57 protein-coding genes (2 of these 57 only partly in view) are annotated in these 55,565 nt (G+C 64.8%); 32 read left to right on the top strand and 25 right to left on the bottom strand.

The features are described 5' to 3' along the window. Window positions 1–519, bottom strand: the 5' end (the start) of a protein-coding gene (locus tag AC066S_RS26295) for a L,D-transpeptidase scaffold domain-containing protein (protein WP_478270986.1). 1,662 nt of this gene lie to the left of the window's left edge; the window shows 519 of its 2,181 coding nt (coding positions 1–519); its start codon is at window positions 517–519; the stop codon falls past the left edge of the window. A 347-nt stretch (window positions 520–866) separates the two neighbouring features. Next, window positions 867–2,363, bottom strand: a complete 1,497-nt coding sequence (locus AC066S_RS26290) for a sigma-54-dependent transcriptional regulator (protein WP_126258794.1) — start codon at window positions 2,361–2,363, stop codon at window positions 867–869. 202 nt (window positions 2,364–2,565) lie between these two features. Between AC066S_RS26290 and AC066S_RS26285 the strand changes: the two genes are divergently transcribed. The 13 genes from AC066S_RS26285 to AC066S_RS26225 all read left to right on the top strand — a co-directional run bounded on the left by AC066S_RS26285 (window position 2,566) and on the right by AC066S_RS26225 (window position 13,403). Continuing rightward, window positions 2,566–4,473: a M3 family oligoendopeptidase gene (locus tag AC066S_RS26285; protein ID WP_478270985.1), complete on the top strand. Its 1,908-nt coding sequence runs from the start codon at window positions 2,566–2,568 to the stop codon at window positions 4,471–4,473. An 82-nt stretch (window positions 4,474–4,555) separates the two neighbouring features. Then, window positions 4,556–4,780 carry an AbrB/MazE/SpoVT family DNA-binding domain-containing protein gene (locus AC066S_RS26280; protein ID WP_061850860.1) on the top strand — a complete coding sequence of 75 codons (225 nt, stop codon included), beginning with the start codon at window positions 4,556–4,558 and terminating at the stop codon, window positions 4,778–4,780. A gap of 12 nt (window positions 4,781–4,792) precedes the next feature. After that, window positions 4,793–5,188 (top strand): type II toxin-antitoxin system death-on-curing family toxin, encoded by a 396-nt coding sequence (locus tag AC066S_RS26275; protein WP_135170764.1) that lies wholly within the window; start codon window positions 4,793–4,795, stop codon window positions 5,186–5,188. 97 nt (window positions 5,189–5,285) lie between these two features. Then, window positions 5,286–5,438: an aa3-type cytochrome c oxidase subunit IV gene (locus tag AC066S_RS26270; protein ID WP_008136857.1), complete on the top strand. Its 153-nt coding sequence runs from the start codon at window positions 5,286–5,288 to the stop codon at window positions 5,436–5,438. 137 nt (window positions 5,439–5,575) lie between these two features. Then, window positions 5,576–6,706 (top strand): Re/Si-specific NAD(P)(+) transhydrogenase subunit alpha, encoded by a 1,131-nt coding sequence (locus AC066S_RS26265; protein WP_478270984.1) that lies wholly within the window; start codon window positions 5,576–5,578, stop codon window positions 6,704–6,706. A 21-nt stretch (window positions 6,707–6,727) separates the two neighbouring features. After that, entirely contained in the window at window positions 6,728–7,045 is a 318-nt protein-coding gene (locus AC066S_RS26260) for a proton-translocating transhydrogenase family protein (protein ID WP_135170766.1), read from the top strand. Between the two features lie 39 nt (window positions 7,046–7,084). Further along, the gene (locus AC066S_RS26255) at window positions 7,085–8,482 is read left to right on the top strand and encodes an NAD(P)(+) transhydrogenase (Re/Si-specific) subunit beta (protein WP_135170767.1); all 1,398 of its coding nucleotides are present in this window, start codon (window positions 7,085–7,087) and stop codon (window positions 8,480–8,482) included. A gap of 18 nt (window positions 8,483–8,500) precedes the next feature. Then, window positions 8,501–8,671 (top strand): hypothetical protein, encoded by a 171-nt coding sequence (locus tag AC066S_RS26250; protein ID WP_478270983.1) that lies wholly within the window; start codon window positions 8,501–8,503, stop codon window positions 8,669–8,671. A gap of 26 nt (window positions 8,672–8,697) precedes the next feature. Further along, complete coding sequence (locus tag AC066S_RS26245; protein WP_478271027.1) at window positions 8,698–9,495, top strand: alpha/beta hydrolase; 798 nt, start codon at window positions 8,698–8,700, stop codon at window positions 9,493–9,495. Between the two features lie 97 nt (window positions 9,496–9,592). Further along, window positions 9,593–10,924 (top strand): sodium:proton antiporter, encoded by a 1,332-nt coding sequence (locus AC066S_RS26240; protein ID WP_478271026.1) that lies wholly within the window; start codon window positions 9,593–9,595, stop codon window positions 10,922–10,924. 49 nt (window positions 10,925–10,973) lie between these two features. Then, window positions 10,974–12,071: a calcium:cation antiporter gene (locus AC066S_RS26235; protein ID WP_478270982.1), complete on the top strand. Its 1,098-nt coding sequence runs from the start codon at window positions 10,974–10,976 to the stop codon at window positions 12,069–12,071. 57 nt (window positions 12,072–12,128) lie between these two features. Continuing rightward, complete coding sequence (locus tag AC066S_RS26230; protein ID WP_126258802.1) at window positions 12,129–12,413, top strand: cupin domain-containing protein; 285 nt, start codon at window positions 12,129–12,131, stop codon at window positions 12,411–12,413. A gap of 90 nt (window positions 12,414–12,503) precedes the next feature. Beyond that, window positions 12,504–13,403, top strand: coding sequence for a hypothetical protein (locus AC066S_RS26225; RefSeq protein WP_478270981.1), 900 nt, complete (start codon window positions 12,504–12,506; stop codon window positions 13,401–13,403). A 27-nt stretch (window positions 13,404–13,430) separates the two neighbouring features. On the opposite strand, the gene AC066S_RS26220 is transcribed toward AC066S_RS26225, so the two are convergent. Together AC066S_RS26220 and rpsU are read right to left on the bottom strand one after the other, a co-directional pair. Next, the gene (locus AC066S_RS26220) at window positions 13,431–14,078 is read right to left on the bottom strand and encodes a tetratricopeptide repeat protein (RefSeq protein ID WP_478270980.1); all 648 of its coding nucleotides are present in this window, start codon (window positions 14,076–14,078) and stop codon (window positions 13,431–13,433) included. 125 nt (window positions 14,079–14,203) lie between these two features. Beyond that, a complete protein-coding gene (gene rpsU / locus AC066S_RS26215; protein ID WP_008546194.1) occupies window positions 14,204–14,500 on the bottom strand; it encodes a 30S ribosomal protein S21 in 297 nt (98 codons plus the stop codon). Window positions 14,501–14,759: 259 nt separating this feature from the next. On the opposite strand from rpsU, the gene aqpZ reads away from it, so the two are divergent. Then, entirely contained in the window at window positions 14,760–15,482 is a 723-nt protein-coding gene (gene aqpZ, locus AC066S_RS26210; RefSeq protein ID WP_126258805.1) for an aquaporin Z, read from the top strand. A gap of 95 nt (window positions 15,483–15,577) precedes the next feature. On the opposite strand, the gene AC066S_RS26205 is transcribed toward aqpZ, so the two are convergent. Then, window positions 15,578–16,684 carry a 5-(carboxyamino)imidazole ribonucleotide synthase gene (locus AC066S_RS26205; RefSeq protein ID WP_126258806.1) on the bottom strand — a complete coding sequence of 369 codons (1,107 nt, stop codon included), beginning with the start codon at window positions 16,682–16,684 and terminating at the stop codon, window positions 15,578–15,580. After that, the gene (purE, locus tag AC066S_RS26200; RefSeq protein ID WP_126258807.1) at window positions 16,681–17,169 is read right to left on the bottom strand and encodes a 5-(carboxyamino)imidazole ribonucleotide mutase; all 489 of its coding nucleotides are present in this window, start codon (window positions 17,167–17,169) and stop codon (window positions 16,681–16,683) included. The genes AC066S_RS26205 and purE overlap by 4 nt, the downstream gene beginning before the upstream one ends. Before the next feature lie 141 nt (window positions 17,170–17,310). Between purE and AC066S_RS26195 the strand changes: the two genes are divergently transcribed. Then, entirely contained in the window at window positions 17,311–18,024 is a 714-nt protein-coding gene (locus AC066S_RS26195; protein ID WP_164718748.1) for a GGDEF domain-containing protein, read from the top strand. Window positions 18,025–18,027: 3 nt separating this feature from the next. Here AC066S_RS26195 and AC066S_RS26190 read toward each other — a convergent pair whose 3' ends face one another. The 3 genes from AC066S_RS26190 to AC066S_RS26180 form a co-directional block, all read right to left on the bottom strand. After that, window positions 18,028–18,279, bottom strand: a complete 252-nt coding sequence (locus tag AC066S_RS26190; RefSeq protein WP_126258809.1) for a hypothetical protein — start codon at window positions 18,277–18,279, stop codon at window positions 18,028–18,030. Between the two features lie 21 nt (window positions 18,280–18,300). Beyond that, on the bottom strand, window positions 18,301–18,519 hold the full coding sequence (locus AC066S_RS26185) for a hypothetical protein (RefSeq protein WP_135170770.1): 219 nt from the start codon (window positions 18,517–18,519) through the stop codon (window positions 18,301–18,303). 111 nt (window positions 18,520–18,630) lie between these two features. Then, the gene (locus AC066S_RS26180; RefSeq protein WP_008546179.1) at window positions 18,631–18,837 is read right to left on the bottom strand and encodes a YdcH family protein; all 207 of its coding nucleotides are present in this window, start codon (window positions 18,835–18,837) and stop codon (window positions 18,631–18,633) included. A 330-nt stretch (window positions 18,838–19,167) separates the two neighbouring features. Here AC066S_RS26180 and AC066S_RS26175 point away from each other — a divergent pair, with 330 nt between their 5' ends. Beyond that, window positions 19,168–19,347 carry a YdcH family protein gene (locus AC066S_RS26175; protein ID WP_028138361.1) on the top strand — a complete coding sequence of 60 codons (180 nt, stop codon included), beginning with the start codon at window positions 19,168–19,170 and terminating at the stop codon, window positions 19,345–19,347. A gap of 127 nt (window positions 19,348–19,474) precedes the next feature. Here AC066S_RS26175 and AC066S_RS26170 read toward each other — a convergent pair whose 3' ends face one another. Next, a complete protein-coding gene (locus AC066S_RS26170; protein ID WP_478270979.1) occupies window positions 19,475–20,578 on the bottom strand; it encodes an NAD(P)/FAD-dependent oxidoreductase in 1,104 nt (367 codons plus the stop codon). Window positions 20,579–20,780: 202 nt separating this feature from the next. On the opposite strand from AC066S_RS26170, the gene AC066S_RS26165 reads away from it, so the two are divergent. The 5 genes from AC066S_RS26165 to AC066S_RS26145 all read left to right on the top strand — a co-directional run bounded on the left by AC066S_RS26165 (window position 20,781) and on the right by AC066S_RS26145 (window position 28,039). After that, window positions 20,781–23,468: a sensor domain-containing protein gene (locus AC066S_RS26165; protein ID WP_478270978.1), complete on the top strand. Its 2,688-nt coding sequence runs from the start codon at window positions 20,781–20,783 to the stop codon at window positions 23,466–23,468. 142 nt (window positions 23,469–23,610) lie between these two features. Next, on the top strand, window positions 23,611–25,089 hold the full coding sequence (locus tag AC066S_RS26160; protein ID WP_478270977.1) for a glycerol-3-phosphate dehydrogenase: 1,479 nt from the start codon (window positions 23,611–23,613) through the stop codon (window positions 25,087–25,089). Between the two features lie 52 nt (window positions 25,090–25,141). Continuing rightward, window positions 25,142–26,311, top strand: coding sequence for an ABC transporter ATP-binding protein (locus AC066S_RS26155; protein ID WP_478270976.1), 1,170 nt, complete (start codon window positions 25,142–25,144; stop codon window positions 26,309–26,311). After that, the gene (locus AC066S_RS26150) at window positions 26,308–27,222 is read left to right on the top strand and encodes an ABC transporter permease (RefSeq protein ID WP_126258814.1); all 915 of its coding nucleotides are present in this window, start codon (window positions 26,308–26,310) and stop codon (window positions 27,220–27,222) included. The genes AC066S_RS26155 and AC066S_RS26150 overlap by 4 nt, the downstream gene beginning before the upstream one ends. A 4-nt stretch (window positions 27,223–27,226) precedes the next feature. After that, window positions 27,227–28,039 (top strand): ABC transporter permease, encoded by an 813-nt coding sequence (locus AC066S_RS26145; protein ID WP_478271025.1) that lies wholly within the window; start codon window positions 27,227–27,229, stop codon window positions 28,037–28,039. A gap of 103 nt (window positions 28,040–28,142) precedes the next feature. Here the strand turns inward: AC066S_RS26145 and AC066S_RS26140 are convergent, their stop codons facing one another. The 4 genes from AC066S_RS26140 to AC066S_RS26125 form a co-directional block, all read right to left on the bottom strand. After that, a complete protein-coding gene (locus AC066S_RS26140; protein WP_126258815.1) occupies window positions 28,143–28,994 on the bottom strand; it encodes a carbohydrate ABC transporter permease in 852 nt (283 codons plus the stop codon). Continuing rightward, entirely contained in the window at window positions 28,991–29,863 is an 873-nt protein-coding gene (locus tag AC066S_RS26135; RefSeq protein ID WP_035998764.1) for a carbohydrate ABC transporter permease, read from the bottom strand. Before AC066S_RS26135 ends, AC066S_RS26140 begins: the two co-directional genes overlap by 4 nt. Before the next feature lie 93 nt (window positions 29,864–29,956). After that, a complete protein-coding gene (locus tag AC066S_RS26130) occupies window positions 29,957–31,342 on the bottom strand; it encodes an ABC transporter substrate-binding protein (protein ID WP_126258816.1) in 1,386 nt (461 codons plus the stop codon). A gap of 210 nt (window positions 31,343–31,552) precedes the next feature. After that, entirely contained in the window at window positions 31,553–33,445 is a 1,893-nt protein-coding gene (locus AC066S_RS26125; protein ID WP_126259017.1) for an AsmA family protein, read from the bottom strand. Window positions 33,446–33,731: 286 nt separating this feature from the next. On the opposite strand from AC066S_RS26125, the gene AC066S_RS26120 reads away from it, so the two are divergent. Together AC066S_RS26120 and AC066S_RS26115 are read left to right on the top strand one after the other, a co-directional pair. Continuing rightward, a complete protein-coding gene (locus AC066S_RS26120) occupies window positions 33,732–34,439 on the top strand; it encodes a CoA transferase subunit A (RefSeq protein ID WP_011089830.1) in 708 nt (235 codons plus the stop codon). Between the two features lie 18 nt (window positions 34,440–34,457). Beyond that, on the top strand, window positions 34,458–35,108 hold the full coding sequence (locus AC066S_RS26115) for a 3-oxoacid CoA-transferase subunit B (protein WP_128917807.1): 651 nt from the start codon (window positions 34,458–34,460) through the stop codon (window positions 35,106–35,108). A gap of 249 nt (window positions 35,109–35,357) precedes the next feature. Here AC066S_RS26115 and AC066S_RS26110 read toward each other — a convergent pair whose 3' ends face one another. The 5 genes from AC066S_RS26110 to AC066S_RS26090 form a co-directional block, all read right to left on the bottom strand. Then, window positions 35,358–37,004 (bottom strand): ABC transporter permease, encoded by a 1,647-nt coding sequence (locus tag AC066S_RS26110; RefSeq protein WP_478270975.1) that lies wholly within the window; start codon window positions 37,002–37,004, stop codon window positions 35,358–35,360. A 55-nt stretch (window positions 37,005–37,059) separates the two neighbouring features. Then, window positions 37,060–38,085 (bottom strand): Fe(3+) ABC transporter substrate-binding protein, encoded by a 1,026-nt coding sequence (locus AC066S_RS26105; RefSeq protein ID WP_135170778.1) that lies wholly within the window; start codon window positions 38,083–38,085, stop codon window positions 37,060–37,062. 166 nt (window positions 38,086–38,251) lie between these two features. Continuing rightward, a complete protein-coding gene (locus tag AC066S_RS26100; RefSeq protein ID WP_478270974.1) occupies window positions 38,252–39,136 on the bottom strand; it encodes a formylglycine-generating enzyme family protein in 885 nt (294 codons plus the stop codon). A 53-nt stretch (window positions 39,137–39,189) separates the two neighbouring features. Continuing rightward, window positions 39,190–40,287, bottom strand: a complete 1,098-nt coding sequence (nirK, locus tag AC066S_RS26095; protein WP_164718749.1) for a copper-containing nitrite reductase — start codon at window positions 40,285–40,287, stop codon at window positions 39,190–39,192. A gap of 283 nt (window positions 40,288–40,570) precedes the next feature. After that, entirely contained in the window at window positions 40,571–40,765 is a 195-nt protein-coding gene (locus AC066S_RS26090) for a hypothetical protein (protein WP_478270973.1), read from the bottom strand. Window positions 40,766–40,930: 165 nt separating this feature from the next. On the opposite strand from AC066S_RS26090, the gene hemN reads away from it, so the two are divergent. Both hemN and AC066S_RS26080 read left to right on the top strand, forming a co-directional pair. Beyond that, the gene (gene hemN / locus AC066S_RS26085; RefSeq protein WP_135170782.1) at window positions 40,931–42,283 is read left to right on the top strand and encodes an oxygen-independent coproporphyrinogen III oxidase; all 1,353 of its coding nucleotides are present in this window, start codon (window positions 40,931–40,933) and stop codon (window positions 42,281–42,283) included. Window positions 42,284–42,475: 192 nt separating this feature from the next. Continuing rightward, window positions 42,476–42,673 carry a DUF1858 domain-containing protein gene (locus AC066S_RS26080; RefSeq protein ID WP_126258824.1) on the top strand — a complete coding sequence of 66 codons (198 nt, stop codon included), beginning with the start codon at window positions 42,476–42,478 and terminating at the stop codon, window positions 42,671–42,673. A gap of 110 nt (window positions 42,674–42,783) precedes the next feature. On the opposite strand, the gene AC066S_RS26075 is transcribed toward AC066S_RS26080, so the two are convergent. After that, entirely contained in the window at window positions 42,784–43,494 is a 711-nt protein-coding gene (locus AC066S_RS26075; RefSeq protein WP_478270972.1) for a Crp/Fnr family transcriptional regulator, read from the bottom strand. A 129-nt stretch (window positions 43,495–43,623) separates the two neighbouring features. Between AC066S_RS26075 and AC066S_RS26070 the strand changes: the two genes are divergently transcribed. Next, on the top strand, window positions 43,624–44,835 hold the full coding sequence (locus AC066S_RS26070; RefSeq protein ID WP_478270971.1) for an NnrS family protein: 1,212 nt from the start codon (window positions 43,624–43,626) through the stop codon (window positions 44,833–44,835). Window positions 44,836–44,837: 2 nt separating this feature from the next. Here the strand turns inward: AC066S_RS26070 and AC066S_RS26065 are convergent, their stop codons facing one another. After that, window positions 44,838–45,875, bottom strand: a complete 1,038-nt coding sequence (locus AC066S_RS26065; protein WP_478270970.1) for an AraC family transcriptional regulator — start codon at window positions 45,873–45,875, stop codon at window positions 44,838–44,840. Window positions 45,876–46,080: 205 nt separating this feature from the next. Here AC066S_RS26065 and AC066S_RS26060 point away from each other — a divergent pair, with 205 nt between their 5' ends. Together AC066S_RS26060 and AC066S_RS26055 are read left to right on the top strand one after the other, a co-directional pair. Further along, on the top strand, window positions 46,081–46,701 hold the full coding sequence (locus tag AC066S_RS26060; protein WP_478270969.1) for a response regulator transcription factor: 621 nt from the start codon (window positions 46,081–46,083) through the stop codon (window positions 46,699–46,701). 165 nt (window positions 46,702–46,866) lie between these two features. Then, window positions 46,867–48,543: a mucoidy inhibitor MuiA family protein gene (locus tag AC066S_RS26055; RefSeq protein WP_478270968.1), complete on the top strand. Its 1,677-nt coding sequence runs from the start codon at window positions 46,867–46,869 to the stop codon at window positions 48,541–48,543. Window positions 48,544–48,701: 158 nt separating this feature from the next. Here the strand turns inward: AC066S_RS26055 and AC066S_RS26050 are convergent, their stop codons facing one another. The 4 genes from AC066S_RS26050 to AC066S_RS26035 are packed head-to-tail and all read right to left on the bottom strand — an operon-like array spanning window position 48,702 to window position 51,756. Further along, window positions 48,702–49,505, bottom strand: a complete 804-nt coding sequence (locus tag AC066S_RS26050; RefSeq protein WP_135170785.1) for a heme ABC transporter ATP-binding protein — start codon at window positions 49,503–49,505, stop codon at window positions 48,702–48,704. After that, window positions 49,502–50,593: a FecCD family ABC transporter permease gene (locus AC066S_RS26045; protein ID WP_478270967.1), complete on the bottom strand. Its 1,092-nt coding sequence runs from the start codon at window positions 50,591–50,593 to the stop codon at window positions 49,502–49,504. Before AC066S_RS26045 ends, AC066S_RS26050 begins: the two co-directional genes overlap by 4 nt. Then, window positions 50,590–51,543 carry a heme/hemin ABC transporter substrate-binding protein gene (locus tag AC066S_RS26040; protein ID WP_135170786.1) on the bottom strand — a complete coding sequence of 318 codons (954 nt, stop codon included), beginning with the start codon at window positions 51,541–51,543 and terminating at the stop codon, window positions 50,590–50,592. Before AC066S_RS26040 ends, AC066S_RS26045 begins: the two co-directional genes overlap by 4 nt. Window positions 51,544–51,549: 6 nt before the next feature. Beyond that, window positions 51,550–51,756 carry a hemin uptake protein HemP gene (locus tag AC066S_RS26035; RefSeq protein ID WP_478270966.1) on the bottom strand — a complete coding sequence of 69 codons (207 nt, stop codon included), beginning with the start codon at window positions 51,754–51,756 and terminating at the stop codon, window positions 51,550–51,552. Window positions 51,757–52,023: 267 nt separating this feature from the next. Here AC066S_RS26035 and AC066S_RS26030 point away from each other — a divergent pair, with 267 nt between their 5' ends. The 4 genes from AC066S_RS26030 to exbB form a co-directional block, all read left to right on the top strand. Continuing rightward, window positions 52,024–54,369: a TonB-dependent hemoglobin/transferrin/lactoferrin family receptor gene (locus tag AC066S_RS26030; RefSeq protein ID WP_478270965.1), complete on the top strand. Its 2,346-nt coding sequence runs from the start codon at window positions 52,024–52,026 to the stop codon at window positions 54,367–54,369. A gap of 98 nt (window positions 54,370–54,467) precedes the next feature. Beyond that, the gene (gene hmuQ / locus AC066S_RS26025; protein ID WP_027573166.1) at window positions 54,468–54,800 is read left to right on the top strand and encodes a heme-degrading protein HmuQ; all 333 of its coding nucleotides are present in this window, start codon (window positions 54,468–54,470) and stop codon (window positions 54,798–54,800) included. Window positions 54,801–54,827: 27 nt separating this feature from the next. Beyond that, window positions 54,828–55,337, top strand: a complete 510-nt coding sequence (gene hutX / locus AC066S_RS26020) for a heme utilization cystosolic carrier protein HutX (protein ID WP_126258836.1) — start codon at window positions 54,828–54,830, stop codon at window positions 55,335–55,337. A gap of 27 nt (window positions 55,338–55,364) precedes the next feature. After that, window positions 55,365–55,565: the beginning of a tonB-system energizer ExbB gene (exbB, locus tag AC066S_RS26015; protein ID WP_126258837.1), read on the top strand. Its footprint extends 576 nt past the window's final position; the window shows 201 of its 777 coding nt (coding positions 1–201); its start codon is at window positions 55,365–55,367; its stop codon lies off the right edge, out of view.

Genomic DNA, 55,565 nt, shown 5'->3' with positions numbered 1-55,565 from the left:
CGTCTTGGCGCCAATGATGTCCTTGAGCTTGTCGGCGACCGGCTGGTCGGCGGCGGGAACATTGCTCGCGGCCTTCACCGGCTCGACAGCCGGAGCGGGGGCTGCCGTCGCGGTGTCGGCCTTGGCGGGCTCGGTCTTCGCAGGCTCGGTTTTGGCAGGCTCAGTTTTGGCGGTCTCGCTCTTCGGCGCCGCGGTGGCGGGCGTGGTGGCGAGGTCGGAAGGCTTGGTCTCGACCTTGTCCGGGGCGGGGGCGATGTCAGCCTTCACGGGCTCCTTTGTCGGCTCCTTGGCGGAATCCTGGAGCGTGGCGGTGGTGTCGAGCCTGATGTCGGCTGCGGTCGGGGGCGGGACGTTGGCCGGCTCGGGACGCGGGATCGCGGCTTCGATCGCTAGCTCTGCCGCGCTGCTGCGCGCCTGATCCTGCGCCAGGGCCGAGCTGGCCGACACCGTGAGGAAGGTGGCCGCGACCGTCATCAAGACACGGTCAAAGCCCGCACGGTGGTTTAAACAGTTCCGCATTGTGTCGCACCCCTCGGGTGAACTGTCCCTCATGGAACAGCTTCGTTATCGCCTATTGAGCTTCGGCTAAATCGCGCCGGCCTCTCGAAAGTTGCACGCCTGCACGCAACGATTCCCACGCAGACGATATACAGGCCCCGGTTTTGCAGCCAGCGCTACCCGGGACAATTCACGCCAAACTGACTTCAAGGCAGCCTCTTGGCAACGGATTGTGCGCTTGCGTCACGCGCTTTTCCCTGTGTCTGTCACTTCCAAGTCACGGTTCAAGACGCAGTCGAATTCTGTCGTCGGGCGAACGGTTTACAGCCGGTCTCGCATCGCCCCGCGAAGCTGTGTTCGCATCAGGCTTAGTGCGTCTCCTCGCCGCTTTTCCCGCCATGTCCGGGAACCCCAGCCTCGTCGAGTTTGCGGTAGAGCGTCGACCGGCCGATCTTGAGGCGGCGAGCCACCTCAGACATCTGGCCGCGATAATGCGAGATCGCGAAGCGGATGATCTCGTTCTCCATGTCCTCGAGCGGGCGGACCTCGCCGGTCGGGGTCAGCATGGCGAGAGTTCCGGCGGTTGGGAGCGGCGCGATTGGTATTTCATTACCCGATACGACCGAAGGAGTGGCCGCCGGCTCGAGCATCAGCGGGGCGGTCGGAATCTCTGTGATGGGATGCGGCTGCGAAGCGAGCAGGGGGAAATCGCTGAGGCCGAGCTGGTCGCCGTCGCTCATCACCACGGCACGGTAGACCGCGTTCTCGAGCTGGCGGATGTTGCCGGGCCAGTCGAGCTGGGCGAGATGCGCCATCGCCTCGCCGCTGATGCTGGCGATCTGGCGGTTCTCCTCGGCGGCAAAGCGCACCAGGAAATGCCTGAGCAGATGCGGGATGTCCTCGCGCCGGGCCCGGAGCGAGGGGATCGTCAGCGGCAGCACGTGCAGACGATAGAACAGGTCTTCCCGGAAATGTCCCTGCTTCACCCGCTCCAGCAGCTTGCGATTGGTTGCCGAGACGATGCGGACGTCGACCTTGACCGGCTTGCGGCCACCGACCGCCTCGACGGCACCCTCCTGGAGCGCGCGCAAGAGCTTGACCTGAGCGGCCAGCGGCAGCTCGCTGACCTCGTCCAGAAACAGCGTGCCGCCATGGGCCTCGACGAACTTGCCCATGTGCCGCTCGGTGGCGCCGGTAAAAGCACCCTTCTCGTGGCCGAACAGGATGGATTCGACGAGGTTGTCGGGAATGGCGCCGCAATTGACGGCGACGAACGGCTTTGCCTTGCGCTCGCCGCTGCCATGGATGGCGCGCGCGAACATCTCCTTGCCGACGCCGGACTCACCTTCGATCAGAACGGGGATCGAGGAGTTCGCCGCCTTCTGCGCGGCGCGCATGACCGGCGCCATCGCCTCGGCGCGGGTGATGATATCGGAGAAGGTCAGCCGGCCCTCGCGGCTGTGCCGGATGCGCTGCAATTCGCCCTTGAGCGCGGAGACGTTGAGAGCGTTGCGCAGCGAAACCTGAAGCCGCTCCAGGCCGACCGGCTTGACCACGAAATCGGCCGCACCTGCGCGCATCGCCGAGATCACGTTGTCGATGCCGCCATGTGCGGTCTGCACGATGACGGGGACATTGAGGCCAGCTTCACGCATTTTCGCCAGCACGCCCATGCCGTCGAGGCCGGGCATCACGAGATCGAGGATGACACCGTCGATGGCCGGAGCATCGGGAGCGGTGAGGGCGGCGATCGCGGCATCGCCGGAGTCCACGACGACCGTCTCATAGCCGCATTTCTGCACCATGTTCTCGACCAGCCGGCGAGCCACGGCGTCGTCGTCGGCGATCAAAATACTGGCAGCCATGGTGTTCCCCGCACGCTACTACTATCTGTCTCGAATCGGGGCACTCTGGCCGAAGCCGATTAACGCACTCTTAAACCTTGACGTCCCCGCCCGCCGCCGCGCTTGTTGAACACAGGTTTCCCACACAATGAATTCGCGCTCCAAGTCTGCTCCCAGGAAGTCTGCTCTCAGGAAGTCTGCTCTCAAGAAATCTGCTCTCAAAATGCCCGCTCTCCGCAAGCCCGCCACCAAGACATCCGCCGTCAAGAAATCAGCCGCCAAGAACCCCGCTGCCGACAAATCCGCCGCCAAGACAAAGCCCTCCAAGACCTCACTTGCAAAGCCCGCGAGCAAGACCGGCAGGCTTCCCGAATGGAACCTGGCCGATCTCTATTCCGGGATCGATGCGCCGGAAGTCACGCGCGATCTCGACAAGATGGCTGCCGACTGCGTCGCGTTCGAGACGGACTACAAGGGCAAGCTGGCGACAGGGACAGCAAACGAAGATGGCGGAAAATGGCTCGCGGAGGCCGTGCGACGCTATGAGGCGATCGATGATCTCGCCGGTCGCCTCGGCTCCTATGCCGGGCTCGTCCATGCCGGCGACAGCATGGACCCTGCGATTTCAAAGTTTTACGGCGATGTCTCCGAGCGGCTGACGGCGGCATCGACGCATCTTCTGTTCTTTGCGCTCGAGCTCAATCGCGTCGATGACGATATTTTGAACCGCGCCATGCAGACTCCCGAGCTCGCGCATTACCGTCCGTGGATCGAGGATCTGCGCAAGGAGAAGCCGTATCAGCTCGACGACAAGCTGGAGCAGCTCTTCCTGGAGAAGGCGCAGACCGGCTATTCCGCCTTCAACCGGCTGTTCGACCAGACCATCTCCGGCCTGCGTTTCAAGGTCGGGTCCAAGGAGCTCGCGATCGAGCCGACGCTGAACCTGCTGCAGGACCGCGATGGCTCAAAGCGCAAGAGCGCGGCGGAAGCGCTGGCGAAAACGTTCAAGGCCAATGAGCGCACCTTTGCGCTGATCACCAACACGCTCGCCAAGGATAAGGATATCTCCGACCGCTGGCGCGGTTTTCAGGATGTCGCGGATTCCCGGCACCTCAACAACCGGGTCGAGCGCGAGGTGGTGGACGCGCTGGTGGCCTCGGTGCGTGCGGCCTATCCAAAGCTGTCGCATCGCTATTATGCGCTGAAGGCGAAGTGGTTCGGCAAGAAGCGGCTGGCCTATTGGGACCGCAACGCGCCGCTGCCGTTTGCCGCGACCGACGTCATCGCCTGGCCGGAGGCGCGAAGCATGGTGCTGACGGCCTATCGCGGCTTCTCGCCCAAGATGGCCGATATCGCCGAGCGCTTCTTCACCGATCGCTGGATCGACGCGCCGGTGCGGCCGGGCAAGGCGCCGGGTGCGTTCTCGCATCCGACCACGCCGTCCGCGCACCCCTACGTGCTCATGAACTACCAGGGCAAGCCGCGCGACGTGATGACGCTTGCTCACGAGCTCGGCCATGGTGTGCATCAGGTGCTGGCCGCGAAGAACGGCGCGCTGATGGCGCCGACGCCGCTGACGCTGGCGGAGACGGCAAGCGTGTTCGGCGAGATGCTGACCTTCCGACGGCTGCTGGCGCAGACCAAGAGCGCCAAGCAGCGCCAGGCGCTGCTGGCCGGCAAGGTCGAGGACATGATCAACACCGTGGTGCGGCAGATCGCGTTCTATTCCTTCGAGCGCGCGGTCCACACCGAGCGCAAGAACGGCGAGCTCACGGCGACGCGGCTCGGCGAGATCTGGCTGTCGGTGCAGGGCGAGAGCCTCGGGCCGGCGATCGAGATCAAGGCGGGTTACGAGAACTATTGGATGTACATCCCGCACTTCATCCACTCGCCGTTCTACGTCTACGCCTACGCCTTCGGCGATTGCCTCGTGAACTCGCTCTATGCCGTCTACGAGAATGCGGCCGAGGGCTTTGCCGAGCGCTACCTCGACATGCTCGCCGCCGGCGGCACCAAGCATTATTCCGAGCTGCTGCGGCCGTTCGGGCTGGACGCCAAGGATCCGAAATTCTGGGAGGGCGGGCTTAGCGTCATCGCCGGGATGATCGACGAGCTCGAGGCGATGGGCTGAGCCTCGTGCTGGCGCAAGTAAAACATCTGTTGAACCGGGTCTCTCGGGGTGTTATACATATGTATAACGCGCTGGAGCAGCCATGAAAATCGAGATCAAGAAGATCGGCAATTCGGACGGGTTGCTGCTGCCGCGCGAACTGATGCAGCGGCTCGATCTGAAGCGCGGGCAGCAATTGCATATCGTCGAATTGCCCGGCGGCGGTTTCCAGGCGTTGCCCTACGATCCGGATTTCGAGCGGACGATGGAAATCGCCGACGAGATCATGGACAAGTATCGCGATACGCTCGCTGCGCTCGCAAAATAGCCGGCTGACCGGATGAGCGAGCCTGAAGAGCCGCTTTGGATCAGCTATGAGCAGGCTGTCGCAATTCACAGCCGCCAGCTTCGCCGTTTTGGCGGTGCGCCGGGGCTACGCGATGACGGCATGCTGCGATCGGCGCTGGACCGGCCGATCAACAAATGGCGCTACCAGCAGGCTCCGCTGGATGAACTTGCCGCAGCCTACGCGTTTGGTCTCGCGAAGAACCATGCATTCGTCGATGGAAACAAGCGCATTGCCTTCATGGCGATGATGGTCTTCCTGCACAAGAACGGCGCGGCCTTCAGTCCCGATCCTGCGGAGGCGACAGCGATCATCCTATCACTTGCTGCTGGCGAAGTCAGCGAGGAGAGCCTTGCGCGCTGGATCCGCGACAATTGGGATTCCAAATGAGCCGATTTGCGGGAAAACCCCGCCTGCGTGCCGTTGCCCTGCCCGAAGCTTTGCGGTATTGCCACCCAGGAATTCGACTTTCGACTGGGGACAATCCATGGCTGACCATAGCGAAGTGGCCTACACCACCGCCGACGGCAACGACTATGTTGCCCACGAGCAGACCTATGAGGGCTTCATCAAGCTGGTGAAGTACGGCACGGCCTCGGTCGCGCTCATCGTGATCCTGATGGCGATCTTCCTCACCTGATCCATCGCCTGCCGCGCCGCCAGCGTCGTCGGTGCCCATAAAATTTGCATTCAAGCCGGTCCCAAAACCGGTATCCAACGTTGCGGGAGTAACGCTAAGTTCGCGTGCGCGCTTTTTCCCGCGTCGCCGGAGGCCTCATGAAGATTGCCGTTGCCAAGGAAATCGATCCGTCGGAGCCGCGCGTCGCCGCTTCGCCTGATACGGTGAAGAAGTTCAAGGCGTTAGGCGCCGAGATCGCCGTCGAGCCGGGCGCCGGCATCAAGTCGGGCCTGCCGGATTCCGAATTCACTGCCGCAGGTGCCACGGTCAGCACCGACGCGCTGAAAGATGCCGACATCATCATCAAGGTGAAGCGCCCCGAAGCCTCGGAGCTGTCGCAGTACAAGCGCGGCGCGCTCGTCATCGCCATCATGGATCCCTACGGCAACGAGGCCGCGCTGAAGACGATCGCCGATGCCGGCGTCTCCGCCTTCGCGATGGAGCTGATGCCGCGCATCACCCGCGCGCAGGTGATGGACGTATTGTCCTCGCAGGCGAACCTTGCCGGTTACCGCGCCGTAATCGAGGGCGCCGAGGCCTTCGGCCGCGCCTTTCCGATGATGATGACGGCGGCCGGCACCGTGCCTGCGGCCAAGGTGTTCGTGATGGGCGTCGGCGTCGCCGGCCTCCAGGCCATCGCGACCGCGCGCCGCTTAGGGGCCGTCGTGACCGCGACCGACGTGCGTCCCGCCACGAAAGAACAGGTCGAATCGCTCGGCGCAAAATTCCTCGCCGTCGAGGACGAAGAGTTCAAGAACGCGCAGACCGCCGGCGGCTACGCCAAGGAAATGTCCAAGGAATATCAGGCCAAGCAGGCCGCGCTCACCGCCGAGCACATCAAGAAGCAGGACATCGTGATCACCACCGCGCTGATCCCGGGCCGGCCGGCGCCGAAGCTGGTCAGCGCCGAGATGGTCAGGTCGATGAAGCCGGGCTCGGTGCTGGTCGATCTCGCCGTCGAGCGCGGCGGCAATGTCGAAGGCGCGAAGCCGGGCGAGGTCGTCGATCTCGATGGCATCAAGATCGTCGGCTACACCAATGTCGCCGGCCGCGTCGCGGCCTCGGCCTCCAGCCTCTACGCGCGCAACCTGTTCTCCTTCATCGAGACCATGGTCGACAAGAAGGAGAAGAAGCTCGCCGTCAACTGGGACGACGAGCTGGTCAAGGCGACCGCGCTGACGAAAGACGGCGCCGTCGTCCACCCGAACTTCCAGCCCAAATCGGCTTAATTGGGCATAAGGAGAGCCGCCATGGAGCATGTTGCACAGGTCGTCGACCCCTTCGTCTTCCGGCTGTCGATCTTCGTCCTCGCCGTCTTCGTCGGTTATTTCGTGGTGTGGTCGGTGACGCCGGCGCTGCACACCCCGCTGATGAGCGTGACCAACGCGATCTCCTCGGTGATCGTGGTCGGCGCGCTGCTCGCGGTCGGCGTCGGCATGGTTTCGAGCGGCTCGGGCTGGGCGCGCGGCTTCGGCTTCGTCGCGCTCGTCTTTGCCTGCGTCAACATTTTTGGCGGCTTCCTTGTCACCCAGCGCATGCTGGCGATGTACAAGAAGAAAGCCAAGTAAGCGGCCACCTCGGGCTGAAGGGATCAATGGGGACCTGAGATGAGCGCCAATCTCTCTGCATTCTTGTATCTCGTGGCGGGGGTGCTGTTCATCCTGTCGCTGCGCGGGCTGTCGAGCCCGGCGACGTCGCGCCAGGGCAATTTGTTCGGCATGATCGGCATGGGCATCGCGGTCGCGACCACGCTCGCCAGTCATCCGCCGGCGGACGGAGTCGCCTGGATCCTGGTGATCCTCGGTATCGCCATTGGTGGCGCCATCGGCGCGGTGATCGCGCGCCGCGTGCCGATGACCTCGATGCCGGAACTGGTCGCAGCCTTCCATTCACTGGTCGGCATGGCCGCCGTGCTGGTCGCCGCCGGCGCGTTCTACGCGCCCGAAGCCTTCGACATCGGCACGCCCGGCAACATCCATGCCTCCAGTCTGATCGAAATGTCGCTCGGCGTCGCCATCGGCGCGCTGACCTTCACCGGCTCGGTGATCGCGTTCCTGAAGCTGTCCGCGCGCATGAGCGGAGCGCCGATCATCCTGCCGTTCCGCCACATCATCAACATCGTGCTTGCATTGGCGCTGGTGTTCTTCATCTTCGGCCTGGTTCGTTCCGGCAGTGCGGTCGATTTCTGGCTGATCACCATCATCGCGCTGCTGCTCGGCGTGCTGATGATCATCCCGATCGGCGGCGCCGACATGCCGGTCGTGATCTCGATGCTGAACTCCTACTCCGGCTGGGCCGCGGCCGGCATCGGCTTCACGCTCGGCAATTCCGCGCTGATCATCACCGGCGCGCTGGTCGGCTCCTCCGGTGCGATCCTGTCCTACATCATGTGCCACGCGATGAACCGGTCCTTCATCTCGGTCATCCTTGGCGGCTTCGGCGGCGAGACCGCCGCGGCCGGCGGCGGTACGGGCGAGCAGAAGCCCGCCAAGCTCGGCTCGGCGGACGATGCGGCCTTCATCATGAAGAACGCGCAGAAGGTCATCATCGTGCCCGGCTACGGCATGGCGGTGGCGCAGGCCCAGCACGCGCTGCGCGAGATGGGCGACATCCTGAAGAAGGAAGGCGTCGAGGTGAAATACGCCATTCACCCGGTGGCAGGCCGTATGCCCGGCCACATGAACGTGCTGCTCGCCGAAGCCAACGTGCCCTATGACGAGGTGTTCGAGCTCGAGGACATCAACTCCGAATTCGCGCAGGCCGACATCGCCTTCGTGATCGGCGCCAATGATGTCACCAACCCGGCGGCCGAAGAGGACAAGACCTCGCCGATCTACGGCATGCCGGTGCTGCAGGTCTGGAAGGCCGGCACCGTGATGTTCATCAAGCGCTCGCTGGCCTCCGGTTATGCCGGCATCGACAATCCGCTGTTCTATCGCGACAACACAATGATGCTGCTCGGCGACGCCAAGAAGGTCACCGAGAACATCGTCAAGGCGATGTAGGCGCGAAGGAAGCGGACCGTGGCCATCGACAAGGAATGGCACCGGTCCCATCGCATGCCGCCCAAGGCGAGGCGCGAGCAGCGCGTCAAATGGCACGCGGCCCACAAGGCGGCGTGCGGCTGTCGCGACGTGCCGCCAAGCCTTCGGCCTGACGTCATGAAATTGCTGCGGAGCCGTCGCAAGCCCTGAGTTCAAACCGGGGCGGCCGCGCCATGATCACCATCGCCAAATGGACTGTCATCCTGCTCGTGACCGTCTATCTCGCCGGGCTCGTCGTGCTGTATCTCCGGCAGCGCGAGATGCTGTTTCCGATCCCGCCCGTCGGTCGCACTGCACCCGATGCCGCAGGTCTGCCCGAGGCAGAAGAGCATGTCCTGACCACCTCGGATGGCGAGAAGGTCATTGTCTGGCACGTGCCGGCGAAGTCCGGCCGTCCCGTGATCCTGTATTTCCCGGGCAACGGCGATTTTCTTGCGGGTCGTGTCAGCCGCTTCAAGGGCATGATTGCTGACGGCACCGGCCTCGTCGCGCTGTCCTATCGCGGCTATGCGGGCTCGAGCGGCGCGCCGAGCGAGCAGGGCCTGCTGCGCGACGCAGCCACCGCCTACGCTTTCACCAGCGCGCGCTATGGGACGGAACGAATCGTCGCCTGGGGTTTTTCGCTCGGGACGGGCGTGGCGATCGCGCTCGCCTCCGAACACGCCATCGGCAGATTGATCCTGGAGGCGCCGTACACTTCGACCGCCGACATTGCAGCATTGGCATTCCGGTATGTGCCAGTGCGCCTTCTCATGCGCGACCAGTTTCGCTCCGACGAACGGATCGCGCGCGTCACGGTGCCGCTGTTGGTGATGCATGGCACCAATGACCTTGTCATTTCGATCATGTTCGGAGAGCGTCTGTTCGCGCTCGCGCGCGAACCGAAGCAGTTCGTTCGCTTTGCGGGCGGCGGACATGACGATCTCGACAGTTTCGGTGCGGTCGAAACGGCAAGGCGCTTCATTGGATATTAGACGATTCGTCACGCGGCTCAGGGGCGTATCCCTCGTCGCCATGCTCGCCTTGTTGCCGCAGCAGGCCTGGGCCGCAACCGGGCTCGACGGTGCGGCGATGCGCTGGCCCTATGCGCTGCCCTTTGCCGGTCTGCTGTTGTCGATCGCGCTGGGGCCCTTGTTGTTTCCGAAGATCTGGCACCATCATTACGGCAAGATCGCCGCCGCCTGGTCGCTGGCCGCGCTCGTCTCGCTCGTGATTTTCGCCGGCGGCATGGCGACGCTGGCGGCGCTCGTCCACGCCATGCTCGCCGAATATCTCGGCTTCATCGTGCTGTTGTTCTCGCTCTATGTCGTGGCTGGGGGCATTCTCATCACCGGCGACATCAAGGCCACGCCGGCGATCAATGCCGGCATCCTCGCGCTCGGCACGTTGGGGGCGAGCGTCGTCGGCACCACGGGTGCCGCGATGATCCTGATCCGCCCCTTGATCCGTGCCAACCGGCCGCGGCGCCACAACACCCATGTCGTCATCTTCTTCATCATCCTGGTGGCCAATGTCGGCGGCGCGCTGAGCCCGCTCGGCGATCCCCCGCTCTTCGTCGGCTTCCTGCACGGCGTCGACTTCTTCTGGACCACGCGGGCCCTCTGGTTGCAGACCGCGATCGTAGCCGGACTGCTGCTCGCGATTTTCGTCGCCGTCGACGTCTGGCATTTCCGGAGCGAGCCGGTCGGTGACACCGGCCCGGCGCAGCCGGTCCGCATCCGCGGCCTCGTCAATCTGGTGCTGATCGCGGCCATCGTCGCGAGCCTGCTGGCCTCGGCGATGTGGAAGCCCGGCGTAGCCTTCGACATTCTCGGCACCAAGCTGGACCTCGAGGACGTCGTCCGCAATCTGGCGCTGCTGGCCATTGCGGCGCTGTCGGTGTGGCTGACGCCCGACGAGCACAGGCAGGCCAACGGCTTCACGTGGGAGCCCATCCGCGAGGTCGCAAAGCTGTTCGCCGGCATCTTCGTCGCCATCATCCCGGTCATTGCCATGCTCAATGCCGGCCATCACGGTGCGTTCGCATGGCTCCTCTCCGCCGTGACGGGGCCGGACGGCGCGCCGCGCGAGGTCGCCTATTTCTGGTTCACCGGCCTGATGTCCGCGTTCCTCGACAATGCTCCGACCTATTTGCTGTTCTTCGAGCTCGCCGGCGGCGACCCGCAAGTGCTGATGCACGAGCTCTCGGGTACGCTTGCCTCGATCTCGATGGGGGCCGTCTACATGGGAGCGCTCACCTATATCGGCAACGCGCCGAACTTCATGGTGAGCAGCATTGCCAGCGAGAGCGGCATCGAGATGCCAAGCTTCTTCGGCTATCTCCTGCGCGCGAGTGCCGTGCTGATCCCGCTGTTCCTGCTGCTGACGCTGCTGCCGGTCGCCCCGATCCTGCACTGGCATTGAATCTGTCGGCCGATTTGCTACTGCTCATTCAAGCAAATGGAAGTGGTGGATGAGCGCGCATAGTCCGATGCCCCGGTCGGCCTGGATCTTCCCGGGGCTGGCCGTGCTGTTGTTCGCAGCCGTCAGCGCGACGGGCTACGCGTTCACGCTCTCGCCGAGCGGGCTCGTCTTCGCGACCGTGCTGCTCGTCATCCTGTTCGGCACGGTGTTCGCCGCGGTTCATCATGCCGAAGTGATCGCCGAACGGGTCGGCGAGCCCTATGGCACGCTGGTGCTGACGCTCTCGGTGACCATCATCGAGGTGGCGCTGATCACCACGATCATGCTCGGTGACAAGCCCGCGCCGGCGCTGGCGCGCGACACCGTGTTCGCCGTGGTCATGATCGTCTGCAATGGCCTCGTCGGGCTCTGCATCTTCATCGGCGGCCTGCGCTATCGCGAACAGGGTTTTCAGCTCTCCGGCGCCAACGTCTATCTCAGCGTCCTGTTCGCGCTCGCGACCATCACGCTGATCATGCCCAACTACACGACCAGCACGCCGGGGCCGGTCTATTCGGCAGCTCAGCTCGGTTTCGTCGACGTCGTCACGCTCGCGCTGTACGGGGTGTTTCTCTACACCCAGACGGTCCTGCACAAGGATTACTTCGTCCATGAACGGGCGGACGGGGACAGCGGCGCGGTGCATCTGTCGGGCGGAAAGCTCGTGCTCAGCATCCTGCTGCTGCTGATTGCACTGCTGGCGGTGGTGCTGCTCGCCAAGAAGTTCTCGCTGGTGGTCGATGCCGTTGCGGTCAGGATCGGCGCGCCCCCGGCCTTTGCCGGCCTTCTGGTCGCGCTCCTGATCCTGATGCCGGAAGGCGTCGCGGCCGTAGCTGCGGCCCGCAGGAACGATCTGCAAAAGAGTATCAACCTCGCGCTGGGCTCGTCGCTCGCCACCATCGGGCTGACGATTCCGGCCGTCGGCATCGCCACCTACGCGCTCGACAAGGAGCTCGAGCTCGGCCTCAGCGACCAGGGCAGCGTGCTCCTGCTCCTGACCTTCTTCCTGAGCATGCTGACCTTCGGCACAGGCAGAACAAACGTCCTGTTCGGGCTGGTCCATATGGTGGTATTTGCCGTCTACGTATTCATGGTTTTCGTGCCCTGAACCCATTTTGCGCGTCCGCCGCCCTCACCGGCCGGATCGCGTCCCAGGAGAGTTCCGATGCTTGCCGCCAGATCCGAGGTTCAGGTCGATAACGAACAGGTCCGGGTGACCGAATGGCGGCTCGGTCCGGGCAGCGCCACCGGGCATCACACCCACGGCATGGATTACGTGATTGTTCCCGTGGTCGCCGGCGAAATGACCATCGTGGCGCCCAATGGCGAGCGGTCCAAGGCGCAGCTTGCGGCCGGGAAATCCTATTTCCGCAAGGCGGGCGTCCAACATGACGTACTTAACGAAACCTCAACCGAGATCGTGTTCCTTGAGATCGAGCTGAAGCCGTAAGTCCGGCCTTAACACTTGCCATCGATCCGTCGCAGTTGATCCCTTACAATGCCCCAAAGTTCCCGCATCAGATCGCGGGGAGTGGCCGGAATGCTGAAATACCTCGCTAAAATTTCGATGGATATTTTCCCCTCGGTGCTCGCGACGATCATCGGGGCGTACATCGTTAACCACTACATCAACGCCAAGCCGGCGGCTGATGCCCCTGCGGCCGTGGTGGCCCCTTCCCAGGCCGGCAGCGACGGCAAGCCGACGGACACCGCCAACCTTCCTGGGCCCGGCGTCAAGGCCAAGGGCATCTCGGAGAAGAGCGTCTCCGACAAGGGTATGACGGACAAGGCGCCGGCCGAGAAGCCCGCCGAGAAGCGTGAGAGCAAGGCTGCAGACGTCGCGCCTGCCGACGCCCCCTCGCATGGCCGCCCCCCCGCGCGCGAGAAGGCCGCCGCGAAGGCGACCCCGCCAACCACTGCACCGGTCGCGGAGGCCAATGCCGCGCCGGCCGGAGCGTCCCAGGCTGCGACCCCCGACGCCAACGACTTGGCGCGCGCCGCCATCGAGCGTCTTCGCAAGTCGCCTGAGGGCAAAGCTGCCGAAGCCAAATCTGCCGAGACCAAGCCGGTCGAGCGGACATCCGAGCCCGCGGTGCGCGAAGCTACTCGCGTTCCCGAGGCTCCGCGCGTCATCACAACGGAGCCCTCAGCGGTCCGTCCGCTGCCGCCGCCGATCACGGTGTCCACGCCCTCGTCGGAGACCTATGGCAATGGCGGTCCGTCGCCGTCTTACACGGCCTCGGTCGGCAACGACGACCCGAATCGGATCTCGCCGCCGGCGGACATTCCCGTGCCGGTGATCGCGCCGCCGCTCGATCTGCGCGCCGATGCCGGTGCCACCATGCCCCGGCCGAAGAAGACCAATGTGGCCGACGAGATGCTGTCGGGCATGAAGTCGATGTTCCACTCCGTTCTGCCCAAGAGCGCCACTCCGGACTAAGACAGCGTCTGCGCCGGGTCCAAGCCGTCAGCCGCCGACGCGGGCGAGGCCGCTGCGTGCGGTGTCGTCGCGTGGACGAAGCGAGACGGCCCTGGTGTAGGATGCCGCCGCCTTGGCCTTGTCGCCCAGCCGTTCATAGGCCTGTCCGCGCGTAGTCCAGACCTGCGCGTTGTGCGGATCCGCCTCGGAGGCCTCATCCAGGTCGGCTGCGGCCTCCTTGATCTTGCCGAGCGCGAGATAGCTGGTGGCGCGGCCGAGCAGTGGTTCGACCTTCTGAGGGTTGAGTCCGCTCGCGGCGCTGAAATCGGCGATCGCGAAGTCGTGCTGATGATTGGCCTGGTAGATCAGGGCACGGCCATAAAGCGCCTGCGCATTGTAGGGGTCGAGACCGACCGCGCGATTGAACTCGTCGAGCGCTGCCGCGGTCTCGCCTGACTTCGCCAGGGATTGGGCTTTTGCGGTGTGGGCCTGAGCTTCGGTGACGTTGCCGGAGCTCACCGCGCTCTCAGCGGGCATGGCCGCCTTGGGCGCCTCCTGCGGCTTGTCCCTCTCCGGCATCAACGATCCCAGATCGAAGGAGCAGCCGCAAAGTGCAGTCCCCATCAAAGCCAGCGCGAACGGCTGCCAGATCCGGCGTCGCCGCGTCAAGCCGCGCTCGGGGAAAGGGGAGGCCATTTACGGTTCGCTCGCGCTCGTGCCGCACTGGTAGTGCCCCGTCCCAGAAAGGCACCGCTCACAAACAATAACGCGGGCCAGGGGCCCGCGTCATCGGAAACTGAAGTCTTGCAAGATCCGGTAGATCAGCGCGGTCCGCGCGGACCTGCACCCGGGCCGCCACGGCCGCCGCGATCACCGCCGGGGCCGGCGCCGAACACCGGCTTCGGCTTCATCGGCAGCAGGCCTTCGCGCTGCAGCTTCTTGCGGGCCAGCTTGCGCGCGCGGCGCACGGCTTCAGCCTTTTCGCGGGCCTTCTTCTCGGAGGGCTTCTCGTAGTGACCGCGGAGCTTCATCTCGCGGAAAATTCCCTCGCGCTGCATCTTCTTCTTCAGCGCCTTGAGGGCTTGATCGACATTGTTATCGCGAACGAGAACCTGCACGCGGCATCCTCTTCAGTGGATCGGATTTGAATTCTGGTAAGACGAAGGGGATGGCGAAACGCGCAAGCCCTTAACCTTGAGGGCGCCCATGTATCAGACAAAACCTGCAATGTCCACCGGCCAAGCGGGGATTCGGGCCAAGTTCAGCCATTAAATGAGGCAAAATACCTCCGTGCGGCCCTGATTTGGGAGATTTGACGCCAATGATGGGGCCGTTTCCGGAGCTTTGTTCCGGAATCTTGCAAGCAGGGGACTACACATGGATATCAAGAAATACGCTGCAGAAGCCATCGGGACCTTTTGGCTCACATTCGCAGGCTGCGGGAGCGCGGTGATCGCCGCCGGCTTTCCGCAGGTCGGAATCGGCCTGGTCGGTGTTTCCCTCGCGTTCGGACTCAGCGTGGTCACCATGGCCTATGCGATCGGCCATATCTCGGGTTGCCATCTCAACCCGGCGGTCACCGTCGGTCTTGCAGCCGGCGGCCGTTTTCCCGCCGGGCAGATCCTGCCCTATGTGATTGCCCAGGTGGCTGGTGCGATCGTGGCTGCATGGCTTCTCTATGTCATCGCGAGCGGGGCTCCCGGCTTCGACGTCGGCAAGGGCTTCGCATCCAACGGCTTTGACGCGCATTCGCCCGGCCAGTACAGCATGATCGTGTGCTTCCTTACCGAGGTGGTGATGACCATGATGTTCCTGTTCATCATCATGGGCGCCACCCACGGCCGCGCGCCCGCGGGCTTTGCGCCGCTTGCGATCGGGCTCGCGCTGGTGATGATCCATCTCGTCAGCATTCCCGTCACCAACACGTCGGTGAACCCGGCGCGCAGCACGGGTCCTGCGCTGTTCGTCGGTGGCTGGGCGACAGCGCAGCTTTGGCTGTTCTGGGTCGCACCGCTGATCGGCGGCGCGCTGGGCGGGGTGATCTATCGCTGGCTCAGCGAGGAGCCCGCAGGCGTCGTCGCGGGCGCGAAGACGGCGTAGAGAGCGTTTTCGAGCGAAGTGGATGCCGGTTCGCGTCAAGAGAACGCGTCAGAAGGAAATTGCCAAGCGGGATCGCAGCGATTGCTGCGGTCCCCTCACTTGCCTTGCGATGGCCTGACTTCGGTAACGTGGCCCATCTTGCGGCCCGGGCGCGGCGCCCCCTTGCCATAGATGTGCACGGTCGCGCCAGGCACGCCCAGCCATTTCTCGTAGTCGTTGATCTCGTCGCCGATCAGGTTGGTCATCGTGACGACCTCGCCGTGCCGCACCGGTTTGCCGAGCGGCCAGCCGGCGATGGCGCGGATGTGCTGCTCGAACTGCGAGACGGACGCGCCGTCGAGCGTCCAGTGCCCGGAATTATGCACGCGCGGGGCGATCTCGTTGACCAGCACCTTCGGTCCGGTGCCATTGGCCAGCACGAACATCTCGACAGCGAGCACGCCGACATAGTCGAGCGCGCCCGCGATCTTTCCGGCAATGCTGCGCGCTTCCTCGGCGAGCGTGTCCGGGATCGGGGCCGGCGCGCGCGATATCTTCAGGATGTGGTCGCGGTGCTCGTTCTCGGTGACGTCGAAACACTCGACCTCGCCTGTGACCGAGCGTGCGGCGATCACGGAGATCTCGCGCTCAAAGGGCACAAAGGCTTCCAGGATCGCCGATTTGGTAGCGAGGCTGGTCCACACCTTGGCGATGTCGTCGCCCTCGCGGATGATGGCCTGGCCCTTGCCGTCATAACCGAAGCGGCGGGTCTTGAGCACGGCCGGAAGGCCGATCCTGGCGATCGCCTCGCGCAACGAGGCGACGGAAGTGACGTCGGCGTAGGCTGCGGTGCCGATCCCGAGGCGGGTGACAAAATCCTTTTCGGCAAGCCGGTCCTGGGTGGTCTCGAGGATCTTGCGATTGGGCAGCACCGGGCGGCGTGCGTCCAGCACCATCGCAGCGGCCGAAGGGACGTTCTCGAATTCGTAGGTGATGACGTCGACGTCGCCCGCGAACAGTTCGAGCGCTTCGACATCGGCATATTCGGCGCAGGTCGCGTTCAAGACGACGTCGAAAGCCGGCGAGTCCGGATCGGGCGAGAACACCTGGCAGCGCAGGCCGAGCCGTGCCGCAGCCATCGCCAGCATCCGGCCCAATTGTCCGCCGCCGAGGATTCCGATGGTGTCACCGGGCTTCAGCTTCACGTGCCGGGTGTCAGTCACGCCTTGCCCTCCGGGCGCTCAGCGACCGCCTCGGTCTGAGCCTTGCGCCAGGCGGCGAGGCGGTCGGACAAGGCCGGGTCGGACAGTGCCAGGACGGATGCTGCCAGCAGCGCGGCGTTGGTCGCGCCGGCCTTGCCGATGGCGAGGGTGCCGACCGGGATGCCGGCGGGCATCTGGACGATCGAATAGAGCGAATCGAGGCCCTTGAGCGACTTGGATTCGACGGGAACGCCGAACACCGGCAGCTCGGTCAGCGCCGCCGCCATGCCGGGCAGGTGCGCAGCGCCTCCAGCGCCGGCGATGATGACCTTGTACCCCGCGGCCTTGGCGCCCTTGGCGAAAGCAAACAGCCGGTCGGGGGTGCGGTGGGCCGAAATGATGCGGCTGTCGGCTGCAACGCCGAGCGCGGCGAGCGTGTCGGCGGCGTGCCGCATCGTGTCCCAGTCCGACTGGCTTCCCATGATGATGGCGATCGGCGCGGTCATGACGTTAATTGTGCCCGAAAAACAGAAGGATAGGCCAGATTAACGGTTCCGGCCGGCGGCTCGCAAGGCGGTGGCAAGGAGAAGGGAATCCACTATCCTGTCTTGGTGAATCCCCGCAAGCCTTCATTGAGCAGGATGCCCATGAAGAAACCAAAAAGGGCGCGTGCTGCGAAGGCCAAGGCGGGCCGGAGGACCAGCGCCGGCCGTTCCAAAGCCGCCCCGAAGCGTCCGGCGAAGCCGCTGCGGCGCGCCGCGGCGGGCGATGATGGCGCCAAGGAGACCCTCAGGGCGACGATCCGGGACTTGCGGACCAAGCTCAAGGCGGCGCAGCGCCGGGTCGCGGAGCTGGAAGCCGCGGCCGATACCGATTTCCTGCTCGAGATTCCCAACCGCCGCGGCTTCGAGCGCGAACTCGCGCGCGCTGTCGCCTACATGAAGCGCTACCGCGCCAGCGGGGCGCTGATCGTGCTCGACGTCGATCGGCTGAAGCCGATCAACGATTCGTTCGGTCATGCCGCCGGCGACGAGGTGCTCAAGGCGATTGTCGCCACACTGACGCGGCAGGTCCGTGCCTCCGACGTGGTCGGCCGGCTTGGGGGCGACGAGTTCGCGCTGCTGCTCTGGAATCTGAGCGAGACCGATGCCAAGGCGAAGGCCGCCGCCTTCGAACAGGCGATCGACGAATTGTCTTTCGTCTTTCGCGGCCAGCACGTGACCGCGGGTGCCTCCGTCGGTGTTGCGCTGCTGGGGGCGCAATCCGATGCAGGCCGCGCCCTGGAGGAGGCGGATGCCGCGATGTATGTGCGCAAGGCCCACCGGCGGCACGAGCCGCGGATCAGGCTGGTCAGCAGCTGATTCCTACAACGTGGCGAGATCTTCCGGCACGTTGCCGAATTTGCGCAGCAGCGTGGCGTCCCCGAATTCGCCGGTCATGGGATCGCCGCTGCGGCTGAACGCGACCGCACCGATGTGGCCTGCGCCATGCGACAGGGCCTCGGCGCGCCGCAACGCGGCCGTCGAACTCTGGCATTCTTCCGCTGCACCTGCGACAGGCGAGCCGTCGGCATCGATCAAGAAGGGCATTGCAACGTAATAGGTCACGTCCGACATGGCGTTGCTCCAAAGTTGAACTCAGGCGGCGCTGCTCTTGCTCCGCATCTTGCTGTGCGAGGTTTCGGGGATGCAGCCGGCGGAGATTGCCGCCTGCAATTCCTCCAGTTCGGCCTCCAGATATTCGTTGGCCATGATCAGCGCCTTGATCGTGCTGCGCAGATTGCCGTCGCACATCGCGATGGCCTGGTCGCAGGCCTGTTCATAGTGGCTGTTGTCGAGAAGGGCGGCTGTCGACATCTGCGTTTCCTCGGGCGTTCCTGGGGGCGTTGGGCACCCCAATGTTCTTATTTTGTTCTTTTCGAGTCAAGCGGATTCGATACCAGGTGGGCTTGTCGCGCAGTCTGTGGATCAGGCGATGATGTCGGGCGTGATCTGGTCTTCGATGAACGCGATGCGGTCGCGCAACAACAGCTTGCGTTTCTTCAGCCGCTGCAACCGCAACAGGTCGGGGGCGGGCGATTGATGCAATGCATCGATCGCCGCATCGAGATCTCGGTGTTCCTGCTGCAACCGGGTGAGCTCGGCTTCGAGCTCACGCTCGTCTTCATTGGTCATGTCTGCGGTGGCCGAAAACCGATAGGCGTGAGACTAAGGCTGTGGATGCCCTGTGGAAATTATCGTCCTTGCGCGGCGTGATCGCAAGCGATCTGCGCTCCTTGCTCGCCGATCTCCCGCAACATATTTCTGCGGGGGCGCCGAGCGACCGTGCAAGCGCATTGATATCACGGATTTTTCCGGCGCGGTTCCTTTACTCACGCTTCGTTACATATGAATTTTCAAAAATGAAGCTGCAATGACGGATACCCATCGACAGAACGAATCGGTGATGTAGACTTCGTTGTCCGGATCGAATCCTGAGGTTCAACCCTACCGAGGAGGTTTCGAATGACAATTCAGGCACATCTCGTTGAATTGGAACGGAAGCACAAACTTCTCGAAAACGAATTGCACGACGCTCTCGTGCACCTTTCAACAGACGACCTGCAAATTGTTGAGTTGAAGCGCCGGAAGTTGATGGTCAAGGACCAGATCGAGCGTCTGAAGCACGGCGACACGCTCCACTAGTAACCCCCATAACAGCGTAGAGTTGATCGTACCTTCCTTATGCAGGGATGAGAGTTATTGCGCTCGTCCCTGCTGCAAGGGAAGCATCGCACAACGTGCTTGCGCGATGCTTGGACCTGTCTGCGCTCTAGACCTCTGCGAGCTCGGCGACGTGATCTGCGATCGCGAGCGATGACGTCAGTCCAGGGGACTCGATCCCGAACAAATTCACAAGGCCTGCGACGCCGTGATCGCGCGGACCCTGCATCAGGAAGTCCTGCGTGGCCACCGCGGGCGGTACGATCTTCGGCCGGATGCCTGAATAGCTCGGCATCAACGCGCCGTCGGGCAGCGCCGGCCAATATTTGCGGATCGCCGGATAGAAGCGCTCGGCGCGTGACGGATCGACCTCGTAATCGATCGTCTCGATCCATTCGACGTCAGGCCCGAAGCGCGCCTGGCCGGCCATGTCCAGCGTCAGGTGCACCCCCAAACCGCCGGGTTCGGGCACCGGGTAGATCAGGCGCGAGAACGGCGCCTTGGCATTGCAGCTGAAGTAATTTCCCTTGGCGAGATAGGCCGGCGGAATGCGGTCCAGCGGCATGCCGTCGATATTGCGCGCCACCATCGTCGCCGACAGCCCCGCGGCGTTGACGAGCAGGCTGCATTGCAGCGTCATCGGCGCCGCGCCCCCGGCCTCGATCTCGATGACGCCGCCGGCCGCCTTGGCGCGGATCAGCGGGGTGCGGAACGCGAAGGCCGCGCCGGCTTCCTCGGCTTCGCCGCGCAGCGACAGCATGTAGGCGTGGCTGTCGATGATGCCTGTTGAGGGCGACAGCAGCGCGGCGTCGCAGGCCAGCGCCGGCTCCAGCGCGCGTGCCGCCTCGCCCGCGAGCAGCTGCATGTCGAGCACGCCATTGGCCTCGGCATGCGCCTTGATCGATTGCAGCTTCGCGGTCTCCTGTGGGCTGGTCGCGACGATCAGCTTGCCGCAATTCTTGTGCGGGATGCCGCGCTCGGCACAGTAGCGGTAGAGCGCGTGCTTGCCGGCGACGCACATGCGCGCCATCCAGCTCCCGGCGCGGTAGTAGATGCCGGCATGGATCACCTCACTGTTGCGCGAGGAGGTGATGGTGCCGATCGCCTCGGCCTCCTCGAGCACGATGACCTCGCGCCCGGCCTGCGCCAGCCTTCGGGCCACCGCGAGCCCGACCACGCCGGCTCCGATGACGACGCAATCGACGCTATCCATGGTTGTGCAGCATGTCCGCTGGGAGCGCCGGTGGCGTCAGACCTGGAGCGAATGGCGCGGGGCCGTTTTCCGTTAAGGAAGAATTTATCATGTCAGGCCAATTGCCGTATTTCACGTCACATTTTTCTGTTGCGCTTACAGGCGTTTACCCGATCCAAACCCGTGAAGCCAGACAATCCGACGTTGAAATCGCGGGTGGCTGATGGCTGAGAAGAACTGGCACGAGGGCAGCACGCTTCCGATTGCTGTGCAGGCCGTTGTGTGCCTCGCCGGCACGGTTGCGCCCGCGCGCGCCCTTGCGCTGTCGGACGGCTTTGCCGCGCCGAGCTATCTTGGTCAGCTCGACCCCAACGTGGTCTGGGAAGCCCTGATCGCAGGCATCGTCGTCTGCGCCTTCCTTGCCGCGATATCGCTGTGGATTCATTCCTCGCTGCGCCGGACCAGACGTTTGCAGCTGCGGCGCAACGCCTTCGTCTCCTCCGCCATGAACAATCTCAATCAGGGCGTGGTGATGACGGATGCGCAGCGCCGCATCATCTTCTGCAACGACCGCTATCTCGAGATCTACGGCCTGACGCGCTCGGATATCTGGCCTAACATGAACGGCTATGAGCTGCTCGACCTGCGACGCAAGCGCGGGGTGCTCGGCGGCGCCTCCGACGACGAGTTCTATGAGAAGGCGGCCAGCACCAATGGCCTGATCACCGAACTTCCGGACGGTCGGGCCATCCTGGTGAAATATTTCGTGCTGCCGAACGGCGGCTCGGTGGCAACGCATCTCGACGTCAGCGAGCAGCGCAAGCTGTCGCGGCAGCTCGCCTCGACCAAGCAGTTTCTCGAAACGTTGCTCGACAACGTTCCGGCCTGTGTGGCCGCGAAGAACATCGAGGACGGCCGCTATATCTTCGCCAACCGCGCCTATGAGCGGTTCTGGGGCTTCTCGCGCGACCACGTCGTCGGCAAGAACGCGCGAGAGCTGTTCGAATCCGCTTCGGCGGACAGCATCGAGGCGACCGACCGGGCAGCACTCGATTCGCCGGACGGCCAGTTCCGCAACGAATTCGAGGTCGACCGGGGCGGCGAGCGGCGCATGGTCGCCTCGATCCGGATCGTGGTCCGCAACGAGAGCAACAAGCCTGAATTCCTGATGCTCGTGTTCGAGGACATCACCGACCGCCGCTCGCTGTCGAAGGAGCTGGAGAGCACCAAGAAGTTCCTCGAACTGGTGGTCGACAACATCCCGGTGGCGCTGATCGTCGAGCAGGTCAAGGATGGCCGCTATCTGCTCGCCAACCGCAGCGCGGAGACGATCCTCAATCGCCGGCGCGAGGAAGCCACGGGCCTGACGGCGTCCGACATCTTCAACCCCAAGGAAGCCAAGCTGATCATCGCGCGCGACGAGGCCGCGATCAAGAAACGCGGGATGATCACCGAGGAGCATCCGATCTCCACCAAGGACGGCCTGCGGCTGTTCCTGACCCGCCGCGCCACCGTGCTCGGCGACACCGGCGAGCCGCAATATCTGATCAAGACCCACGAGGACGTCACCGACCGCCGGCAGACCGAGTCGCGCATGGCGCACATGGCCTATCACGACGGCCTCACCGACCTGCCGAACCGGGCGGCCTTCCTTCAGGCGCTGACCCAGATGATCGAGGCCTGCGAGGGTACCGACGAGGAGTTCGCCGTGCTCTGCGTCGACCTCGACGGTCTCAAGGAGGTCAACGACGTCTTCGGCCACGCACTCGGCGACAAGCTCCTGATCGAGGTGGCCCAGCGGCTTCAGGACTCCGCTCGCGGCGGCGTGGTCGCGCGCCTCTCCGGGGACGAATTCGGCCTCATCATCGACGGCAAGCAGCCGGATTCCGGCCTTGCGCTGGCGCGGCACCTCGGCGAAGCCGTCGCGAAGGAATTCCAGATCGACGGCCGGGCGGTCCGCGCCGGCGCCACCACCGGCATGGCGGTCTTCCCGCACAATGGCACCGACGGCGCCTCGCTGCTTGCCAATGCCGGTGCGGCGCTGTTCCGCGCCAAGCAGAAGTCCCGCGGCACGATCAGCCTCTACCAGCCGGAGATGGACCAGCAGATCCGCGATCGCCGCGTGCTGCATCAGGACTTGTCGATGGCGATCAAGAACGGCGAGCTCTCGCTTGCCTTCCAGCCGCAGGGGGCCGCGGGCGGCAGCGTCGCCGAGAGCGAGATCATCGGCTTCGAGGCATTGGCGCGCTGGCAGCATCCGGTGCGCGGCCAGGTCTCGCCGGCCGAATTCATCCCGATCGCGGAGGAAAGCGGCCTGATCGTCGAAATGGGCGAGTGGATCCTGCGCGAGACTTGCCGCGAGGCGGCGTCCTGGCCGAAACCGCTTCAGGTCGCGGTCAATCTGTCGCCGGCGCAGTTCATGCACGGCGACGTGGTTGGCCTCGTCCATTCGATCCTGATCGAGACCGGCCTTGCGCCCGGCCGGCTCGAGCTTGAGATCACCGAGGGCGTGCTGATCGAAGATTTCGACCGGGGTCTCGCGCTGCTGCGACGCCTCAAGGCGCTGGGCGTGCGCATCTCCATGGACGATTTCGGCAGCGGATATTCCTCGCTGAGCTATCTCCAGGCGTTCCCGTTCGACAAGATCAAGATCGACCGCGCCTTCATCATCAATCTCGGCCGCAACCCGCAATCGGCTGCGATCGTCCGTGCGGTGATCGATCTCGGCCACGGCCTCGACATGTCGATCATCGCCGAGGGTGTCGAGACGATCGAGCAGCTCGCCTTCCTCGCCAAGGAGGGCTGCGACGGCGTGCAAGGCTATCTCCTCGGCAAGCCGTTGCCGATCGGCAAATATGCCGGTCTGGTCGGTCGCGCAGAGGTCATGGAGCTTGCGCTCGAGACCGGCTAGAGCGTTTTCGAGCGAAGTGGACACCGGTTCGCGTCAAGAAAACGCGTCGAAATAGGAATTTGGAGCCATTTCCGTTCTGATTTCATCGGAACGGAAATCGTTCTAGAGATGATGGGGCGCTTCGCTCCTTCTCGACGGCCTCATGGCGGATTACGACCTTGCGATCATCGGCGGCGGTCTGAACGGTGTCAGCCTCGCGCGCGATGCGGCCGGCCGCGGTCTGCGGGTCGTCCTGTTCGAGCAGGGCGATCTCGGTGGCGCGGCGTCCTCGGCGACACCCCGGCTGATCCACGGCGATCTGTCGGTGCTGGAGCGGCGCGGGTTCTGCCGGGTTCGTCGGGCGCTGGCCGAGCGCCGGATCTGGCTCGCCATCGCGCCGCATCTGGTCCGGCCGATGCGCTTTGTGATCCCCGCGCATTCCGACGCGCGTCCGCCGTGGCTGCTGCGCGCCGGCCTGTTGCTCTATGACAGGCTCTCCAGCCCAAGCGGCCTGCCGCCATCAGCTTCCATCGACATCACGCATCATCCGGTCGGCAACGCGCTGAAGCGCCCGTTCGGCACGGCCTTTGAATATTCGGACTGCGTCGTCGACGATTCCCGCCTGGTGGTGCTCACGGCGCTGGACGCGGCCGAACGCGGCGCTGCGGTCCGGACCGGCGCGCGCTGCGTGCGTGCCGATCGAACCGACATCTGGCGGCTCGCGGTGGTCGATCGCGGCCATCGCCGCACCATCACGGCCCGGGCGCTGGCCAACACCAGCGGGGCGTGGGCGTCGACGGTCGCGGAGACGGTGCTGCGCCTGCCGCAACCCGCCGCAGCGCCCATACAGATGAGCCAGATCATCGTGCCCAGGCTGTTCGATTCCGACAACGTCTACGTCTTCCAGAACAGCGACGGACGCCTGATCTTCGCCTCCCCTTTCGAGCGGGAGTTCACGCTGATCGGCACTGTCACGAACGAGTTTACCGGCGATCCCGCCATCGTCGCGATGCGGGGGGCCGATGTCAGCTATCTCTGCAAGGCGGTCAGCCGCTATTTCCGCGAGCGCGTCGCCCCGGCCGATGTGGTCCGGACGGTCTCCGGGGTCAATCTGGTGCCGGCGTCCGCACGGCGAGGTCATGGCACGACTTTGTTCCACGCGCGCCGGCGCAAGGCGCCGCTGATCACGATGTTCGGCGGCGACGTCACCACCTCGCGTCTGCGCGCCGAGCGGGCGGTGACGAAGCTGACGCCGTTCTATCCGATGTCACCACCCTGGACTGCGGGGGCAGCGCTGCCCGGGGGCGATTTCGCCTGGGACCGTTTCGACACCGAAGTCGACCTTGCGCGCGATCGCTGGCGCTTTCTCTCCGAAGCGCAGGCCCAGCGCCTCGTCGCCGCCTATGGCTCACGCTTGGCCGTCGTGCTGGGGGAGGCCAAGACCCGCGGCGAGCTCGGGCCCGCCTTCGGGCCCGAGCTTACCGGGGCAGAGGTGCGCTATCTCATGACCCGCGAATGGGCGCGCTTTCCGGATGATGTCCTGTGGCGCCGGTCCAAGCTCGGCCTGACCATGCCGGCCGCGGATCGTGAGGCGCTGGCCGCGTTCATGGCGGGTGTGAACGATCCACCCCGACCCGGTTGAGCAAAAGCCGATCGAACGCTAGCGTGCGGCGGAATCGGGGTTGGCAGGAAACATGACGGACGAATTGCCGAAAACGCACGGCGCGACGGGTGCGGCCGATGGAGACGCGGTCGCAGCAGGCCAGCCGCTGCTGCGCATCGAGGCCGTCGCCAAGAGCTTTGGGACGTTCCGCGCCGTGGATGGCGTCTCGCTCGACATCAAGGCCGGCGAGTTCTTCGCGCTGCTTGGGCCCAGCGGCTGCGGCAAGACCACGCTGTTGCGCATGCTCGCCGGCTTCGAGGCGCCGGACGAGGGGCGAATCCTGCTCGGGGACAAGGACATCGCGCAGGCGTTGCCGCATGAGCGGCCGATCAACATGATGTTCCAGAACTACGCGCTGTTTCCGCATCTGTCGGTGCGCGACAACATCGCCTTCGGCCTGAAGCGCGCCGGGATGGCGCGCGGCGACATCGCCACCCGTGTGACCGAGATGGTCGCATTGGTGAAGCTCGAAGGGCTCGAGAAGCGCAAGCCGGACCAGCTCTCCGGGGGCCAGCGCCAGCGCGTGGCGCTGGCCCGCGCGCTGGCCCGCCGTCCGCAATTGCTGCTGCTCGACGAGCCGCTCGCGGCGCTCGACAAGAAGCTGCGCGAGAGCACGCAAGGCGAGCTGATGGCGCTGCAGCGCCGGCTCGGCATGACCTTCATCGTCGTCACCCACGACCAGGAGGAGGCGATGACGATGGCGAGCCGGATCGGCGTGATGAAATCAGGCAAGCTCGCGCAGGTCGCGAGCCCGCGCCAGCTCTACGAGGCGCCGCGCTCGCGCTGGATCGCGGAGTTCGTCGGCGACGTCAATCTGTTCGACGGCGAGTCCAAATTGCGCGACGGTCATCGTCTGATCATCGGCACGCGCGATGCGGGGGCGCTGGTGGTAGCCGAGCCGCGTGAGCCGGTCGGCGCGGGAAGATTGGCGGTCGCGATCCGTCCTGAGAAGGTCAAGCTGTCGCGGCACGGCCCGGTGAGCGAGGCCGGCCGTGAGACGGCGATCAACCGGCTCGATGGCGTGATCGCCGACATCTGCTATCTCGGCGGCACCACGACCTACAAGGTGAAGCTCGACGCCGGCGGAACGGTGCAGGCGTCCGTCGCCAACAATGCGCGCATCGACGTCGATGCCTACAGCCTGAACCAGCATGTGGTCGCCTGGTTCACGCCCGACGATTGCGTGGTGCTGCAATCATGAGCGCCCGCCGCATCTTCGCGCGCCCAGCGCGCTTCGCCGCGATCGCTCCCTATGTCTGGATGGTGCTGTTCTTCCTGGTGCCGTTCGCCTTCGTGCTGAAGATCAGCCTGTCGCAGACGGCGATCGCGCAGCCGCCCTACGAGCCGGTGTTCGATCTGACGGCGGGGTGGGACGCACTCAAGGCGGCCCTGGCCGCGCTGTCGTTCGATAATTTCAGGCTGCTCGCCTCCGACGACATCTACATGTTCGCCTATCTGCGCAGCCTCACCGTCGCCGTCACGGCGACCGCGCTTCTGCTCCTGATCGGCTATCCCATCGCCTATGGCATGGCGCGGCTGCCGAAGCGCTGGCAGGCGGTGGCGATGGTGCTGGTGATCGTGCCGTTCTGGACCTCGTTCCTGATCCGCATCTATGCCTGGATCAACATCCTCCAGCACGACGGCCTGCTCAACCAGATCCTGCTGGCGCTGCACCTGGTCAGCCAGCCCGTGGTCTGGCTCTCCACCGACAGCGCGATGTATATCGGCATCGTCTATTCCTACTTGCCGTTCATGATCCTGCCGCTCTACGCCACGCTCGCCAAGATGGAGCCGGCGCTGGAGGAGGCAGCCGCCGATCTTGGGGCACCGCCCTGGCAGGTGTTCTGGCTGGTCACGTTTCCGCTGTCGCTGCCCGGCGTCGGCGCCGGTGTGCTCTTGTGCTTCATCCCCATCGTCGGCGAGTTCGTCATTCCGGATCTTCTGGCCGGCTCCAATTCGCTGATGATCGGCCAGACCCTGTGGCTCGAATTCTTCACCAACAAGGATTGGCCGGTCGCCTCTGCCGCCGCCATCATGCTGCTGGCCGTGCTGCTGGTGCCGCTGTTGCTGTATGAGCGCCTGCAGAAGCGGCAGCTGGAACAGGGGCGCTGAGATGATGCGCAAGGCCTCCCGCCTGTCCCGCTTCAACGTCGCCTCGCTGGCGCTGGGACTGGCGTTCCTTTATCTGCCGATCCTCATCCTCGTCATCTATTCCTTCAACGCCTCGCGTCTGGTGACGGTCTGGGGCGGCTGGTCGCTGCGCTGGTATCACGAGTTCTTCAACGACCGCGCCATGATCGAGGCGGCCTGGATGAGCCTGCGGGTCGCGGTCTCCTCCGCGACCATTGCCACGCTGCTCGGCACGCTCGCCGCGGTCGCATTGTCGCGCGGCGAGCGGTTCCGCGGCCGCACGCTGTTCTCCGGCATGCTCTATGCGCCGCTGGTGATGCCCGAGGTGATCACGGGATTGTCGCTGCTGCTGCTGTTCGTGGCGCTCAACGCCGAGCGCGGCTTCTGGACCGTGACCATCGCCCATACCACGCTGACGATGTGCTTCGTCGCCGTGGTGGTGCAGTCGCGGCTCGGCTCGCTCGACCGTTCGCTGGAGGAGGCCGCGATGGACCTCGGCTGCGACCCGGTCCGCGCGTTCGTGTCCGTGACGCTGCCGCTGATCGCGCCCGCGATCGTCGCCGGCTGGATGCTCGCCTTCACGCTGTCGCTGGACGATCTCGTGATCGCAAGCTTCACCACCGGTCCCGGCTCGGCGACGCTGCCGATCCGGATCTATTCGGAGGTGCGTTTGGGGGTGAAGCCGGAGATCAACGCTATCTGCACGCTGGTGATCGCCCTGATCGCGGTCGTCATCGTCATCGCCTCGCTGGCTTCAAAATTGTCGAGCTCGCGGGGCGAGAGCGCAGCGCCGCTGTAGGATCGGGCTGTCATTGCGAGGAGCCCTTGCGACGAAGCAATCCAGAGTCTCTCCGCAGAAAGATCCTGGATTGCTTCGCTGCGCTCGCAATGACGAAGGGGGCTTACGACTTCACCGCACCCGCCGTCAGTCCGCCCACCATGTAGCGGCGGAAGGCGTAGTACACCGCGGCCGGCGGTAGTGCATAGATGAAGCCGGTGGTCATCAGCAGCTCCCAAGGCGAATCGTCGGCGGCGAGGAAATTGCCGAGCGCGACGGGCAGGGTGATCTCGCGGTCGTTGGAGAGCAGCAGGAACGCGTAGAGATATTCGTTCCAGGCCAGCAGCACCGCATAGGTGCCGATCGCGACCAGCGAGGGCATCATCAGCGGCAAATAGACCAGGCGGAAGATCTGCAGCGTCGTCGCGCCGTCCATCACCGCGGCCTCGTCGAGCTCGACCGGCAGCTTGTCGGAGGCCTGCTTGAGCACCCAGATCGCGTAAGGCGAGGCGATCGTCACCATCGCCAGGATCAGCGACCAGTGATTGTTGAGCAGGCCGTAATTGCCCATGGTCCGGTACATCGGCACGGCGAGGAACGCGGCCGGAATGAAATAGGTGAAGAGCGCGAGGTTCAGCACCACCCGGCCGCCCGGCACCTTCAGCCGCGAGATCGAAAACGCCGCCGCAGTCGCGATGAACAGCGTCAGCACGCCGACGGATGCCGCGATCACCACCGAATTCCAGAACTGGGCGTAGAAGTCGCGCAGGAAATAGTGCTGCTGCTTGAACACGATCTCGAAGTTGTGCAGCGTCGGATGGTCCGGCCACAGCTTGCCCGAGAACGCGTCCTCCTTCGGAGAGATCGCGAACAGGAACATGTGGTAGATCGGGATCATCGTCCACAGGAAGACGGGAATGCCGATCAGCAGCAGCCGCGCTTCCGTCGCGACGTCACGGAGAGAAGGAAGCTTCATCGCGACAACCGTTTCATCATGAAGTAAACGAGCGGCAGCACGAACGGCATCGCGCAGACGATGGATGCCATCGCGAGCGAGAGCTGGTCGAGCCGGAGATAGCGAATACCGAGCGTCGCCAGCACGTGCGTGAGGTCGGCAGGTCCGCCGCCGGTGAGCAGGTAGACGCTGTTGAAATCGCCCAGCGTCCAGATCATCGAAAGCAGCGTGCAAGTGACGTAGAGCGTCTGCATCGAGGGCCAGGTGATGTAGCGGAATTTCTGCCACCAGCTGGCGCCGTCGACCTCCGCGGCTTCGAACAGATCGTGCGAGATCGCAAGGCGCCCGGTGATCAGGATCAGCGTCCAGAACGGCAGCGACTTCCAGATGTGCACGGCGATTGCCATGCAGAGCGCGACGGTCGGATCGTTCAGCCAGTTCGGGCCGTCATCGCCGGTCAATGAGAAGATGAAATGGTTGACCATGCCCCATTCGGGATTGAGCATGAAGCGCACCGACAGGATGGTCGGGATCGACGGCACCGCCCAGGGCAGGATGAAGATCACCGAGAGCCATCTGATCCAGGTGCGCTGCTGGGCGAAGAAGCCGGACAGGAACAGCGCAATCATCATCTTGATGTTGATGCCGACGACCAGGAAGATCAGCGTGTTGATTGCAGCGCGCGCGAAGATCGGGTCGTGATACAGCGCCACATAGTTCGCCGGATCGCGAGCCAGCCAGAGCCCGTAGCAGACGGGATAGACGACGAAGGCAAGGAAGACGAGCAGATAGGGTGTTAGCAGGAGGATGCCCCAGACCTGCGCCGGGGTCAGCCGCGACGACAGGGGCGGGCCGGGTATTGCCTGATCGCCAGAGAGCGTGATCGCCATTCTTTCGGACTCTTCAAAGAGAAGCCGGCCGCGAGACGCGGCCGGTGTGTTGTTGCACTCTCCGCCTCAACGCGGAGAGAAGGGGCGGACGACTTAGCCCGCGACCTGCTTGATGCGGGCGATCAGCTCGTCGACGGCCTTGTCGACCGGAATCTTCTCGCTGACGACGCGGTTCATCGCCTTCGCCCACACGTTCTCGTTGTTCAGAATGGTGAACTTCCAGTTCCTGGTAAAGTCGAACTGAGAGGTGCCACCCTTGAACTGCGTGTAGACGGCCTTGCGGTGCTTGTCAGCCTGCCAGAACGGGCTTTCCTGGCTTTCCTTCGTCACCGGGAACCAGCGGCCGAGCGCGCCCTCGATGTAGGGGCGGATGTTCTCTTCCTGCAGCAGGAAGCTGAGGAACTGCTTGCCCTCGGCCTTGTTCTTGGCCGCGGTGAAGATCAGACCCGTCTTGACGTCGGAGCGATACTTGATGGTCGAACCATCGGGAGCCTTGGGGAAGGACGCCGTGACGATGTCCTGCTCATAAGCCTTCTTGCCGGCCTCGCGCTGTTCCGGCGTGAGGTTCTGATTCTGTGACTCCTCGTACCACTTCGCCGCGATTGAGATCGTGAAGTTGTGAGTCATCACGATCGTCTTGTTGTGGAAGGCGACGTTGTTGTCCGGGTCCTTCCAGGTGGTCGCGGAGGGCGGAGCGCAGCCCTTGATGTAGGTGTCGGTGTAGTCCTTCAGCGCCTTGATCAGGCCGTCGCGGACCTTGGGGTCGTCGACCAGCAGCTTGCCGTCGTCGTCGACCAGCTTGACGTGGTAGGCGTCCATGAAGGTGTAGAACGATTGGAAGGAGTCGGTGGATTCCACGCCCATTGGCTGGCCGACGGCATAGATCCGCTGGCCTGTGGCCTTACGGATCGCCGGCTGCACCTTGTCGCACCAGAAGCTCCAGTAGCCGGTCCAGTCGTTCGGGATGTCACTCTGCTTGAAGCCGGCTTTCTCCAGCATGTCGTTCCAGATCTGGACGTGCATGCTCTGCTGCTTCAGCGGGAAGCCGTAATAGGCCTTCTTCTTGGCGACGTCGTTGTACAGGATCGAGGCGTCCAGCGTGTTCTGCACGAACCGGCCCTTGATCGGGTCCATGACGTCGGTGAGGTCCTCGAGCTTGCCCTCATAGGCCCACTTGCCCTGCACTTGCACGTCGTAGCTGTCGGAATAGGCGACGTCGGGCACGGTGCCGGCATCGAGCGCTGCGACGGTCTTCGGAATCATGTCCTGGATCGCGTACTGCGACAATTCGACCTTGATGCCGGTCTTGGCTTCAAACTTCTTGATCGTCTCGGCGAGCGCTTCGTCCTCGGACTTGTAAAAGCCTTTGACCCACCAGACCGTGATCGTCTTCTGTTGCGCAAATGCGGGTGCAGTGGCGGCAAACAGCCCAACCGCAGCGACCGCCAGTGATATTGCGCCAATAACCTTGGATTTCACGTTTTTCTCCCTCAAACGGCCGGTGTTTTTAACCGGTCGTATAAAACACTAGCGCATGGCGGTAATCCGATCTAGCGGCATGTTGTCAGACCTAGGTCGTGAGAACAGAGGCTGGTGGAGGTGCTTAACGCGTGCATCGATCCAATCGCCGCATCAATTCGCCCCGATCAATTCGCGACGGTCGAACAGCGGCAGAGAATCGCGCGATCCTCAGTTGGACTTCGCATTCTCCTTGGCATTGTCCGCCGTCGGCGATCCGTCCTGCGCGGGGCGCTTGCCGCCCCCGGTGATGCGCTGCTTCAGGAGATCGAGGAAGGGGGACGCCGCGGGCGACTGCCGGATCAGGCTTTCGGGGTCGGGGAAGATCAGCGGATCGTCCCAGGGGCCCTGCACCATGAAGGGCAATTGAAAGCCGGACGTCGTATTGAGGCTCGCCACGCCCTTCATGTCGTATTCGCGCGTCGGCACCGAGGCGGTGCCGGTCAGCGTGATCTTCGCCGCCGGCCCTTCGATTCGGATGTCCTCGGCGGTGGCGATCCCGTCGGAGAATTTCACCGCGATGGTGAGATTGTTATACGGCGTCGAACCGTTGCGGAAATTGCCGCCGCCCGACAGCGGCCGCCGTTCCAGGCGCTTCAGGAGCTGCTCGGCATTGAAGCCCGAGATCGCGCCGTCATGCCCGGTGATGGTGGCGCTGCCGTCGAGTGACTGCACGAGGCCGAACGGGCTCGAGCCGGAGGCGAACAGCGAGACGTTGATGTTGCCGCGGCCGGATAGCTTGTTGAGGCCGAACAGCTCCGTTGCGCAAGCCTGCAAATCCACATCCGTGAACTGGAATTGCGCCTTGATGTCGGCGACGGTGTCGGAGCGCGCGATGCCGAACGAGCCCTTCGCGATCCCGCCATAGACCTGCGCCTCGCCGACCGAGAGCGCCAGCGTGCCGTTGCGCAAATTGGCGCCGATCGCGGTGCGGCCGAGCTTGGTCGGCCCGACCGTCAGCCTTGCCGCCGACAGGCGCATGTCGAGGTCGGTGGTCGACAATCCCTGGAGATCGAACAGCTGCCTGTTCCAGTCGCGCGCCCCGCTCGCCAGCAGGCGGAAGGTGGAGATATAGGGCGTGAAGTCGAGCGCGTCGGCGGCAAGCGTCGCCTGCAGCGTCTGCCGGCCGTTGTTGGCGTAGGTCATGACGCCCTCGGCGGCGTTGCCGTCGAGCTCGACATTGACATTGGTGAGCGCGATCGAGGCGCCGACGACGTTGGCGCGCGCCTTCAGCGCGAAGCGGCCGAAGCCGCCGCTGGCGGGCTGCGGCTGCCCGGTCCAGCGCAACGCGTTGCGCAAGGAGGGGCTGTCGATCGTCAGCGTACCCTCCATCATCGGGCTGGTGCGGTTGGCGACGCTGCCGTCGAAGGCGAGCTTGAGCGGCGCGCTGGCGATCCGCGCCTTCAGACCCGATCGCTCGCCGGAGAGAGCGGCGACGAAATCGGAAAAGCTGATCGAGCCGTCGACGCGCTCGCCGCGCCAGTCGAACTGTCCCGTCGCGGCGAAGGAGCGCGAGATCGAGGGCCAAGCCAGCGACAGGTCGATGTCGCCGAGCTGCTCGGTGGCGCGGGTGGCTGCGTCCTCGTAGTCGAGCACGCCATCCTGGATCCGGATTTCGGAGAACGAGACCTGATTCTCCGCCCCGGGCTTCATGGTGCGCGCGATGGTCTGGATGAAGGGCGTCCAGTTGCTCTCACCGTCCGGCTTCAGGCTGACATGGATGCGCGGCCGCAGCAGCGTCAGGTCGGCGATCTCGAACCGCCGCAGCAGGAGCGGCAGCAGCCGCAGATTGGCGGTGAGCACGTCGACGTGGAGCGCGGAATCGCTGGTGCCGCCGCCCTTGAGGCCGACGTCGTGGAAGGAAATGTAGCTCGCCGGCAGCACCGAGATGTCGATGCTGCCCGCGACGTTGAGCTCGAGCCCGGTGACGTCGCGGATCTGCGCTTCGACCGCCTTGCGCAGCGCGTCGCGGTTGATGAGCCAGGAGGTCGCGATCAGGGCGATGAGCGCCACGCCGAGCAGCGCCGCGATCGGCGTCCCGAGGCGCTTCATTCCTTGGGCCATGGTCAATGGCGTGTCCTGATCGGGTTGGTCGTTGGAGCCGGAAGGGCGGTCGGGAAACCTGCGTGGCCGCGCCCAAGCCCTATTATGTTAAGTCCCGCAACTTGATGGGTTTTCTTGTCGCTTTCAAGGCCGTGGACGGTTCTGCCCACGGCGTGGGCAGCTTCTATCACCCGGACGCGGTGCGGAGAACCCCGTATCATTGACGGCTTTGGAGGATTTCGCCTAATAATCGCCGCCAATACGGCGCGTCGCCTCCAAACCGAAGGTTCAGTCGAAGGTAATTTGTATGAACAAGGTCTATCCCGACGCCAAGTCGGCTCTCGACGGCATCTTAAAAGACAACATGATGATCATGTCGGGAGGTTTCGGCCTCTGTGGCATCGCCGAGGAGCTGTCGGATGCGATCCGCGAGTCCGGCGTCAAGGGCCTGACGGTGGTCTCCAACAATGCCGGCGTCGACGGCATCGGGCTGAGCCGCCTGCTGGAAACGCGCCAGATCAAGAAGATGATCTCGTCCTATGTCGGCGAGAACAAGCTGTTCGCCCAGCAATTCCTCGCCGGCGAGCTGGAACTCGAATTCAATCCGCAAGGCACGCTCGCCGAGCGCATCCGCGCCGGCGGCGCCGGCATTCCGGCCTTCTACACCAAGACCGGCGTCGGCACGCTGATCGCCGAAGGCAAGGAAGTGAAGGAGTTCGACGGCGAGAAATATCTGATGGAACGCGGCCTGTTCGCCGACCTCGCCATCGTGCATGCCTGGAAGGGCGACACCGCCGGCAATCTCATCTACCGCAAGACCGCGCGCAACTTTAACCCGATGATGGCGACCGCCGCCAAGATCACGGTGGCCGAGGTCGAGCATCTGGTTCCGGCCGGTGAACTAAATCCCGACCACATCCACACGCCCGGCATCTTCGTGAAGCGCATCGTCGAGGTCGGCACGGCCAAGAAGCGCATCGAATTCCGCAACACCCGCCCGCGCACCGCCGCCTAGGCGTATCAGGAGACTCACATGGCCTGGACCCGTGAACAGATGGCCGCGCGCGCCGCGAAGGAATTGCGCGACGGCTATTACGTCAATCTCGGCATCGGCATCCCGACGCTGGTCTCGAACTACATTCCGGATGGCGTCGACGTCAGCCTGCAGAGCGAAAACGGCATGCTCGGCATGGGACCGTTCCCCTATGAGGACGAGGTGGATGCCGATCTCATCAACGCCGGCAAGCAGACGGTGAGCGAGCTGCCGTCGACCTCGTATTTCTCGAGCGCGGATTCCTTCGGCATGATCCGCGGCGGCCACATGGACCTGTCGATCCTCGGCGCCATGCAGGTGGCCCAGAACGGCGATCTCGCCAACTGGATGATCCCCGGCAAGATGGTCAAGGGCATGGGCGGGGCGATGGACCTCGTCGCCGGAGTCAAGCGCGTCGTCGTGGTGATGGAGCATTCGGCCAAGGACGGCCCGAAGCTGCTGAAGAAGTGCAATTTGCCGCTGACCGGCGAGCGCGTGGTCGACATGGTCGTCACGGATCTCGCCGTCTTCACCATCGACAAGCACGGCAATGGCGGCATGGCGCTGATCGAGCTCGCCGACGGCGTTTCGCTCGACGAGGTCAAGGCCAAGACCGAAGCCGAATTCCGCGTGGCGTTGAAGAACACGTAAGCGATCGCCCGATCAAGTCGGTGATGGCGGTTGAGTTTGTAGAGCGCAGCTCTCTCAACAGCGTCATTGCGAGCGCAGCGAAGCAATCCAGACTCCCTCCGCGGAAAGGTTCTGGATTGCTTCGCTGCGCTCGCAATGACGGCGTGTGCTGCAGCGGCGCCTTGCTCCAATTCGTCCCTCGGCGGGCGGTAGGTCTTGCCGCTCTTGCGCGACAGCCAGCTCGCACGGCCTCCCCCGACGGGCATGCCCTCAAGCGGGGCCGCTCGGCACCTCGGAGAACCGGGTCAACCAGACCACCGGACCGATGCTGGCGGCGATGATCAGGAGGGCCGCGAGCGCGCCGTCCTCGAAATTGCCGCGGCTTGCGAACTGGTAGACCGATGTCGCTAGCGTTTCGACGTTGAGAGGCCGCAGGAGCAGCGTTGCCGGGAGCTCCTTCAGGCAGTCGACGAACATGATGATGACGGCGCCAAGCATCGCGGGCCGGAGCAACGGCAGATAGATCTGGCTCAACATGATCGCCTGGCCCGCGCCGACCGAGCGCGCGCTCTCGTCATAGTCGCGCGGAATGCTGTCGAACCCGGCCTTGATCATGCCGACCGGCACGGCCAGAAAACGAATCGTGTAGGCGATGACGACGGCCGTCCCCGAGCCGACCAGGATCAGCCCGGGTAGCGAACGTCCCGTCCAGGCAGCGACCGCACTCAGCGCGTTGTCGACCGCCAGTACGGGGGTCAGCAGACCAAGGGCAATCACGAGACCCGGCAGCGCGTAGCCGGTCTGCGCGATGCTCATCGCCAGATATCGCAGAGGGTCCGGCCGAAAGCGGTGCGCGATCGTCGTGGCGAGCGCAAGCATCAGCGCGATGAGCGTCGCGAGCGCTGCATAGGCAAACGAATGGAAGGTGTGGCGCCACAGGAGCGGGTCGAAGTTTGCAAGCAGTCCGCGACCGAGAGCCTGATGCGCCAGATAGAACAGCGGCACGACGAAGCCGATCAGCACCGGCAGCACGCAGACCGCGAACGCGATCCATGCTCTTGCGCCCGAAAGCGGGGTTCGCTGCCTCACATGCGGGCTTTCGGCCGAGAATTCGGCGTTGGCGTTGCGACGGCCGTAACGCTCCATCGCGATCAGGCCGGCGACGATCGCAAGCATCAGGCATGCGAGTTGCGCCGCACCGGCAAGGCTGCCGCGGTTGAGCCAGGTGGTGAAGATCGAGACCGTCAGCGTGCGGATGCCGAGATACTCGCTGGCGCCGATGTCGTTGAGCGTTTCCAGCGCGACCAGCGCCACGCCGACCGCGAGCGCCGGCCGCGCCATCGGCAGTGAAACGCGCCAGAAAACAGTCCATCGGCCGGCCCCCAGCGTCGTAGCCGCCTCGGCGAATTCGGCAGACTGAACCTGAAACGTCGCGCGCGCCGACAGATAGACGTAAGGATAGAGCACGAGCCCGATCACGAAGATGGCGCCGGGCAGCGAGCGCAGGTTGGGCAGATGGCCGAGGGCATCGTGCAGCGGCAGCCAGATCGCCAGGGTGCGATGCATCAGGCCGAGCGGTTCGAACAGGTCGGCATAGACGTAAGCCGCAAGATAGGTGGGAATCGCCAGCGGCAGCGGCATCAGCCACAGCAGAATGCCTCGGCCGGGAAAATCGTGGCGCGATATCACCCATGCAGTGCCGGCGCCGATCAGAAGTGTGAGCGCGCCGACCCCGACGAGCAGGAGGGCTGTGTCCAGGAGGGCGGCCGGCAGCACGTAGTTGATCAGGTCGTGCCACACATCGGGCGCCGGCTGCAAAGCCAGCGAAACGATCGAGATCACGGGCGCCGCGACCAGGATCGCGGTTGCGATCGCGATTGCGGTCGCGGCGCGCCCGGCGTGGGCGCGGCCTCTCAAACGAGGCCGTGCGCCCGTATCTTCTGCCAGCTTGAGTGACGAGGGCCGCCAGAGATCAGTTGTCAAAGCCGACCTTGTCCACCAGCGAGGCCGCAGCCTTGCGGTTGGCAGCGATCTTTGCGATCGGCAACGGATCTGGGCCGAGCTTGCCGTAGCCCGCGATGGTAGAGTTGATGGGGACGCCGCTCCGAACCGGATATTCGTAGTTCTGGTCGGCATACATCTGCTGCGCCTGCTCGCTAACGAGCCACTCGATCAGCTTGATGCCGTTGGCCTTGTTGGGTGCGTGCTTGGCGAGCAGCACGCCGGAAAGGTTGACGTGGGTGCCGCCGCCCTCGAAGGTCGGCAGGATGACGCGGGTCGCCTCCGCCCACGGCTTCTTCTCGGGATCATTGTTCATCATCAGCGCCCAGTAATAGGTGTTGCCGATGCCAATATCGCACTTGCCGGCGGCAACGTCACGCGCGGCTTCGCGATCGCCGCCCGACGGCTTCTGCGCGAGATTGGCCTTCACGCCGCGTAGCCACTCCTCGGCCTTGGCCTCGCCGTACTTGGCCGTATAGGCCGCGAACAGGGCGTTGTTGTAGATGTGCTGGCCCGAGCGAATGCAGATCTTGCCCTTCCACTTGGGATCGGCGAGCTCCTCATAGGTAATCTTGTCCTGCTTGACGCGATCCTTCGAGGCGTAGATCACGCGCGCGCGCATGGAGATGCCGGCCCAGTGTCCGTCCGGATCGCGATACTGCGCAGGCACGACCTTATCGACCACCTCCGACTTGATCGGCTGGGTGACGCCCGCCTGCACGGCCTCGTCGATGCGGCCGATGTCCACCGTCAGCAGCACGTCGGCCGGACCGTTGGCGCCTTCCGCCTTCATGCGCTGCTCCAGACCTGAGCTTGCGGAGACGACATTGACCTTGATGCCCGTATCCTTGCTGAAGGCGTCGAACAGCGGTTGGATCAGCTTGGTCTCGCGATAGGTATAGACGTTCACCTCGCCATTGGCGGCTGCTTTCGACGCGAAGGATAAGGTCAGGCTCAACACCGCCGCGGAGGCGGCGAGGACGCGAAGATTGATCATAAGGGCTGCTCCAAGGGGCGATTGACGCCAGATTGAGTAGCGCAGGCGATGCGACAACGTCAGCGACCCGATGTCGCGAGGAGCACGACTTAGAGCGATTCCAAGATCTATTATTTTAGATCGATTCTAATCAACGAGACGTTGACGGGAAAACGTATGTGCGCCGCTATGATAATGATCTTGCCGCCCACACCTTGCTCCAGCGCGCCGACACGCTCGCCACCCACGACGTCTCCTCGCGCACCAGGCGGAAGCCGAGATTGGCGGGCGGCACGCCCTGGGCGCAGCCGCCGGCGCGGGCGTCGCGGATGAAATCGGTGACATAGGCGCGGTGCGCGCCCTCGGCGACGCGCACGCCGCAGTTCACGGTCGGGCGGCCGGCATTGCCTGAAGCGTCGACGCGCGAGCGCACGAAGCAGGTCGACGTCCACTCCCAGACATTGCCGGCAAGATCTTCGATGCCGTGTTCGTTCGGGCCGAACTTGCCGAACGGATAGGTCTTGGTGTCGGAGAGGTCGCGTTCGGATTCGCGCTCATAGCGGCTGATCCAGCGCTTTGAAGGATCGTTCGCATCGACCGCGACACCGTCGTCCTTGAATCTGGAGCCGGCGGCAAAGGCCCATTCCTCATCGCTCGGCAGCCGGTAATGGTGGCCCGTCTTGCGCGACAGCCAGCCCGCATAGGCCTCGGCGTCGTGCCAGTTCACCTGCACCGCAGGGCGATCGGGGGCGACCGCCACGTCGCGATCGAGGGCGCGGCAGGCGCCGTCCTGCACGCAAAGCTGATAGTCGGATGACGAGACCTGGTTTCGCATGATGTGCAGCGGCCGGTCGACGCGCATCGCGCGCAGCGGCGCTTCCGCCTGCTGCCCGCCGCGTGTGAAATCGCCGGCCTCGCGATAGGACAGGCTGCCCGGCGCGACCCTGGCGATCGCAGGCTCCGTCGCCGTGCCGCGGACCGCCATGGTTGAAACCAGGGGTGCCATCGCGATCGGCCCTGCGAGCCCGGCGGCGCAGGCGAGTGCCAGTTTGAGCTTGAATGCGATCAGCATGGTCATTCCTCGAAGAAAGAAGGGGCCGGTGATAACCGGCCCCCTTTTCGCGTTTAGTTGGTCTTGGGAGCCGGTATTTCGGCAGGTGCCTTCACCTGGGTCATCAGATCGTCGTTCCACTTGCCTTCGACCTTGAAGTGCGCGGTCGCGCCGAGATTGGCCGCCTCGATCAAATTGTGCGTGACATAGGCGTAGATGCCGGGCTGCTGGAATTTGTACAGCGCAGCTCCCGCCGACCCGCCACGGATGAACCAGGTCTCGAGCCCGACTTCAGGTGCATTGCCGAACTTGCCGGTTTCCCAGACATAGTCGCCATGGCCGCCGATCAGATGCGGACGGCTGTCGCGATTGGCCTGCGAATGCAGGATCAGCACGTTCTCCCCGACCTTGGCGGTGAGCGCGTTCTTGCCGGTGAGCGCGCCGACCTTGCCGTTGAAGACGACATGGGTGGGGATCAGCTTGTTCATCACCTCCTCGGTCTCGGTAAAGGCTTCGCCGGGCGATTCGTAGGACTTGAAATTGCCCTTCGCGTCGCGCGGCACGTACATGTCCTGCTCGCCGATATAGTAGACCTTGTCGTACTTCAGAGCGTGGCCCTTGCCGTCGTTCAGTCCGTCGCGCGGCAGCACCATCACGGCGCCGTTCATGCCGGAGACGACGTGCCAGGGGATCATCGGACCACCCGGTGCGCAGTGATAGACGAACACGCCGGTCTTGGTCGCCTTCCAGCGCAGCACGACCTGCTCGCCGGGATTGATCAGCGTCAGTTCGCCGCCGCCGAGCGCGCCGGTCGCGGAATGGAAGTCGATGTTGTGCGGCATGGTGTTGGTCGCGGGATTGACCAGCGTCAGCTCGACATAGTCACCCTCGTGCACGACCATGAGCGGTCCCGGCATCGAGCCGTTGAACGTCATTGCCTGGAAGGTGGTGCCCTTGTCGTCGATGACGACCTTCTTTTCCTCGACCGTCATCGTAAACTCGACGATCTTGGGGCCCTGGGTCGTGGCCTGCTCGTGCGCGTGCACGAAGGGCGGAGCGACCAGCTCGACCTTCTGACGCGGCAGCTTGAGATCGCTGGCGGCGAAAGCCGGGGTCGCCAGCATCAAAGCGGTCGCGGCGGCGCTGATCAATGCGGCTCTGCGGGTGAACATCGGAAGCATCCTTCATCTGAAAAGTTTTTGATGACGGAATGCAGTGTGCTCCGATCTCGGCGATGGTGTTTGCGCTGCAACAAGGTTTTGCCGGATTCAGCTACGCAACAGCGCCTAGGTGTCTCAACGGAGCAGGATCGGCGCGCCACATTAACCGCATCCGATGACGTGATGCGGATGTCGCGGCGGAGCGACCAGCGGCCGCACGGCGGTACCGACACTTCTGACGCGCCACGGATCGTTGCCGACGCGCTCGGCGGCTGCGGCCTTGGAGAAGACGCGACTAGAACGGATGCTTGGCAAGCCAGACCGCTGCCCAGATCGCCAGCGACAGCACGGCGAGGACAGCGATGACGGCGGCCAGGGCGCGCGCGGCGCCGGCCGGTGCGACCGGGGTCGGGCGGAAGTCGTCGAAACGCGGGATATGGCCGCGGACGTCGAGCAGGGAAAGGATCAGTTCGAGTGCGAGAAGCCTCATGGCAACGCTCCGGATGGCCGCACGAATGTTTCTGATCATGGCCGGGAACCGGCTGCCGGGCTTTGCGCGAGCGCAAAGTCCCTTCGGCGCATCCGGGTTAATTGAACTCATTCCGTGATTTGCCGTGATGTCTGCACACGGCCGAAATTTACGAATGGGTAAGATATGAGAGCTGATCTGGCGGCAAGCTACGGCGAAGAGCGATTGCCACGCTACACGAGCTATCCGACCGCGCCCCATTTCTCGACGGCGGTCGGCCCGGACACCTACGCCCGTTGGCTGGCGGAACTGCCCGCGGGCGCCAGCGCGTCCCTCTATCTCCACGTGCCGTTCTGCCGCGAGATGTGCTGGTATTGCGGCTGTCATACCCAGATCGCCCGCCGTGACGAGCTCATCGCCGGCTATCAGCGGACGCTGCGCAGCGAGATCGCGCAGATCGCCGAAACCATCGGCCGCCGCATCAAGGTGGAGCACATCCATTTCGGCGGCGGTACGCCGACGATCATGGCTCCGGAGGCTTTCGCCGAGTTGATGGCGACGATGCGCCAGAAGTTCTTCGTGCTCCCCTCGGCCGAGATCGCGGTCGAGATCGATCCCCGCACCTTGACCGCCGACATGGTCGAGGCGATGCGGCTCTCCGGCGTCAACCGCGCGAGCCTTGGCGTGCAGAGCTTCGATCCCGTGGTGCAGCGGGCGATCAATCGCGTGCAGAGCTTCGAGCAGACGGCGTCCGTGGTCGACATGCTCAGGCGCGCCGGCGTCGCGGGAATCAATTTCGACCTGATCTACGGGTTGCCGCACCAGACCGTCGCATCGTGCCTGGATACGGTTCGGCGCAGCCTCACCCTCGCGCCCGACCGCCTCTCCGTGTTCGGCTACGCCCATGTGCCGCAGTTCAAGAAGCACCAGCGCATGATCAACGAAGCCGTGCTGCCAGACGGCCTCGCGCGGCATGACCAGGCTTGCGCGATCGCCAATGCGCTGAAGGAGGCCGGTTACGTGCAGATCGGGCTCGATCATTTCGCCCGGCCCGGCGATGCCATGGCGGTGGCGTTCGAGGAGGGGACGCTGCGACGCAATTTTCAGGGCTACACCACCGACAAGGGTGAAGTCCTGCTCGGCTTCGGCGCCAGCGCGATCGGGCATCTGCCGCAGGGTTACGTCCAGAACGAGGTGCAGATCGGCGCCTATGCGCAGAGCATCGCCGCCGGCCGTCCCGCCACCGCGAAGGGGTATCGGCTCACCGACGACGACCGGCTACGCGCCGACATCATCGAACGCATCATGTGCGAGTTCAGCGCCGATCTCGGCGACATCTGCGCCCGCCATGGCGCCGAGGCCACGGCGATGTTGCGCTCGGCGGCGCGTTTGAGGCCGCTGATCTCCGATGGCGTCGTGAGGCTGGAGGGCAATCGCCTCGCAGTCGCAAAAGACTCGCGCTTCCTGGTCCGCAGCGTCGCTGCCGCGTTCGACGCGCATCTCAACCCGGCAAAGCAGCTGCACAGCCGGGCGGTGTAATTCGTCATTCCGGGGCGCGCGCAGCGCGAGCCCGGAATCCATTTCTGTACGTCATCCGACGCCCGATGGATTCCGGGTTCGCGCCAAACGGCGCGCCCCGGAATGACGAGCTGAGGGAACCGGCAACTACTTGCGCTCCAACAAAGAAAGCACCACCCCCGCCGTTATCGTCATCTCCGAACGGAGTTGTCCATGTCCTTTGGATCCGACGATCTGGTCGATGACATCATGCGTACGGCGCCGCACACCATCCGCGTGTTTCTGGCCTTCAGAATGGCCTGTGTCGGTTGCCCGATCGCAACCTTCCACACGGTGGATGATGCCTGCCGCGAGCATGGCATCGACCGCGAAAAATTCCTCGCCGCGCTGGTCGATCGCGTGCCGGCGTGAAACGGTCTGGAATTCGCGCGGGCGCGCGTGGATTCTTGGGTGAGGGGCGGCTTTCGCCGTAAGCGGAAGCCCCCACCCCTATCTTGGACGGAGGCGCCTTGGTGCAGCCGTCACGCCGCCCCGCTGTCTGCGCTCCGCTCCGCCAACACGACGATCCCGTGCGGATCGCGCAGGATGATGCGCTGACGGCCGCTTTCGACGAGGCCTTGGCTCTCCCAGCCGCTGAGGATACGGCTGACGGTGTGCAGCGTGGTGCCGGTCATCTGCGCGATGTCCTGGCGGCTGATCGGGAAGTCAATCTCGATGCCGTGGTCGAGCTTCTTGCCGGACTGCTTGGCGAGGCGCAGCAGCGCATGCGCGACGCGCTGCTCGACCTGCTGGGTCGACATTTCCAGGATGCGGGTGTGGCTCTCCTGGAGGCGCGTGCCGACGGTCTGGAGCGTGTTGGCGGCAAGCGAGGGAAATCGCTCGACCAGCCGCGGCCAGGCCGAGGTCGGCCAGATCAGCACCACGCTGTCGTCGGCTGCGGTCGCGGTCGCCGGGTATCGCGCGGCGCCGATCGCCATGGCAAGCCCGAACGTTTCGCCGGGCGCGACGTAGCGCACCACGATCTGCTCGCCGGTCGGCGTGGTCTTGGCCGCGCGGACGTGGCCGTGCAGCAGCAGGAAAAAGGACTGCGCGTCCGCGCCCTGCTCGAAGATGGCACTGTTCTTGGGATATCGCGCCGAACGGGCCTCACGCAGGATCTCGTCCAGAGCTTCTGGCGTGAGCCCGGCAAACAGCGGCAAATGCGCAACCAGCGATGTGTCGACCTTGGCCATTCTGCCTCCTTGGCGCCGGGAGTGTGATGGCACCTGCAATCGTTCGATAGTTTGCGATAGCGCAAAACGCGACGATCGGTTGGCAGTATTTTTCCAGGCAACGGACTGAAATTCATTGGAGTTGACCCTATGGCTGGCGCCCGATCCCGCAACTATCAGGGCTGGCCGCTGTTTGCGCACAGTTTTCGGCCTTTCTTCCTGCTCGCCGCGATCCAGGCCGGATTGTCGATCCTGGCCTGGCTGCCGATGTTCTATGGCGAATTGTCGGTGAGTTCCGCATTCGCGCCGCGCGACTGGCACGTCCACGAAATGCTCTACGGCTTCCTGCCGGCGGTGATCACCGGCTTCCTGTTCACGGCCATTCCGAACTGGACCGGCCGGCTGCCGATCCAGGGCATCTCGCTCGGGGCGCTGGTGACGGTCTGGCTTGCCGGGCGGGTCGCGGTGACGCTGTCGGCCGATACCGGCTGGGCGTTCGCGTTGGCCGTCGACGCCGCCTTCCTGGCGCTGGTCGTCGCCGCCGCGGCGCGGGAGATCATCGCAGGCGGCAACTGGCGTAACCTGCCGGTGGTGGGACTGGTGTCCGTTCTGCTCGCCGGCAACGTCGCTTTCCATCTCGAGGCGCATTACCAGGGCGCGGCCGATGTCAGCATCCGCGTCGGCACCGGTGTGGTCGTGCTGCTGATCGCGCTGATCGGCGGCCGCATCATTCCGAGCTTCACCCGCAACTGGCTGGTCAAGTTCAATCCCGGCCGTCTGCCGGTCCCGTTCGGGCGCTTCGACGGCGCAGTGATCGGATGCAGCGCGCTCGCGCTCATCTCCTGGATCGCGGCGCCGCTGAATGCCGTCACCGGCGTGCTGATGGCGCTGGTCGGCGGGCTGCACCTGGTGCGGCTTGCGCGCTGGGCCGGCGATCGCACTTTTCGCGAGCGACTGCTGGTGATCCTGCATATTGGCTACGTCTTCGTGCCGCTCGGCTTCATCTTGCACGCGCTGGCGGTTGTCGGCGCGCTGCCGCCGAGCGCCGGCATCCACACCTGGATGACGGGTGCGGCGGGGACCATGACGTTGGCGGTGATGACCCGCGCGAGCCTTGGCCATACCGGACAGGCGTTGACGGCTTCGCCGGCGATCCAGGGAATCTATGCCGCGATCATCATCGCGGCACTGGCCCGGGTCGCGGCCGTGATGTTTCCCGCGCACAGCTATGTGTTGTTGCACATCGCCGCCTGCGGCTGGCTCGTCGCGTTCCTCGGATTTGCCGTCGCGTTCGGCCCGCTGCTCGCCGGCAGCCGGCGGCGCGCCCTCGCCATCATGGGCGTGCCGGCTCCGGCGCGCTGAACTCAAGCAGCGCTCGCCGAGGGCGCATCGGCCGGCGGTGCCGTTGGCCTCAGGCCCTTGCGCCAGTCGGTGATGGTGCAGCCGAAGCGGCCGCGGAACCAGCGTGCCATGGCACTCTGCGCGGAGAAGCCAAGCTGCACCGCGATGTCGCCCAGCGGCCGCCCAGGGTCGTCGATCAGCTGAGTGACGAGATCGGCGCGTTGCGCATCCAGGATTGCCGAGAAGCTGGTGCCTGATGCGGCGAGGTGGCGGTGGATGGTGCGGCGGGTGCAGGCAAGATGCTCGGCGACGCGCTCGACGGTGCAGTCGCCGGTCGCGAGCAGGGTCCGCACGACCTCGTCGACCTTTCCTTCCCAACTTGCCGGGCGGGTCTCGATTGCCTCGATCCGCTTGCGCAGATAAGTCGCAATCAGGGGATGCGCGCCCGCGATCCGGCGCTCCATGTCGTGCGCCGACAGCAGGATCGCATCGTCCTCGGCGTTGAACGTCACGCGGCAGCCGAAGAAGTCGCGATAGCGCTTGCGGTCCTTCGGCGGCGGATAATGCAGATGCACTTCCTGCGGCCGCCAGTCATGGCCGAACAGCGATTGGATGATGCGGTGGACGCTGCCGAGCGCCATGTCGATCGACTGGCGCGGCGCGCTCGGCTGCCGGCCGCGCAGATGCAGCGTGACGGTCACGGTCTGCCTGCCGCGCGTCACATCCAGCCGCATGCCGTCATGATGGATATGGATGAAGCGCGAGAACGCTTCGATCGCTTCGCCCACGGTCGCCTGCTCGCGCACGATCAGGCCGACAGCGCCGAAATTGGTCAGGCCACCGCGCTCGGCGAGACGCAAGCCGAAATCTTCGGCGCCGGACGCCGCTGCCGACAATTCGAGCAGACGGCGTAGCCCGGCGACGGCAATGGGAGTGTCGGGCTGGTCGAGACAGGCCAGCGGCAGCCCGGCCTTGCGCATCATCTGTCTGGGATCGAGCCCCACCGACCGGGCAACTTCCGGGTAATAGCTCAAGCCTGCGCTGCGAACGAGGTCGGTCATGCGAACCGTTCCTGCCAGCCATTCCCGCAGATGTCCCGAAATGTAAAGTTTCTGTCTCGGTCCGTCAAATCGAGGAACCGGGCGGAACATACATAAGGGAAACCGAGGCACTGGCGTGAATGCCGTGCTCATGACGGCGCGGCGTGGCGATGGGGCCTGCTTTCCGTCTCGGACCATTTGACCAAGACATTGCTGGATCGGGATTATGCCGGGAAACACGCTTTCCAAGGGTGAGGTATTCGTCATCGAGACTGACGCGGCCTCCCGCGAACAACTTTCAGCCGCGCTCCAACAGAGCGCCTATGACGTGATCTGCTTCGCTGACGGTGCGTCTCTGTTGTCCGAGGCAAAGGCGCGGATGCCGGCCTGCGTGCTGATGGAGCTGCCTCCCGATCGCTCCGGCCTCGACATGCTCAGGCGGCTGCGCCAGGAAAACTGCATGGCGCCGGTGCTGGTGACCTCGGCGAACGGTAGCATCGCCATGGCGGTCGACGCCATCAAGAGCGGCGCAGCGGACTTCATCGAAAAGCCGTTCCGCACCCATGACATCGTCGGCCGGATCGATGCCGCCATCGATGAATTCGCGCAGCCCCGCACGAGCCGACAGGGCTGGCTGCCCGGCTGCGAGCCGCTGACAGCGCGCGAAGCCGACGTGCTCGAGCACCTCGCCGCCGGCCTGACCAACAAGGAGATCGCCCGCCGCATGCATCTGAGTGCGCGGACGGTCGAAGGTTACCGCGCCGGCATCCTGAAGAAGGCCGGGGCCAAGAACGTGACCGATCTGCTCCGACGCATCTTCGGCCAGGGCTCGCCGACCCAGGCTTAAGACCCGCGGGATTGCCATACGTTCCGCAGCCTTGGTGCCGCCGCAGCGGTGCCCAACGGAAACCCCAATCGAACCGGTTCCTTCCCTGCCGCGTCCAATCATCTTGGCAAGGCATCTTTCGCGCGTCCGGCTGGTGACGCGTCGATATCGGCAGGGAGGAATTTCATGCGCATCACCGCAAAATGTCTGGCAACCACGAGCCTGGTCCTGGTGACCACGGTCCTCGCGGTGCCGTCATGGGCCGCCGAACTGGATGCCAATTCGGCGATCGACACCGTGACGGTCTATCCCGATGGCGCCACCGTCACCCGCATCATCGCGCTGGACCTCGCCTCCGGCGATTCGACACTGGTCGCCAGGGATTTTCCGCTCTCGCTCGATCCGTCCTCCCTTCGCGTCGAAGGCGAGGCGGGCGCCAAGCTCACCATCGGCACGATCGATGCCCGGCCGCCGCGGGCCGCGCCGCCCGTTAACCTCTCCGAGCTCGACAAGCGCATCGAAGCGCTGAGGGATCAACGCGCCGACCTGCAAGGTGCGATCGACTCGGCAAACGCAAGGCGCAGCTTTGCCCAGCGCTTTGCCGAAGCCTCGCCCGCCGGCCTCGGCGACAAGGGCGAGGCCCGGCCGATCACCGAATGGCGCGCGGCCTTTGCCGCGGTCGCCGAGGAGACCGCGACCGCCGACACGACGATCCGCGACGCCACGCGAAAGCAGCGTGAGATCGACCGCCAGATCGCGCAGCTCGAGGCCGAGCGCTCGGCCAAGCCGCCGAGCAAGCTGGAGGTGCGAATCGACGTCGCCTCGGCCGCCGCGACCAAGGCGACGCTGCGGGTGACTTACGCCGTGCGCAACGCACGCTGGGTGCCGCTCTACGACGCCCGGCTGGACACCGGCGCCAAGGATCGCAAGCCGCAGCTCGAACTCGTTCGTCGCGCCGAGATCACGCAGTCGACCGGCGAGGACTGGTCGAATGTCGCGCTCGGTGTCTCCACGGTGCGTATCGGGCGTGGCGGCAGTGCGCCGGAGCTCGGCTCGCTGGTGGCGCAATATCCGCAGCCGCCCAAGCCGCTGGCGCTCGGCACCGCCTCGGACCTGGCGCGGCCTGCGCCGACCGCCCGCCAGCGTTCGGCGCAGTTCGAGCCCATGTCCAAGGTCGCAGAGGCGACCGAGCGCGCCGACGAGCAGCAGGCGGTGGCCGAGATCGGCGGCTTCCAGGCGACGTTCAAGATTCCCGGCCGCGTCAGCCTCGGCGCCGCGGAAGGAGCCAAGAGCATGCGCATCGCGGCCATGACGGTGCCCGCCGAACTCGCCGTCCGTGCCGCGCCGGTGCTGGACCCGACCGCCTTCCTCGAAGCCAGCTTCAAGCAGACCGACGACACGGCCCTGCTGCCTGGCAAGGTCGCGATCTATCGCGACGGCGTCTTTGTCGGTCGCGGCAAGATCTCGGCGTCGGCCAAGGACGACATTGTCCGGCTCGGCTTCGGCGCCGACGATAAGGTCAGGATCGAGCGCGCCGTGCTCAAGCGCAATGAAGGTTCGGCCGGCCTGCTGGTCACGACGTCCAAGACCGACGAGCGTGCGTTCAAGACCACCATCCGCAACGGTCATGATTTCCCGCTTCGCGTTGCCATCGAGGATCAGTTGCCGGTCAGCGAGAGCGAGGACATCGTCGTCGAGATGCTGCCGTCGACCACGACGCCGACCGCGAGCAACATCCGCGACAAGCGCGGCGTGCTGGAATGGTCGTTCGACGCCAAGCCCGGCGAAGTCCGCGACATCAACTTCGCCTGGCGCATCCGCTGGCCGAAGGACAAGAGCATGGTGATCGTGCCGGCGGGGTAGGTTGCGCCTTCCACCTCGCCCCGCTTGCGGGGAGAGGTCGGATTGCATCGAAGATGCAATCCGGGTGAGGGGGACTCTCCGCGAGTCCAACTCTCACCGTCCCCGCGGAGGCTCCCCCTCACTCCAGCCCCCCGCAAGCGGGGCGAGGGAGGACACCTTCACCGCGGTGTCGGCGGCGCGCGCATCGACTGCGGCAGCACGTACGGCACGCCGTCGTCATCCCGATGAACCACGGCCTCGATCTCGAAAATGTCACGGATGATCTCGCGCGTGACGATGTCTGCGCGCGAGCCGTCTGCGGCAAGCTTGCCGCCAGCCAGCACGATCAGCCGGTCGGCAAAGCGGATGGCCAGGTTGAGGTCGTGCAGGATCGCGATCACCGCCGTGCCGCTGCCGGCGCGGCGGCGCGCCGCTTCGACGAGGTCGATCTGGTGACGCAGATCGAGGCTCGAGGTCGGCTCGTCCAGCAGCAGAAGCCCCGGGCCATGCTCGGCTTCGCCGCAGGCGAGCTGCACCAGCACGCGGGCGAAATGGGCGCGCTGCTGCTCGCCGCCTGACAGGGTCGGCAATTGCCGTTCGCGGAAATGCGCAAGGCCGACCTCCTCGAGGGCGGCATCGACGAGCGGGCCCGCGTCACGCGCGCTGCGATCGTTCACGCCCATCCGCACGATCTCCGCGACGGTGAAGGGAAAGGAGACGCTGATGTGCTGGGACAGCATCGCGCGGCGGGCGGCGAGCTCGCGCGGCGTGAAGCTGCCGATGTCGCGCTGCTTCAGGCGCACCTCGCCTGCGCTCGGCCGCAGATCGCCGGAGAGCAGCCGCAGCAAGGTCGATTTGCCTGCGCCGTTCGGACCGATGACGGCGACCATCTCGCCGGCCGCAACCGTCAGGCCGACGCCATCGAGCAGCGTCGCGCGGCCGGCGCGCTTGCTGAGGGATCGCGCCTCGATCACGGCACTCATAGCGAGGCGAGCCCGCGCTGCCGCAGCAGGATGAAGAGGAAGACCGGCGCGCCGACCGCCGCGGTCAGGATGCCGATCGGCATCTCCGCCGGCGCAACGATCGTGCGCGCCAGGGTGTCGGCGCCGACCATCAGGATCGCGCCGAGCAGCACCGAGGCCGGCAGCAGCAGCCGATGCGCGGGTCCGATGACGAGGCGGAGCAGATGCGGCACGACGATGCCGACGAAGCCGATGACGCCGCTGATCGACACGGCGACGCCGGTCATGGCGGAGACCATGACGATCGAGATCCGCTTCAGACGCTCGACATCGACCCCGCCGTGAAAAGCGTCGGCCTCGCCGAGCACCAGGAGATCGAGGCCGCGCGCGATGAAGGTGCAGGCGCCGAGCCCGATGACGAGGATCGGTGCGAGCACGGCGGCTTTGGTCCAAGTCACGCCGCTTATCGAGCCCAGCATCCAGAACGTGATGTCGCGGAGCTGGCGATCGTCGGCGACGAAGACCAGAAGCCCGATGCCGGCATTGGCGATGGCGGTGATGGCGACGCCGGCGAGCAGGAAAATCGCGATCGAGGTGCGCCCCGAACGGCTCGAGATGCCGTAGAGGATTGCGGTCGTGGCCAAGGATCCCGCGAATGCAGCGAGCGGCAGCAGCTCGGCCTGAAGGAAGCGCAGCGTCTCGCCAAAGCACGAATCGGTGAAGACGATCGCGCTTGCGGCTGCGAGCGCCCCGCCACTGGAGACGCCGACCAGCGCAGGATCGGCGAGCGGGTTACGAAACAGTCCTTGCATGATCGCGCCGGCCGCGGCGAGCAGGCCGCCGATCATCGCGGCCGCCGCGATCCGGGGGACGCGGATCGTCCATAGCACGAGCTGGTCGCGGGCGGTCATCGCCGTGCTTTCGCCTGACAGTCCGAGTGCGGCAGGCAGGCGGGAGAGGGGGATGCCGGCGGCGCCGAGCGTCAGCGCGACGATCGCGGTGACCGCGAGCACCGCGATCAGGAGCAGGATCGCTAATGATGCAGACGGCCGCCTCGCGCCGGCGTGTCGTTCCGGGCTGCGCGCTCCAGTCTCGACTGCCACGCTCATTGCCGGCAATTCGCTGCCGACAGCGCCGACGTGAATCCGTCGCCCCGTTCGGCCAACGCTGGATAGAGTCTTGTGGAAAGATCGCGGGCCGCTGCCGCCGTCCGGGGTCCGAAGCCGAGCAAATAGAGCCCGTCCATGGCGATGAAGCTCTTGTTGGCTGCGACCGGCGTCAGCGCAAACCCGGGATGGGCATAGATCGCCTCGGCCTGGACCGGGTCCTTGCCGCGTTCGATCGACAGCGCGACGTCGGGTCTTGCCACCGCGATCGCCTCGTCGCCGATGATCTTGTAGCCGTCGAAATCGTCGATGGCATTGGCGGCGCCGGCGAGCTGGATGATCTCCTCGGCCGCAGTCTTGCGGCCGGCTACCAGCGCTCTCCCGTTCTGCAGCGACATCACGAACATCACGCGCACCGGTTTGGTCACCTTGGCACGCAGGGCGCGGAGCTGCGCAAAATCGGCGCTGACCGCGGCGCTCAGGCACGCGGCGCGCGCGTCGACGCCCATGGCGTGACCGACCAGCTTGATCTTCTCGATCAGGCCGGCCTCGGTGAAGGTGTCGGGCACCAGCACCAACGGCACTTTCGCGGTTTCCAGGATGTCCATGGTCTCGCGCGGACCCGAGCCCTGGATCGCCAGGATCAGGGTCGGATTGAGGCCCAGCACGCCCTCGGCGGAGATCTGGCGCATGTAGCCGACATTGGGTTTGTCCTGCAGCGCCGCCGCCGGATAAAGGCTGGTGGTGTCGACGCCGACCAGCCGGCTCTCGAGCCCGAGCGCATAGAGGATCTCGGTGATGGCGCCGCCGATCGAGACCGTGCGCCCGGAATCGGTCACGGCGATCTCGCGATTGCGCGCGTCATGTACGGTGATGCCGGCGGCGTGCGCGGCCGGCGTGAGCGCGATTCCGCTGGAGAGCAGGAGGCTGGCGATGGTGCGGCAAAATACCATTGCGGATTACTTCGTCAGGATCAGCTTGTTCTGCGATGTCAGGCGAAGCCGATAGCTGTCTTCGCCATGCGCAATGATGATCTCGCGGGCGGCCGCGAACAGCTCGCGGCTGTCGATCTGGCCGCCCCGCATGGTCACGGTTCTCGTTGTCGCAGAAGAGCTTCCTGCTGCCCCCGCCGCGTCGCCGTCGTTGTCTGCGGACGTTGCTGACATGTGAAGTGTGATGCGCCTTCGAAACCTTGGAGTGCTGCTTGTTTGTATAGGCGGCACCGAGCGCATTCCAACGGCTGCAATTTACAATCGATATAAACTGCAACCTGATGTCATTGACCGTCAGGGTGTTGCCACGTAACCAATTATGGCGGCGGGGAACTTGCCCGCGCGACTTGAGATGTCAGCCAGCCAGCCGTTCGCGTTGCGAACGCACGCCAGCCAGCCAAAGATTCCAAATTTTGAAGTGAAGTGCAGGCTGGGGCTGATATGGCTGACGGGGCTAGGTATTCGCGCGCCCTGATTTTGGGCGCGTCGGTGGTTTCATTTGCGGCAGTGATGACGGAGAGCGGTCTCGCGCAGACTGCATCGCCGCAGGCCGAAAACGCGTCCACGGAACGGCCGAAACAGGCCAAACGCAAGCCGTCAAAGCCGCAAGTCGCGCAGCAGGCAACGCCTGAAATCCTGAACGCTCGCGCCCAGGCCGGCAGCACGGCGCCGGTGCAGGTGCTCGACACCATCACGGTCGCTGCAACCAAGACCAAGGAGCGCGCGATCGATGCGCTCGCGCCGGTCAGCTCGATTTCGCTCGACCAGATCCAGGGGATCCAGCCGAACCGGCTGTCGGGCATCTTCTATGCGGTACCTGGCGTGTCGTTCCAGGAGCGCGGCGACGATCCCGCAACGGTCATCAACATCCGCGGCCTGCAGGATTTCGGCCGCGTCGCTGTCGTCGTCGATGGCGCCCGGCAGAACTACCAGCGCACCGGCCACAATGCCAACGGCTCCTTCTTCCTCGACCCTGAATTGATCGGCGGCGTCGATGTCGTACGCGGGCCGACCGCCAACATCTACGGCTCCGGCGCGATCGGCGGCCTGGTCTCGTTTCGCACCAAGGACATCAATGACGTGCTGCGTCCCGGCGAGCGCTGGGGCGTCGATCTCTCCGGTTCTTACGGGTCCAACAACAATCGCGGTCTCGGCTCGGTGTTCGGCGGCGTCCGCGCCACACCCGACGTCGATATCTTCGGCGGCGCGGTCTATCGCACGCAAGGCAACTACAAGGACGGCAACGGCACCGAGATCGGCAACACCGGCAATCAGGTCGAGGCCGGGTTGATGAAGCTCACGGTGCGGCCGGCGCTCGGTCACGAGGTCAAGTTCGGCGCCGTCTTCCAAGATTACCAATACGATATCGGCCAGTTCAATCGCGGTCCGACCACCACCCCAGCGCTGATTGCCCTGAATCGCGGCTCGTCGGTCTATGCGTCCGATACCAAGAACTACACCGGCACCGTGACCTGGAATTATTCGCTCCCGAGCGACAATCTGTTCGACTGGCACATGTCGGTCTATGGCAATCGCACCGATAACGACCAGACCAAGACCTACCATTACGGCACGATGCCGTCGGCCTATTGCAACGGCGGGTTCGGCAACAACGTCTCGGGCTGCGTCGGCGACCAGCGCGGCTATGTCCTCAATACCTACGGCATCGATGCCAACAACACAACGCGCTTCAACGTGGGCGATTGGCGCAACGCCGTCACCTGGGGCATCGACGCCTTCCAGGACGACGTGATCACGACGGACAGCCGCGGCAACTCCAACATCACCACGCCGAGTGGCATCCGCACCGTGTCGGGCGGCTTCCTTCAGTTGAAGCAGAATTACAGCACCTGGTTCGAGGCGGTGAGCGCGATCCGCTATGACCGCTATGACCTCGATTCCGGCAAGACGCATGCCGGCGGCGACCGCTTCTCGCCGAAGATCACCCTCGGCGTCACGCCGGTCCCGGGCTTCCAGACCTATGTCAGCTATGCCGAAGGCTATCGCGCGCCGTCGATCACCGAGACGGTGATCTCGGGCGCGCACGCGACCGGCGGCGGGCCGGCTCTCTTCCCCTGTCCAGGCGGCACCGCCGGCCTGTTCTGCTTCCTGCCCAACGCGAACCTGCGTCCTGAGGTCGGCAGGAACAAGGAAGTCGGCATCAACCTGAAATACGACAACATCTTCAGCGCCAATGACTCATTCCGCGGCAAGATCAATCTGTTCCGCAACGATGTCAGCGACTACATCGACCTCGTCGCCTCGACGCCGGTGCCGACCGGGTTCGGCTCGTTCAGCCAGTACTATCAGTACCAGAACATCGCCAACGCCCGTATCCAGGGCTTCGAGGCGGAGACGATGTACGATGCCGGCAATTGGTTCATCGGCGTCGCCGGTCATTACATCCACGGCAAGAACGTCGCCACCAATATCGGGCTTGCAACCATCACCCCGCGCAAGGTCGTCACGACCGGCGGTGTCCGCCTGCTCGATCGCACCCTGATCCTGTCGGCGCAGTGGGCCTCATTCGGGGCCAACAACGACGTCCCCGCCGGCTATCTGCCTGCAACCGGCTACGAACTGGTCAACCTGTACCTGACCTACAATGCGACCAGGGACATCGTGTTCACGGCCTCGATCGACAATCTCCTGAACCAGTATTACCGGCCTTACGCCATTCCCGGCAGCTCGACCGACGGCACCACGCAGAACGACGTGCTGTGGTCGAGCCCGGGACCGGGCAGGGTCTACAAGGCCGGCATGAAGATCCACTTTGGAGGTGCGTAAGGGACGGCGCGTCGCAACACCACAAACATCCGTCGGGCCGCGCTGATGCTCCAGCGCGGCCTCGGTGCGTTTCGTTTTGATCAGAAGGAGAGACTTTCATGTTCATCGCTATGAATCGTTTCCAGGTGAAGAAGGGCGCGGAGACCGCGTTCGAGACCGTCTGGGCTACGCGCGAATCCTATCTCGGCAGCATGCCGGGCTTCGTCGAGTTTCATCTGTTGAAGGGACCGGAGGCCGAGGACCACACGCTCTATTCGTCGCACACCAGCTGGGTCGACAAGGCCGCGTTCGAGGCCTGGACGCGCTCCGAGGAATTCCGCCGCGCCCATGCCCGTGCCGACAACAGGACCGGCGAGAGCCTGTATCTCGGTCACCCCAAGTTCGAGGGCTTCGAGGTGATCCAGAGTGAGCGCAAGGCAGCGGCGGCCTGAGGCAGTGGCGCACCAGAGGAGCCGGACATGTTGAGCACGGGTCTCGCCGATCTCAGGGCCTATATGGCCGACAATCCCGGCGCGGTGATCGAGGACGTGGCGCGTGAGCGCAACGTCCCCCCGCGCGCGGTGGTCGAGGCGCTGCCGTCATCCATGGTGCGCATCGGTGGCGGCGAGCACTTTGCCGCCGTCATGCACGACATCGCGGCGTGGGGCGAGGTCACGCTGATCGTGCACACGGATGATGCGATCTTCGAATTCACCGGCGCCATTCCTGCCGGTGAGATCGGTCGCGGCTATTTCAACCTGATGCAGCCGAAGGGCCTGCACGGCCATCTCCGCCACGAGCGTTGCGCGGCAATTGCCTTCGTCGAGCGACCGTTCATGGGCAAGACCTCGGCCTTCGTCGCGTTCGTGAACGCCGACGGCGGCATCATGTTCAAGGTGTTCGTCGGCCGCGACGAGACAAGGGCGCTGCGGGCGGATCAACTGGCGCGGTTCCGCCAGCTTGCGGACCGAATCGCACCAGCGCGCTAGTTCGCTTCAACCTGTCGGGAGACCGGGATGCAGAGCAATTTTGGGCTTCGGCACGTGATCCTAACCGTCGCGCTGGCGCTCGCGCCGACACCGGCCCTCGCGATCGACCAGGCCTTGTTGCCGCGCAACCTGTCGCCGTGGGGCATGTTCCTCGGCGCCGACGTGGTGGTGAAGACGGTGATGGTCGGGCTCGCCGTCGCCTCGCTGGTGACCTGGACGGTGTGGCTC

Source organism: Bradyrhizobium sp. CFUWI (genome assembly GCF_056429085.1).
The sequence above is the reverse complement of the archived record's forward strand: the minus strand, read 5'-3'. Positions and strand labels throughout refer to the sequence as shown.

Coding starts and splice junctions, on each gene's coding strand:
- AC066S_RS26050 (WP_135170785.1), bottom strand. CDS start 49,505: ATGAGTGCCGTGATCGAGGCGCGATCCCTCAGCAAGCGCGCCGGCCGC.
- AC066S_RS26240 (WP_478271026.1), top strand. CDS start 9,593: ATGCGCTGGCCCTATGCGCTGCCCTTTGCCGGTCTGCTGTTGTCGATC.
- AC066S_RS26105 (WP_135170778.1), bottom strand. CDS start 38,085: ATGATCAATCTTCGCGTCCTCGCCGCCTCCGCGGCGGTGTTGAGCCTG.
- AC066S_RS26290 (WP_126258794.1), bottom strand. CDS start 2,363: ATGGCTGCCAGTATTTTGATCGCCGACGACGACGCCGTGGCTCGCCGG.
- AC066S_RS26075 (WP_478270972.1), bottom strand. CDS start 43,494: ATGGCCAAGGTCGACACATCGCTGGTTGCGCATTTGCCGCTGTTTGCC.
- AC066S_RS26190 (WP_126258809.1), bottom strand. CDS start 18,279: ATGTCGGACGTGACCTATTACGTTGCAATGCCCTTCTTGATCGATGCC.
- AC066S_RS26160 (WP_478270977.1), top strand. CDS start 23,611: ATGGCGGATTACGACCTTGCGATCATCGGCGGCGGTCTGAACGGTGTC.
- AC066S_RS26100 (WP_478270974.1), bottom strand. CDS start 39,136: ATGCTGATCGCATTCAAGCTCAAACTGGCACTCGCCTGCGCCGCCGGG.
- AC066S_RS26040 (WP_135170786.1), bottom strand. CDS start 51,543: ATGGTATTTTGCCGCACCATCGCCAGCCTCCTGCTCTCCAGCGGAATC.
- AC066S_RS26070 (WP_478270971.1), top strand. CDS start 43,624: ATGGCTGGCGCCCGATCCCGCAACTATCAGGGCTGGCCGCTGTTTGCG.
- AC066S_RS26260 (WP_135170766.1), top strand. CDS start 6,728: ATGGAGCATGTTGCACAGGTCGTCGACCCCTTCGTCTTCCGGCTGTCG.
- AC066S_RS26035 (WP_478270966.1), bottom strand. CDS start 51,756: ATGTCAGCAACGTCCGCAGACAACGACGGCGACGCGGCGGGGGCAGCA.
- AC066S_RS26145 (WP_478271025.1), top strand. CDS start 27,227: ATGCGCAAGGCCTCCCGCCTGTCCCGCTTCAACGTCGCCTCGCTGGCG.
- AC066S_RS26140 (WP_126258815.1), bottom strand. CDS start 28,994: ATGAAGCTTCCTTCTCTCCGTGACGTCGCGACGGAAGCGCGGCTGCTG.
- hemN (WP_135170782.1), top strand. CDS start 40,931: ATGAGAGCTGATCTGGCGGCAAGCTACGGCGAAGAGCGATTGCCACGC.
- AC066S_RS26270 (WP_008136857.1), top strand. CDS start 5,286: ATGGCTGACCATAGCGAAGTGGCCTACACCACCGCCGACGGCAACGAC.
- aqpZ (WP_126258805.1), top strand. CDS start 14,760: ATGGATATCAAGAAATACGCTGCAGAAGCCATCGGGACCTTTTGGCTC.
- AC066S_RS26175 (WP_028138361.1), top strand. CDS start 19,168: ATGACAATTCAGGCACATCTCGTTGAATTGGAACGGAAGCACAAACTT.
- AC066S_RS26090 (WP_478270973.1), bottom strand. CDS start 40,765: ATGAGGCTTCTCGCACTCGAACTGATCCTTTCCCTGCTCGACGTCCGC.
- AC066S_RS26170 (WP_478270979.1), bottom strand. CDS start 20,578: ATGGATAGCGTCGATTGCGTCGTCATCGGAGCCGGCGTGGTCGGGCTC.
- AC066S_RS26255 (WP_135170767.1), top strand. CDS start 7,085: ATGAGCGCCAATCTCTCTGCATTCTTGTATCTCGTGGCGGGGGTGCTG.
- AC066S_RS26060 (WP_478270969.1), top strand. CDS start 46,081: ATGCCGGGAAACACGCTTTCCAAGGGTGAGGTATTCGTCATCGAGACT.
- AC066S_RS26120 (WP_011089830.1), top strand. CDS start 33,732: ATGAACAAGGTCTATCCCGACGCCAAGTCGGCTCTCGACGGCATCTTA.
- AC066S_RS26235 (WP_478270982.1), top strand. CDS start 10,974: ATGAGCGCGCATAGTCCGATGCCCCGGTCGGCCTGGATCTTCCCGGGG.
- AC066S_RS26045 (WP_478270967.1), bottom strand. CDS start 50,593: ATGAGCGTGGCAGTCGAGACTGGAGCGCGCAGCCCGGAACGACACGCC.
- AC066S_RS26155 (WP_478270976.1), top strand. CDS start 25,142: ATGACGGACGAATTGCCGAAAACGCACGGCGCGACGGGTGCGGCCGAT.
- hmuQ (WP_027573166.1), top strand. CDS start 54,468: ATGTTCATCGCTATGAATCGTTTCCAGGTGAAGAAGGGCGCGGAGACC.
- purE (WP_126258807.1), bottom strand. CDS start 17,169: ATGACCGCGCCGATCGCCATCATCATGGGAAGCCAGTCGGACTGGGAC.
- AC066S_RS26275 (WP_135170764.1), top strand. CDS start 4,793: ATGAGCGAGCCTGAAGAGCCGCTTTGGATCAGCTATGAGCAGGCTGTC.
- AC066S_RS26125 (WP_126259017.1), bottom strand. CDS start 33,445: ATGGCCCAAGGAATGAAGCGCCTCGGGACGCCGATCGCGGCGCTGCTC.
- AC066S_RS26225 (WP_478270981.1), top strand. CDS start 12,504: ATGCTGAAATACCTCGCTAAAATTTCGATGGATATTTTCCCCTCGGTG.
- AC066S_RS26185 (WP_135170770.1), bottom strand. CDS start 18,519: ATGTCGACAGCCGCCCTTCTCGACAACAGCCACTATGAACAGGCCTGC.
- AC066S_RS26030 (WP_478270965.1), top strand. CDS start 52,024: ATGGCTGACGGGGCTAGGTATTCGCGCGCCCTGATTTTGGGCGCGTCG.
- AC066S_RS26280 (WP_061850860.1), top strand. CDS start 4,556: ATGAAAATCGAGATCAAGAAGATCGGCAATTCGGACGGGTTGCTGCTG.
- hutX (WP_126258836.1), top strand. CDS start 54,828: ATGTTGAGCACGGGTCTCGCCGATCTCAGGGCCTATATGGCCGACAAT.
- nirK (WP_164718749.1), bottom strand. CDS start 40,287: ATGTTCACCCGCAGAGCCGCATTGATCAGCGCCGCCGCGACCGCTTTG.
- AC066S_RS26055 (WP_478270968.1), top strand. CDS start 46,867: ATGCGCATCACCGCAAAATGTCTGGCAACCACGAGCCTGGTCCTGGTG.
- AC066S_RS26195 (WP_164718748.1), top strand. CDS start 17,311: ATGAAGAAACCAAAAAGGGCGCGTGCTGCGAAGGCCAAGGCGGGCCGG.
- AC066S_RS26135 (WP_035998764.1), bottom strand. CDS start 29,863: ATGGCGATCACGCTCTCTGGCGATCAGGCAATACCCGGCCCGCCCCTG.
- AC066S_RS26285 (WP_478270985.1), top strand. CDS start 2,566: ATGCCCGCTCTCCGCAAGCCCGCCACCAAGACATCCGCCGTCAAGAAA.
- AC066S_RS26080 (WP_126258824.1), top strand. CDS start 42,476: ATGTCCTTTGGATCCGACGATCTGGTCGATGACATCATGCGTACGGCG.
- AC066S_RS26180 (WP_008546179.1), bottom strand. CDS start 18,837: ATGACCAATGAAGACGAGCGTGAGCTCGAAGCCGAGCTCACCCGGTTG.
- AC066S_RS26220 (WP_478270980.1), bottom strand. CDS start 14,078: ATGGCCTCCCCTTTCCCCGAGCGCGGCTTGACGCGGCGACGCCGGATC.
- AC066S_RS26115 (WP_128917807.1), top strand. CDS start 34,458: ATGGCCTGGACCCGTGAACAGATGGCCGCGCGCGCCGCGAAGGAATTG.
- AC066S_RS26165 (WP_478270978.1), top strand. CDS start 20,781: ATGGCTGAGAAGAACTGGCACGAGGGCAGCACGCTTCCGATTGCTGTG.
- AC066S_RS26265 (WP_478270984.1), top strand. CDS start 5,576: ATGAAGATTGCCGTTGCCAAGGAAATCGATCCGTCGGAGCCGCGCGTC.
- AC066S_RS26150 (WP_126258814.1), top strand. CDS start 26,308: ATGAGCGCCCGCCGCATCTTCGCGCGCCCAGCGCGCTTCGCCGCGATC.
- AC066S_RS26230 (WP_126258802.1), top strand. CDS start 12,129: ATGCTTGCCGCCAGATCCGAGGTTCAGGTCGATAACGAACAGGTCCGG.
- AC066S_RS26065 (WP_478270970.1), bottom strand. CDS start 45,875: ATGACCGACCTCGTTCGCAGCGCAGGCTTGAGCTATTACCCGGAAGTT.